The sequence below is a fragment of the Pseudomarimonas arenosa genome (genome assembly GCF_014841215.1).
GTDB lineage: Bacteria > Pseudomonadota > Gammaproteobacteria > Xanthomonadales > Xanthomonadaceae > Pseudomarimonas > Pseudomarimonas arenosa.
The window spans coordinates 57,672-99,039 of sequence record NZ_JACYTR010000014.1 but is presented as its reverse complement, the minus strand read 5'-3'; the positions used below and the strand labels follow the sequence as shown (position 1 = coordinate 99,039).

The 41,368-nt window shown below is 62.2% G+C and carries 27 protein-coding genes (1 of these 27 running past the window's edge); 2 read left to right on the top strand and 25 right to left on the bottom strand.

The genetic code is table 11. The features are described 5' to 3' along the window. Window positions 1–235: 235 nt before the first annotated feature. A complete protein-coding gene (phaR, locus tag IFO71_RS09260; protein WP_192029353.1) occupies window positions 236–742 on the top strand; it encodes a polyhydroxyalkanoate synthesis repressor PhaR in 507 nt (168 codons plus the stop codon). A gap of 64 nt (window positions 743–806) precedes the next feature. Further along, on the top strand, window positions 807–1,547 hold the full coding sequence (phbB, locus tag IFO71_RS09255; protein WP_192029351.1) for an acetoacetyl-CoA reductase: 741 nt from the start codon (window positions 807–809) through the stop codon (window positions 1,545–1,547). A 30-nt stretch (window positions 1,548–1,577) separates the two neighbouring features. On the opposite strand, the gene IFO71_RS09250 is transcribed toward phbB, so the two are convergent. The 25 genes from IFO71_RS09250 to IFO71_RS09130 all read right to left on the bottom strand — a co-directional run. Next, the gene (locus tag IFO71_RS09250; RefSeq protein ID WP_192029350.1) at window positions 1,578–3,224 is read right to left on the bottom strand and encodes an MASE1 domain-containing protein; all 1,647 of its coding nucleotides are present in this window, start codon (window positions 3,222–3,224) and stop codon (window positions 1,578–1,580) included. A gap of 31 nt (window positions 3,225–3,255) precedes the next feature. Then, window positions 3,256–4,326: a class III poly(R)-hydroxyalkanoic acid synthase subunit PhaC gene (gene phaC / locus IFO71_RS09245; protein WP_192029349.1), complete on the bottom strand. Its 1,071-nt coding sequence runs from the start codon at window positions 4,324–4,326 to the stop codon at window positions 3,256–3,258. A gap of 3 nt (window positions 4,327–4,329) precedes the next feature. Beyond that, complete coding sequence (locus IFO71_RS09240) at window positions 4,330–5,370, bottom strand: poly(R)-hydroxyalkanoic acid synthase subunit PhaE (protein WP_192029348.1); 1,041 nt, start codon at window positions 5,368–5,370, stop codon at window positions 4,330–4,332. Between the two features lie 168 nt (window positions 5,371–5,538). Further along, window positions 5,539–7,638 carry a polyribonucleotide nucleotidyltransferase gene (gene pnp, locus IFO71_RS09235; protein WP_192029347.1) on the bottom strand — a complete coding sequence of 700 codons (2,100 nt, stop codon included), beginning with the start codon at window positions 7,636–7,638 and terminating at the stop codon, window positions 5,539–5,541. A 29-nt stretch (window positions 7,639–7,667) separates the two neighbouring features. Continuing rightward, complete coding sequence (gene rpsO, locus IFO71_RS09230; RefSeq protein WP_192029346.1) at window positions 7,668–7,928, bottom strand: 30S ribosomal protein S15; 261 nt, start codon at window positions 7,926–7,928, stop codon at window positions 7,668–7,670. 230 nt (window positions 7,929–8,158) lie between these two features. Beyond that, window positions 8,159–9,064, bottom strand: coding sequence for a tRNA pseudouridine(55) synthase TruB (truB, locus tag IFO71_RS09225; protein ID WP_192029345.1), 906 nt, complete (start codon window positions 9,062–9,064; stop codon window positions 8,159–8,161). Between the two features lie 47 nt (window positions 9,065–9,111). Beyond that, a complete protein-coding gene (gene rbfA, locus IFO71_RS09220; protein ID WP_192029344.1) occupies window positions 9,112–9,474 on the bottom strand; it encodes a 30S ribosome-binding factor RbfA in 363 nt (120 codons plus the stop codon). 92 nt (window positions 9,475–9,566) lie between these two features. Then, window positions 9,567–12,161 (bottom strand): translation initiation factor IF-2, encoded by a 2,595-nt coding sequence (gene infB / locus IFO71_RS09215; protein ID WP_192029343.1) that lies wholly within the window; start codon window positions 12,159–12,161, stop codon window positions 9,567–9,569. 93 nt (window positions 12,162–12,254) lie between these two features. Further along, on the bottom strand, window positions 12,255–13,763 hold the full coding sequence (nusA, locus tag IFO71_RS09210; RefSeq protein ID WP_192029342.1) for a transcription termination factor NusA: 1,509 nt from the start codon (window positions 13,761–13,763) through the stop codon (window positions 12,255–12,257). A 64-nt stretch (window positions 13,764–13,827) separates the two neighbouring features. Beyond that, entirely contained in the window at window positions 13,828–14,376 is a 549-nt protein-coding gene (gene rimP, locus IFO71_RS09205; RefSeq protein ID WP_192029341.1) for a ribosome maturation factor RimP, read from the bottom strand. Window positions 14,377–14,811: 435 nt separating this feature from the next. Beyond that, the gene (locus tag IFO71_RS09200) at window positions 14,812–15,552 is read right to left on the bottom strand and encodes an MBL fold metallo-hydrolase (RefSeq protein WP_192029340.1); all 741 of its coding nucleotides are present in this window, start codon (window positions 15,550–15,552) and stop codon (window positions 14,812–14,814) included. A gap of 428 nt (window positions 15,553–15,980) precedes the next feature. Continuing rightward, window positions 15,981–16,364 carry an acetyl-CoA carboxylase biotin carboxyl carrier protein gene (locus IFO71_RS09195; RefSeq protein ID WP_225444517.1) on the bottom strand — a complete coding sequence of 128 codons (384 nt, stop codon included), beginning with the start codon at window positions 16,362–16,364 and terminating at the stop codon, window positions 15,981–15,983. 185 nt (window positions 16,365–16,549) lie between these two features. Next, window positions 16,550–17,812, bottom strand: a complete 1,263-nt coding sequence (locus IFO71_RS09190) for a cytochrome P450 (RefSeq protein ID WP_192029338.1) — start codon at window positions 17,810–17,812, stop codon at window positions 16,550–16,552. A 53-nt stretch (window positions 17,813–17,865) separates the two neighbouring features. Beyond that, window positions 17,866–18,630 (bottom strand): SRPBCC family protein, encoded by a 765-nt coding sequence (locus tag IFO71_RS09185; RefSeq protein ID WP_192029337.1) that lies wholly within the window; start codon window positions 18,628–18,630, stop codon window positions 17,866–17,868. Window positions 18,631–18,697: 67 nt separating this feature from the next. After that, window positions 18,698–19,969, bottom strand: coding sequence for an FAD-dependent oxidoreductase (locus IFO71_RS09180; protein WP_192029336.1), 1,272 nt, complete (start codon window positions 19,967–19,969; stop codon window positions 18,698–18,700). 41 nt (window positions 19,970–20,010) lie between these two features. Continuing rightward, window positions 20,011–20,934 (bottom strand): outer membrane lipoprotein-sorting protein, encoded by a 924-nt coding sequence (locus tag IFO71_RS09175; protein ID WP_192029335.1) that lies wholly within the window; start codon window positions 20,932–20,934, stop codon window positions 20,011–20,013. After that, on the bottom strand, window positions 20,931–23,471 hold the full coding sequence (locus tag IFO71_RS09170) for an efflux RND transporter permease subunit (RefSeq protein WP_192029334.1): 2,541 nt from the start codon (window positions 23,469–23,471) through the stop codon (window positions 20,931–20,933). Before IFO71_RS09170 ends, IFO71_RS09175 begins: the two co-directional genes overlap by 4 nt. A 150-nt stretch (window positions 23,472–23,621) precedes the next feature. After that, window positions 23,622–27,362, bottom strand: coding sequence for a beta-ketoacyl synthase N-terminal-like domain-containing protein (locus IFO71_RS09165; protein ID WP_192029333.1), 3,741 nt, complete (start codon window positions 27,360–27,362; stop codon window positions 23,622–23,624). Continuing rightward, on the bottom strand, window positions 27,359–29,119 hold the full coding sequence (locus tag IFO71_RS09160) for an aminotransferase class III-fold pyridoxal phosphate-dependent enzyme (RefSeq protein WP_192029332.1): 1,761 nt from the start codon (window positions 29,117–29,119) through the stop codon (window positions 27,359–27,361). Before IFO71_RS09160 ends, IFO71_RS09165 begins: the two co-directional genes overlap by 4 nt. A 22-nt stretch (window positions 29,120–29,141) precedes the next feature. After that, a complete protein-coding gene (locus tag IFO71_RS09155; protein WP_192029331.1) occupies window positions 29,142–30,686 on the bottom strand; it encodes a hypothetical protein in 1,545 nt (514 codons plus the stop codon). Window positions 30,687–30,715: 29 nt separating this feature from the next. Then, window positions 30,716–34,948: a type I polyketide synthase gene (locus IFO71_RS09150; protein WP_192029330.1), complete on the bottom strand. Its 4,233-nt coding sequence runs from the start codon at window positions 34,946–34,948 to the stop codon at window positions 30,716–30,718. 84 nt (window positions 34,949–35,032) lie between these two features. After that, a complete protein-coding gene (locus IFO71_RS09145) occupies window positions 35,033–35,278 on the bottom strand; it encodes a hypothetical protein (protein ID WP_192029329.1) in 246 nt (81 codons plus the stop codon). 48 nt (window positions 35,279–35,326) lie between these two features. Next, entirely contained in the window at window positions 35,327–36,061 is a 735-nt protein-coding gene (locus IFO71_RS09140; protein ID WP_332309354.1) for an SDR family NAD(P)-dependent oxidoreductase, read from the bottom strand. Next, window positions 36,051–37,469, bottom strand: coding sequence for a long-chain fatty acid--CoA ligase (locus tag IFO71_RS09135; RefSeq protein ID WP_192029327.1), 1,419 nt, complete (start codon window positions 37,467–37,469; stop codon window positions 36,051–36,053). The genes IFO71_RS09140 and IFO71_RS09135 overlap by 11 nt, the downstream gene beginning before the upstream one ends. Window positions 37,470–37,517: 48 nt before the next feature. Continuing rightward, on the bottom strand, window positions 37,518–41,368 hold the end of the coding sequence (locus IFO71_RS09130; protein WP_192029326.1) for an SDR family NAD(P)-dependent oxidoreductase. 6,727 nt of this gene lie beyond the right edge of the window; only the last 3,851 of its 10,578 coding nucleotides appear in the window; its start codon lies beyond the right edge, outside the window; the stop codon is at window positions 37,518–37,520.

The following is a 41,368-nucleotide window of genomic DNA, read 5'->3' as shown; positions in this document are numbered from 1 at the left end:
CAGCTACGCGGGACTGCGTCCCGATCTCGCCCAAGTGGGCCCACCACTTGGGCTCGTCGCGCCTTGCACTCGACGCAAAGTCCTCGGTGATCATCCGCGCCCCCTCATGAAATATCCGGGTTAGCGTATTCGTGCTCGCCTTCACGCCTGCTTGTCCAAGCCATTCCGCGGCGAGTTGCATCAGGCGCCACGCTGCGCCATGCTGCGCTGCAACCACGAGGCCAGCCGACGCTCCATGACCGCCACTCGAGTCATCAAGAAGTATCCGAATCGCCGTCTCTACGACACCGAAATCTCCAGCTACATCACCCTTGAAGACGTACGGCAGTTGATTACCGAGGGGCAAGAGTTCGAAGTTCGCGATGCTCGCAGCGGCGAAGATCTGACTCGGTCGGTGCTGTTGCAGATCATTTCCGAGCACGAAGAACGTGGCCAGCCGATGCTCTCGACCCAGCTGCTGAGTCAGATCATTCGCTTCTATGGCGATTCGTTGCAGGGTTTCATGGGCAGCTATCTGGAGCGCAGCATGCAGCTGTTTCTCGATCAGCAAAGCCAGTTCCGCAGCCAACTTAGCAATCTGTTGGGGCAGACGCCGTGGACCATGCTCAACCAGCTCACCGAGCGCAACCTCGAAATGTGGAAGCAGGTGCAGAGCGGCATGTTGAACAACCTGCGCAACACTCCGGGCGCCAACACCGACAAGCCCTCGGGAACGACTACCAAGCCGCCACCGCGGCGCTGAGCTGAATCCGCAGCATCCCCTGCCGCAGTGCCTGCGGCGGCGTACTACCGTGCACGAGGAGACAATGGAGAAACGCGTTGCAGTTGTGACTGGCGGTGTCGGCGGTTTGGGTCGGGCGATCTGCCAGGCCTTGCACAAGCAGGAGCGAACGGTCGTCGCGGTGGACTTGCCGCAGAGTGATCAGGCCCTCGATGATTTTCGCCAATCGCTGGGCCAGGCCAAAGCCGAGTTTCGATCGCTTGATGTCAGCGATCTGGACGACTGCAAGCGGGTGTTTGCCGACATCGAGGCCAGTTTCGGTCCAGTGGAAATCCTGGTTAATGCAGCGGGCATCACCCGCGACGCCAGCCTGCGCAAGATGCGACCAGAGGACTGGCGCGCCGTGATGGCGGTGGATCTGGACGCCTTGTTTCACACCTGTCAGCAAGTAATCGACGGCATGATGTCGCGCGGCTTCGGACGCATCATCAACATCAGCTCGGTCAATGGCCAGACCGGCCAGTTCGGCCAGACCAATTACGCTGCGGCCAAGGCTGGCGTGCACGGTTTCACCATGGCCCTGGCCCGCGAGGGTGCGGCCAAGGGCGTCACGGTCAACAGCATTTCACCGGGCTATATCGACACCGCCATGACTCGGGCGATTCGGCCGGATATCCGCGAGCAGATCATCGCCGGCATACCCGTCGGCCGGATTGGTCGCCCGGAAGACATCGCCCGCACGGTGGCCTTTCTCAGCGCCGACGATGCCGATTTCATTACCGGCAGCAATATCCCGGTCAACGGCGGTCATTTCATCAGCTTCTAGCAGGCTGCGGAAACCACTCTCAGCCGCCTACTAGTCAATCGCGTCGATCGCGTCCTCGCCACTCAACGGCAAACCAATCGAAAAGTTAAGCAGGGCGTCATTGACAGGTTCAAGCCGGCAATAGCCGCCAACAGCGATCATCCGATCCTGCAGCGATTGCCATTCCTGTGCGCCTGTCAGACTGGCGGCCTCGACTCGCTGACGCAAAGAAATCGCCCCGCGCAGATAGGCATTCCGGGGGTGGCTGCGCGTGTCGGCCTGCCCGAGGTCGATCTGCAGATTGAAATTGGTAGCGCCAGGCAGGCGCAACGTGAACGTCGACAGCAGCTGCAGAACGCGGAATATGGCAATGCGATCGCCATGACTGAGACTTTGCTCCGAGCCGGATACCTGAATCCGGTGATCAATTCCGCTGTCCTGCATGGCAGTCAGCGGCAGTGTGGCACGCAGGGCCTGATCCAGATCCAGGCTCATCATCGCCCTCGGCTGCAGACGATCGATGCATTCGTCGGCGGCATCACGCACAGACTGCACATAGGTTCTTAGCACATCGATTCGTGCTAGCAGCTCGGGCCGCCCGACTTCGCGAGCCAGCATGGCGAGCTGACTGTTCAGCGCGGACAGATGCTGACTCAGCTCATCGCGCAGATCAGATCGGATCCGGCGTCGCTCCGATTCCTGCGCTCGCAACAGGCGCCGGCCCAGACTGGTGAGCTGATCGGATTGTTCGAGCAAGGTCTTGTTCGCCCCTGCCAGATCTTGATTGACTGTCAGCATTTCTGATCTCAGGCGGCTTTCATAGGCGATCCAGGCGCCACTCAGCAAGCTCATGGCGCCGGCCACAGCCAGCAGCAACTGTACGTAGGTAGCCTCAAACTCAGCGCCCAGCTGTCGGCCGCTGAGGTACAGCACGGCGCCAACGCAGCTGATCGCCATGGCCGCACCGCGCCAGCCGGCCCGATAGGAAATCCATCCCGCCGGCACCATCAGCAACAAGGAGCAATAGATGTAGATCTGCGGCAGCCATTGCGTGGCCCCCAGCAGGAGCATGCTCAGCGGCAGCACGCTGACGCCCAGATCACGCCAGACCAGGGGCGATCGCCAGGCCGCGCGATCGTCGCCTATTTGCACCAGCAGCGGGGTGATGACCAGGATGCCGACAAAGTCCCCGACCAGATAGCTGAACAACTGCATCGGGAGCTGATCGAAACTCAACACGCCGGCCAAACTGCTGGCAACTGCCAGCAGCAAGGACACCAGGGTGGCGGCAACAGCGCAGACGGCGATCAGACCGCCCAGTGCCTGAGGTGACTCACCCGACTCCCAGTGCCCGTTGCGCAGCCACAGACCGATCACCGCCGCGTACGCGGACCAAGGCCCCAGCACACTGAGCAGATGCGCCCCGGCCTGCGGCAGAGGCTGAATCCAGGTCAGCTCCAGCAGCAGGATGGTCAGAAACTCAGCCAAGGCCAGCCAGTGCCACCGCCGCGGCGCCAGCACCAACAAGGCGGTCAGCCGGACACCGGCCGGCAAGAACCAGAACGCATCGGAGACCAGGAAGCCGGCCGCCCACAGCAGCGGATAGGCCCACAGCAAGCGCTGCAGCAGTGGCCGATCGAACAGGGCTCGATCAAACCAGACTGCGCCCAATGCTGAGTTTTCTGCAGCCCGATTCATTCCATGCGCGGGATTGGTTGAGCGATCGAGATCAGCGACTTCGGCGACTCAGCCAATTGTCGATAGCCGGTGGAACTTCACGTTGGGCACGACCGGAAACGTAGATGCCAATATGCCCGCCCTTGAAACTCAGCTCGGTGTAATCCTTGCTCCCCACCAATCGCGCCAGTGCCTTGGACGCCGCCGGTGGCACCAGATGATCCTGCTCAGCAAAGATATTCAGAACCGGCATGGTCAGCTTGCCAAGGTCGATGGTCTGACCACCGATTTCGGCATCCCCCTGGACGAAGCCGTTGCCCTGGTAAAAGGTCTTGATGAACTGCCGAAACGCTTCACCGGCCTGGTCGGGCGAGTCGAAGATCCATTTCTCCATTCTGAGAAAATTCTCCAGATCGCGTGGATTGTCGAGCAAGTCGACCAGACCGAGGTATTTCTGACCGTTGAGTCGATACGGCTTGAGCGTGAGGTAGCAGTAATTCATCAAATCGCCTGGCACATTGCCCAGCGAATCGACGAAGGCGTCAACATCCAGCTCTCGACACCAGTGGGACAACATGTTATCCGGCGTATGAAAATCGACCGGCGTGACCATAACAACAAGGTTGGCCACTTTATCCCCATGAAGGCTTGCGTAGCAGAGCGAAAACGCGCCGCCCTGACAGACGCCCAGCAGATTCACCTTGTCGATCTCACACTGCTCACGCAGCGCATCGACGCAGCCGTCGAGCACACCGTTGATATAGTCGTCGAGGTCCATCAGGCAGTCAGATCGATCCGGATAACCCCAGTCGATCAAGTACACGTCGTGACCGGCCGCCAGCAGGCTACGCACGATGGAGCGATCTTCCTGTAGATCGACCATGTAGGGACGATTGACCAAGGCATAGCAAATCAGCAGCGGCGTCTTGCGCGTGGGCGCTTTGTCCCCTTCAAATCGGTACAGCACCGCTTTGCCATTCTGGTAGACGGCTGACTTCGGCGTGCAACCCACTTCGGCAGCCCCCAAGGATTGCAGGGTTTGCGCCGCCGCTCCCAGCTTCTGCTGAAAGCGCATGCCTTCCTCGGTCAGGCGATCGGGCGTCAAATTAAGTGGTCCGAACATGGATTAGCTCCGCTTCTTCTTTTTCGGCTTGCCGCCTGCCGAGGATTTGGCGTCCGAATCGGACTTGGTGGACTTGGCCGGTTTGGCCGTGCTGCCTGTTTGTGCTGCACGCTTCACCGGGCCAGCCTTCGACGTCTCTGCCGTCTTCGCAGCCTTGGGCCGTTTCTGCGACTCGGCACCGCCCTCCAACGCCGCCAACCGCTGCTTCAGTTGACGGAGTTCTGCGTTAAGGGACTTGATCTTCTGATGCGTACCGTTCAGTTCGCCGCGCGTCGGCAAACCCATCGCCGCCGCCTGTTCTTCAACTTCGCGCTGCACTGCGGCGCGCAGCACCGCCTGCGAATTCACCATCTCGCCGTACGCCGAGCGAAACTCGGGCGACATGGCGATCTCGGCGTAGGCATCTTCGGCCGCATCCACCCAGAGGTCGTACAGCGCACGCAGGGACTCCACCTGACGACCCGGCTCGCTGCGCTCGGCCAGCTTGTTCTCGAAGTATTCGAAGCCGCGCTGAGCAGCCTGAGCCAGCAAGGCGTTGTAGGCTTGATTGGCTTTGGCGTGACGCAGGTTGAGTTCGGCCAAATGCTGCAAACGCGCCTGCTTTTCGCGGCTGAGCCCAAAAGTCGGCGAGCGCAATTGCGCATTCAGTTGCGCCATCAGCGGCTCGACAAATCCGCTGGCATCTTTTGCCAGACTTTCAAAACTCCGCGAGCCCTCGCCCAGCGCAGCGCGCAAGGCGTCCAGAGCCGGATTGTCACCGCGCAAGCTTTGTTGCCACAGCGAGCTCAACTCCTCGCCAGACATCGGCCCCTGCGATTTCAATCGCTCGCCCGCCTGCTGCAAGAAGCCAAACAGCTGCTGGGCCTGATCGCCCATCGCCTCCAGCGCATGCTTGGCAGTGTCTGGTATGCCAACCCCGCTGGGCATACCGCCCCAGGCCGCCCCCGGCTCGAACTTGAACTCCTTGGCCAGCGAGTTCCAGCCATCCCACATTTGCTTGCCAAGGGCGAATGGATCCATCGCTTCGCCAAATCCGTTGCTCATCGTGTTTCCCTGAAGTTGGTCCGCTCAGGCCTCAACAATACCGCATGGATATGACCTCCGGCGCCCTTCGCGCCGGTACGGAATCAGCTGCGAGCCACTTAGCCCGCCCCAAAACGAAACAGGCGAGCCGAAGCTCGCCTGTCTGAACTCATCGTACGCGGACGTCGATCAGTTCGACTCGCCCTCGGCGACCGCCTTCATCGACAGGCGAATGCGGCCCTGCTTGTCGACTTCCAGCACCTTCACCTTGACAATATCGCCTTCCTTCAGCTTGTCGGACACTTTCTCGACGCGCTCGTTGGAGATCTGCGACACGTGGACCAGGCCGTCCTTGCCCGGCAGGATGGTAACGAAGGCGCCGAAGTCCATCAGCTTGGACACCTTGCCCTCGTAGATGCGACCCGGTTCGACGTCGGAAACGATCATCTCGATGCGCTTCTTGGCCGCATCGGCGGCAACACGATTCACCGAGGCGATGACGATGGTGCCATCGTCCTGGATGTCGATGGTGGTGCCGGTTTCCTTGGTGATCGCCTGGATCACCGAGCCGCCCTTGCCGATCACTTCGCGGATCTTGTCCGGATGGATACGCATGGTCAGCAGACGCGGCGCGTAATCCGAAAGCTCGGCACGCGGCGCGGCCAGACCCTTGGCCATTTCACCAAGAATGTGCAAGCGGCCTTCGCGGGCCTGACTCAAGGCGATCTTCATGATCTCCTCGGTGATGCCCTCGATCTTGATGTCCATCTGCAGGGCGGAAATGCCTTCCGAGCTGCCGGCCACCTTGAAATCCATGTCACCCAGGTGATCTTCGTCACCCAGGATGTCGGACAGCACCACGAACTGCTCGCCTTCCTTGACCAGGCCCATGGCGATACCGGCCACCGGCGCCTTCAGCGGAATGCCGGCGTCCATCATGGCCAGCGAGGAGCCGCAGACCGAGGCCATCGAGGAGGAGCCGTTCGACTCGGTGATCTCCGACACGCAACGCACGGTGTAGGGGAAATCCTCCATGCTCGGCATCACGGCTTGCACACCGCGTTTGGCCAAGCGGCCGTGACCGATTTCGCGACGCTTCGGACCGGCCATACGACCAGCCTCGCCGACCGAGTATGGCGGGAAGTTGTAGTGGAACAGGAAGTTATCCTTGCTTTCGCCTTCGACCGAATCGATGATCTGACCGTCGCGGGCGGTGCCCAGGGTCATCACCACCAGGGCCTGCGTCTCGCCACGGGTGAACAGGGCCGAGCCGTGGGTTCGTGGCAACACGCCGACGCGCACATTGATTGGTCGCACCGTGCTCAGATCGCGGCCGTCGATGCGCTTCTTGGTTTCCAGCACCGAGCGACGCATGGTCTGGTATTCCAGTTCGCCAAACTCCTTGCTGATCTCACCATTGGCCCAGCCATTGGCTTCAGCCTGGGCAGCCAGCGACTCCAGCGTAGCCTTCTTCAGCGCCGAAATGGCGTCGCGACGCTCCAGCTTGTCACGAATCTGGAACGCGGCAGCCAGCTTGTCGCCGACCGCACCCTTCAGAGCATCGATCAGGGCAGCATTCTTGGCTGGCGGTGCCCAATTCCACGGGGTCACACCGGCTTCGGCGGCGAATTCATTGATGGCGTTGATCGCGACCTGCATCTGCTGGTGACCAAACACCACCGCACCCAGCATCACATCTTCCGACAACAGCTTAGCTTCGGACTCCACCATCAACACCGCCTTGGCGGTACCGGCCACCACCAGATCCAGCGCAGATTCGGCGATCTGCGGCACGGTCGGATTCAGCACGTATTCGTTGTTGATGTAGCCAACGCGAGCGGCAGCGATCGGACCGGCGAACGGGATACCCGACAGCTTCAGGGCAGCCGAGGCGCCGATCATGGCCGGGATATCAGCCGGCACTTCCGGATTCAAGGAAATGACGGTGGCAATCACCTGCACTTCGTGACGGAACTCTTCCGGGAACAGCGGCCGGATTGGACGATCGATCAGACGCGAGGTAAGGGTTTCACGCTCGGTCGGACGACCTTCGCGCTTGAAGAAACCGCCGGGGATGCGGCCGCCGGCATAGAACTTTTCTTGGTAGTCGACGGTGAGCGGGAAGAAGTCCAGGCCTTCTCGCATGGTCTTGTTGCCCACCGCCGTCACCAGCACCACGGTGTCCGCCATGTTAACGATGACGGCACCACTGGCCTGGCGGGCGATTTCGCCCGTTTCCAGAGTGACCGGGATATTTCCGAACTGGAACGTCTTGGTTACTTTCGCCACGTCAGGTCTCGCCTCTCTTTAGCTAGGGATCAACGACGCAAGCCGAGTCGTTCGATCAGGGTCTTGTAGCGCTCGACATCCTTGTTCTTCAGGTAGCCGAGCAGCGAACGGCGTTGATTGACCAGTTTCAGAAGACCACGACGGCTGTGGTGATCCTGCTTGTGCAGTTTGAAGTGCTCGGTCAGCTGGTCGATGCGGGCCGACAGCAGGGCAACCTGCACTTCCGGCGAACCGGTATCAGCCGGACCGCGCTTGAATTCGTCAATAATCTTCTGGGTATCAATGGACATAACAGCCTCTTGCAGATGCGAAATCAGCAGTCATGGGTCACCCGACCCGAGCCGCTTGATCCGCCGGTTGAAAAAAGGGAACAGTAAACCCGCGAATTGTAGCCCGAGCAGCATGAACGGCTCAAGGTGAAATCCTCGCCCTGTGTCACCGAATGGCGTGGCGACGGCTTGGCGACGGTCTCCGGCAGGGCCTCTTCACGCGACACTCACCTCAATTCGGCGCGGCACCACTACCGATTGAACAGCCGATCCACCGCCAGCACGCCTTCCTCGCTGACCTTGAAGCGCCCCACAGCCAGGGCCGCGTGCCATCCGATGTAGGCCCCGGCTTCGATGTCGACGCCGCCGATGCGTTGACCCAAGCGCAAGCGCGCCAGTTGGGCCTGATCGAGATCGATTGCTGGCAGATGGCGCAGGCCTTCATCGATCGGCAGCAGGCAGGCCTCGCGCTCGGCCTCGCTCATCGATTCCAGTGCTGCCAGACTGATCATGTCAGGCGCCACAAACGGCCGCACCCAAAGCCTGCGCAGCGCTTCGACATGGGCGCCACAGCCTAGCGCTTCACCAAGATCACGCACCAGACTGCGTATATAGGTGCCGCTGCCGCAATGCACGCGCAGGCGCAAGCGTGGCGCATCCCAGCCCAGCAGCTGCATCCCCATGATATGCACGTCACGCAGAGCCACCTCCACCACTTCGCCGGCACGGGCGCGGGCGTAGTTGGCCACGCCGCCCTGCTTCAGCGCCGAGTACTGCGGCGGTCGCTGCTGGATATGACCGTGGAAGGCAGGCAGCTCGGCTTCGATCTGCTCAATGCTCAGCGTAGGCACTGAGCGTCGTTCGATCACCGCGCCATCGGCATCGTCGGTATCGGTGCGCTGACCCAGCCTGGCCACCGTGTCATAGGCCTTGTCCTCTCCCAGCAGCAGCCCGGCAATCTTGGTGGCCTCGCCAAAGCACAGCGGCAGCAATCCGGTTGCCAGGGGGTCGAGACTGCCGGTGTGCCCGCCCTTCTCCGCGCGCAGCAAATGACGCACGCGCTGCAAGGCCTGATTGGAACTCATGCCAGCTGGCTTGTCGAACAGCAGGATGCCGTCCAAAGGACGAAACTGAGTACGGCTTCTGGGCTTCGACATCGACCTGACCAAGGCGTCGGCGGCAGTCGCGACACACGCGACCGGCCTTAATCGGCGTCTGGCTCGCCGGGCTTGAGAGAGTTGAGCAGCGCATCGATGCGCTCGCCACGATCGACCGAATCGTCGTAATGGAAATGCAGTTCCGGCACATGACGCATGCGCAGCATCTTGCCCAGTTGGAAGCGGAACTCCCGCGCCAGCTCGGCCAGGGCCTTCTGCGCCTCGACGGCGCGATTGCCATCGAGCGCGGTGAAATACACCTTGGCATGGGCCATATCGCGGGTCACCTCGACATCGGAAACGCTGACCGAGGGCAAGCCAAATTCACGCACGGCGCCATGCACCAAGGCGCCCAACTCTCGACGGAGCTGGGCGGAGACGCGATCGGTGCGGTTGAAGCTCTTCTTCATGTGATTGGTGATTCGTGATTAGTGATTGGTTAAAGCAATCCGCGCTCTGGGAAACGCGCGCTCTTACGAATCACGAATCCCGAATCACGGCTCTACAGCGTCCGCTGCACTTCGATGCGCTCGTAGCACTCGATCTGGTCGCCCGGCTTCACATCGTTGTACTGCTTCACCGCGATACCGCATTCGGTACCGTTGCGCACCTCGTCAACCACTTCCTTGAAGCGACGCAGGGACTCCAACTCGCCTTCGAAGATGACCTTGTTGTTGCGCAGCACGCGGATCGGCTTGGTGCGACGAACCACGCCTTCAACCACGATCGAGCCGGCGACAGCGCCGAACTTGGAGCTGCGGAACACTTCCCGCACCTCGGCCAGACCGATGATTTCTTCGCGCACTTCAACGCCGAGCAGGCCCGAGGCCACCTGCTTCACCTGATCGATCACGTCGTAGATGATCGAGAAGTAGCGCAGATCCAGGCCATGGGTTTCGATCACCCGGCGCGCGGCCGCATCGGCGCGCACGTTGAAGCCGATGACGACTGCTTTCGAGGCCGCCGCCAGGGTGGCGTCGGATTCGGTGATGCCACCGACACCCGAGGAAATCACATTGATCTTGATCTGATCATTGGAGAGATCGGTCAGCGAATCACGCAGTGCTTCCACCGAGCCCTGAACGTCGGCCTTGATCAACAGGTTCAGCACCTGCTGCTCGGCGCCCTGGCCCATCGCCGCCATGATCTCTTCCATGCGGTTACCGGCCTGCTTGACCAGGCGCGATTCACGGCGCTTGGCTTCGCGCTGCTGGGCGACGTCCTTAGCCAGACGTTCGTCTTCGACCACAACGAAGTCATCGCCGGCATCCGGCACACCGGACAGGCCCAGCATCAGCACCGGAATCGACGGACCGGCCTCATCGACCTGCGATCCTGACTCATTGAACAGGGCGCGAACGCGACCGAACTGGGTGCCGCAGACCACGTAATCGCCCTTCTTCAGCGTACCCTGCTGAACCAGCACGGTAGCCACCGGGCCGCGGCCCTTGTCGAGGCTGGATTCGACCACCACACCCTGGGCGCGGCCATCGACCACCGCCGATAGCTCCATGATTTCGGCCTGCAGCGAAATGGCATCGAGCAACTCGTCGACGCCCATTCCGGTCTTGGCCGACACCGGCACGAACGGCGTTTCGCCGCCCCATTCTTCCGGGGTGACTTCGTGCTGGGCCATGCCCTGCTTGACGTTGTCCGGATTGGCGTCGGACTTGTCCATCTTGTTCAGCGCCACGATGATCGGCACCCCGCCTGCACGGGCATGCTGGATCGCTTCGATTGTCTGCGGCATAACACCATCGTCCGCCGCCACCACGATCACCACGATATCGGTGAGCTTGGCGCCGCGGGCACGCATCTGGGTGAATGCGGCGTGGCCCGGCGTATCCAGGAAGCTGATCACGCCCTTCTCCGTTTTCACGTGATAGGCGCCGATGTGCTGGGTGATGCCGCCGGCTTCGCCGGAGGCCACCTTGGTACGACGGATGTAATCGAGCAGTGAGGTCTTGCCGTGGTCGACGTGGCCCATGATGGTGACCACCGGCGGGCGCGCCCGCTTCTCGCCTTCCACCTCAGTGTGGGCAATCAGTGCGGTCTCGGCGTCGTTTTCACTGGCCTTGACGGCCTTATGACCCAACTCCTCGACCACCAGCACCGCGGTGTCATGATCGATGGTCTGGTTGATGGTGGCCATTACACCCATCTTGAACAGGGCCTTGACCACTTCGCCGCCTTTCATGGCCAGCTTCTGCGCCAGATCGGCCACGATGATGTTCTCGCCGATTGCCACTTCGCGGGTCATCGGAGCAGTCGGCTTGGAGAAAGCGTGCTGACCGCCGCCGGCGCCGCGGGCTGGCTCCTTGCCCGGTCGACCACGCTTGGCCTTGGCCGAACCACGACGCGCAGCACCGCCCTTCGACAGGTGCAGTTCGCCCTTGCCGAAACGACCGCCGACATCCTCTTCGGCATCGTCGGTGCGCACGTGAACGCGCGCCGGTTTGTGCGGATGACCATGGCCGTGACCCGGGGCCCGACGATTCTCGACCGGCTTGGTGTGGCCTTCGCTGCGTGCGGCCTGCGCCGAGGCATCGGCCTCTGCCGCCAGACGCGCCGCTTCTTCCTCGGCGCGACGCTGCTCAGCTTCCACCGCTTCGCGCGCGGCGCGTTCGGCTTCTTCCTTGGCCTTGCGCGCAGCCTCTTCCTCAGCGCGTTTCTTCTCCTGCTCACGCAGATGCGCTTCTTCGGCTTCCTGTCGCAGCTTGGAATCGGCCAGCAGACGGGCCGCCTCCTCGCGCTCGAGCTTCTGACCATCCTGCTCTTCGACCAATTCGCGCTTCACATAGGTACGCTTCTGGCGCACTTCGACCGCGACTGTGGTCTTGCTCTTGCCCGCCGCCACGGTGATTTCCTGCACCTTGCGACGCTTCAGGGTGATCTGCTTGGGCGCAACATCCTCGGCCGCCGGCTCTGCCTTGCCGTGGGTACGGCGCAGGAAACCGAGCAGCTTCATCTTCTCGGTCGGCGTCACCACCTGATCCGGCCCCTCGAAGCTCATGCCGGCCTCGGCCAATTGCTCCAGCAGCTTATCTACCGGAGTGCCGACCAGCTTGGCGAGTGTTCGTACCGTAACTTCGGACATGTGACTTCCTGTTCGAGGGCGCCCCCTTGGGCGCCTGAAAAACGCGACATTCTAGCGCGAGCCCGCGCTACCCCATACCTTTCAGTCAGCCCCCTATGAGGCGGCCTTCTCCAGGCGGGCGATCTCGTCGGCGCGGGCAGCCAGAATCAGCTGCGCGGCCAGTTCGTCGTCCAGACCATCGATATCGGAAATCTCGTCAGTGGCCAGTTCAGCCAGATCTTCGACCGTCTGCACGCCGCGTGCAGCCAGTGCATAGGCGATCGCCTCGCTCATGCCCTCCAGACCAAGCAGGTCATCGGCCGGCTTGTGCTCTTCGATCTCTTCTTCCGCTGCCAACGCTTCGGTCAGCAGGGCATCACGGGCACGGGCACGCAGTTCCTCGACGATGTCTTCGTCGAAGCCCTCAACCGCCAGCAACTCGCCGGCCGGCACGTAGGCAATCTCTTCCACCGTGGAGAACCCTTCCGAGACCAGGATCGAGGCGATTTCTTCGTCCACTTCGAGCTTTTCCTGGAACAGCTGACGCGCCGCCGCCTGCTCACCTTCCGACTTGGCGGTGATCTGGTCCTGGGTCATCACATTGAGCTGCCAGCCAGTCAGCTTGCTGGCCAAGCGCACGTTCTGGCCGCCCTTGCCGATCGCCTGGGCCAGCCGGTCCTCGGCCACCGCGATGTCCATCGAGTGGCGCTCTTCATCGACGATGATCGACTGCACCTCGGCCGGCGCCATCGCGTTGATGACGAACTGCGCCGGATTGTCGCTCCACAAGATGATGTCGATGCGCTCGCCATTGAGCTCGTTGGACACCGCCTGCACGCGCGAACCGCGCATGCCGATACAGGCGCCGATCGGATCGGTGCGCTGATCATGGGCCAGCACGGCAATCTTGGCACGATCGCCAGAATCACGGGCGGCCGCCTTGATCTCGACCAGACCCTGGCCGACTTCCGGCACCTCAAGCTTGAACAGTTCGATCATGAACTCCGGCGCGGTGCGCGACATGAACAGCTGCGGTCCGCGCGACTCCGAGCGCACGTCGTATAGGTAACCGCGCACGCGGTCGCCCGGACGCATCACATCGCGCGGGATGGCCTTGTCCTTGGGGATAAAGGCTTCGGCGTTTCCGCCGAGATCAACATAGACATTGCCGCGCTCGACACGCTTGACGATGCCGGTGATCAGTTCACCGACGCGATCCTTGTAGGCATCAACCACCTGAGCACGCTCGGCTTCACGCACGCGCTGCACGATCACCTGCTTGGCGGCCTGAGCGGCGATACGACCAAACTCGGCGTTCTCGATCTTCTCTTCGACAAAGTCGCCAACCTCGGCGCCTTCCTTCTCGTCGACCGCGTCCATCAGACGAATCATTCGATCCGGCGATTCCATCACCACGTCATCGGGCACCACTTCCCAACGGCGGAAGGTTTCGTAATGGCCGTCCTTCGGGTTGATCTGTACCCGAATCGACACGTCTTCTTCCGGATAGCGCTTGCGCGCCGCCGAAGCCAGCGCGGCTTCCATCGCCTCGATGATCACTTTGCGCTCGACGCCTTTTTCATTGGCGACGGCTTCGACCACCATCAACAGTTCCTTGCTCATCGTTCTCGCTCCGGCGCCTAGGCGCTGCAATCACTGATCAACGGACACGGCTCACCGCGCCCCATTATTCTGCCGACTCTTCGTCCTGCTCAGAACTCTGCTCCGAGCCCTGCTTGCCGCGCCGCTGCCGTTTGGGCTTGCTGGTATCGTCGAACTGCGGCACCAGCCGCGCCTTCTGCACGTTCCCAACATCGACCTTCACTTCGCCCTGCTCGTCAGCCACCGTCACTTCTGTGCCTTGCACGGACACGATGCGGCCCTGCAATCGGCGACGTCCGGCCTGCGGCACCACCAGGGCCAGCTTGGCGACATCGCCAATGAAGCGCTGATAATGCGCCGCTTCAAACAGCGGCCGATCCAGGCCCGGCGAGGACACTTCCAGGTTGTAATGCCCGGCGATCGGATCTTCCACATCCAGCAAGGCGCTCACCTCGCGGCTCACCGCCTCGCAATCTTCCAGATTCACCGGCCGATCAGCAGCGTCAATATAGATGCGCAGCAAGGACTGCCGAGCGCCCGGCACGTACTCGATGCCCCACAGGAATACCCCCTGTGGCAAGCCCTCGATGGCCGGCGACAACATCGTATTGAGCTGTTCGATCTTGTTGGTCATCTTTTTCCATCGCCAAAGAAAAAGGGGCACACGGCCCCTTTCCATGAAACCAGGTTGGTCCTGCAGGCAAATCGATTCCTTGATTTACCGCCTCGGAAAACGAAAGAGCCTCACGAGGAGGCTCTTGCGTTACCAAAACTGGTAGCGGGGGCAGGCTCCGTTCATTATCTGACAGAACCTGTCCGAGTCCCACTGAGCCGCTCATCTTAGGCAAGCGGCAGTGATTTTGCAACCACCACAGCCCCGCTCAGGTCGTACGGCGCAATCTTACGGGACTTGGCTCGGTGAAGCGAGCGGCTGGCCGCCTCTGCGCTGTTTCATCGAACCGGACTCAGGCGACCGAATCGGTGAGCCCGCCTTGTCGGGCGGCTGACGGGCGAGCATCTGCGTGTCGCTTGGTCTACAGGGTCGATGCCGGCCTACCGATGAACCCTGTCACCTGAACGCCTTCATCCAACCTTGCCCACTTCGCATGCGGAAGCGGACGAAGCTGTCGGGGTCTTTGAATTGCAAGTAAATATTGTCGCGCAGCACATTGGCGAATAGCTGCCCGGGTGGTTTGCCGTAGCTGTGGCCGGGGTAGATACGAGAGTTGCCGGCGAGCTGTTGCTTGAGCAGCTCAAGGCTGTCGAACATCTGCTGGGCGGCATTGTTCGACATACATAGACCACAGCCCTCGGCAAACAGCACATCCCCGCTGAACAGGTTGTCGACTATCCGATAGCACACGCAACCGGGGGTATGGCCTGGGGTCAGCAGCGCTTCGACCTCGAGGGTGCCGATGCGCCAGCGCGCCTCCGCTATACAGCGCAGGCGATCTGACTGAAACCTGGCCCAGGCCACCTCTTGCGGCGACATCCAGATCGAGCAGTCAAAGTGTTCGGCGATCGGTTCCGCCAGATTCAGATGATCGGGATGCGAGTGGGTGATCAGCACCGCGCGCAGCCGGAGCCTATGTTGATCAATCATGGCCACCAGTCGATCCAGCTCCCAGGCTGGATCGACAATGACGGCATCGCGGCTGATCCGATCAAACACGATGTAGTTGAAGTTCGTGAAGCCTCGGCGCCCGACTTCTACAACCAGCACTTCCGGCGCCAGCCTCGGCCATTCGATGCCGCTAGCCGCAGCATCGAAAGCATGAGGGGGATCGTCGGACCGAGTGTTGCCTGACATTCTAGATCCCGATCAAGACTTCTTGCTGTGGCGGCGCTGTGAACCCTCGGCTGCACGGAGGGTTTGCCAGAGCCGAGCCAATACGTAGCCCACTCCGTGAGGCGCGTGGGTGGTCACAGGCGAGCAGACGCAATTCGTGGCTGTCGGATTGTGACTGCGAACATCCATTACTTCGGTACGCCGCCACGCGATCTTGAGTGGCTCGGGTCTGATTTGGGCGCAATAATGAAAAAGGCGACCCACAGGTTCGCCTTGAGTCATTGCTTTTATGGAGGCTTGGGCCGGAATCGAACCGGCGTAGGCGGATTTGCAATCCGCTGCATAACCACTCTACAACCCGGCCATTATTGCTCCAGCGAGATAATGTCTTAACCGGATCAATATTTTCGGAACTACTCGTCAGGGCAGTCAGACACATGGCAACCGGGCTATCCGATCACGAACAATGGCTGATCGAACTCAACTGGCTGTCCGTTCTCAACCAGGATTCTGAGCATCGTCCCGGACGCGTGTGCCTTGATGGGGCTAACAGTGCTCAGTGCCGATACGATTCCCAGAGTATCCCCGCGCTGGACAGTCCCTCCGATACTCACGAACGGAGGCTGATCCGGACCGGGCGAGGCATAGCAGATACCAACCCTAGGCGAACGAACGATGTGTTCATCTGGACCACTCGCTTCGGCCTGGCTGAGGCTGCAGATAGTCGGTGACTGATGCTGAGCGAGGGACGCCGCACTCCGGGGCGATCGGGTAACACGAAGATCCACTCCATTGTCCCGGACCTCAACTTCGGCCAGGCTTGACGTTTCCATCAGCCGGAGCAGATATCTGACTCTGCGAAGATTCATGTGATGCCTCTTGGCAATATTTTCAGCGCGAGGAGTCCACAGCTGTGAACGCGCAACGCAGGAGCACGCCCCTGCTGCCCACCCGTCGACGGCGGGCGTTACCCGACGTCGACGAGCGCTTCGCCCCTTGCGAGCATTCGGGCGCAACCCTACACGCTGATCGGGACATCCGACGCGCCGCGCAGATTGATCCGGCCGTTCCAGCGCACCCGACCTGATAGCGCCAATTTGGGGAACCGAGTCACCAGCCGGCTGATCGCCACCCGGCCCTCTACCCGGGCAAGTGCAGAGCCGAGGCAGTGGTGGGCGCCGGCGCTGAACGACACGTGATGGCGGGCGTTCTCACGATCGAGCCGCAGGGCGTCGGCGTCCGCGCCGAACGCCCGCTCGTCGCGGTTGGCCGCGCCGAGGCAGGCGATGATCATCGCGCCGGCCGGAATCTCCCGACCACCGATCTGGTACGGGGTGAGGGTGATCCGGCGGGTCTGGTGGATCGGGCTGTCGTAGCGGAGAAACTCCTCAACGGCGTTGCCGATGAGGTCCGGGTTCGACTGCAGCAGCGCAAGTTGCTCGGGGTGGCGCAGCAGTGCGGTGACACCGTTGCCGATCAGGTTGACGGTCGTATGGTGACCGGCCATGTACAGCAGCAGGACCTGAGCCACCAGTTCATCGTTGGAGAGAAAGTCGCCGTTATGGTCTGCCTGGATGAGCGCGGTCAGCAGATCGTCGGCCGGGTTGTTCCGCTTCCAGGCGATGACCTCTCGCATCATCTCGGACAACTCGACCTCGGCCTTGACAATCGCGGTCATCAGGTCGGGATCGGTGACCGGTTCCAGCGCGACCACCAGCGTCTCGGTCAACTCGAGCAGCTGCTTGGGATCGGTGTCCGGCATGCCGAGCATCGCCGTGATCACCGCGAACGGCAACGGGAACGCGAGTGCGTCGATCAGGTTGGCCGAGCCGGCATCGGCGATGCGGTCCAGTGACTCGTCAACCAGTTCGGTCACCATGGGCTCCAGCGCGGCGATCGAGCGCGGCGTGAACACCTTGCCCACCAACGAACGCAGTCGGGTGTGATCCGGCGGGTCACTGTCCATCATGGTCACCAGTTTGACCGGTGCGTCGGCGATCAGTTTTTCGTACTGATCGCGCATCGGGCCGGCCGCAAGGTTGCGGTCCGCCACCGACAGCCGGGCGTCGCGCAACAGGGTGGCGATATCGGCGTGCCGGGTCAGGAACCAGAACCCCATCGGGTGCTCCTGCACCGGGTGGGTGTCGCGCAGCGTCCGGTAGTGCTCGTACGGGTTCTCGTCGAAGCCCGGCAGGAACGGGTTGAAGAGTTCCGGGGTCGTGCCGGTTTCTTGGGTCCCGGTTTCTTCGATCGTCTCGGCTTCTTGGGTCGTCTCGGTCATGGTCTGGTTCCGTTCTCGGTCATGGTTGGGTTCAGTACCCGCGGGAATCCTGCTCAGCGGATGTCGCTGATGAAGTCCAGCTTGGCGTTGACGTACTTGTCTTCCTTCAAGGTGCTGCGCAACGTGGTCGCAAAAAACTTGTGGCTCTCATCGACCAGGGTCATGTTCATCAGGAAGTAGGGAAAGAAGCCGATGCCGGGCAGATCAACGTCCTGGATCAGCGATACTTCGACCTTGCCGTTGGGCTTCGGCGTGTAGGTCCAGCGGTTGTGAATCCGCTCGATCCGCACCACGCCGGGCGTATGCGGCAAGGTGTTGGGGAGGCCCACCACGTCGAGCACGACCTCCTTGGTCTGCTCGTTCTGATCGAACATCGTGGTGATCAGCAGCTCACGATCGGCGAACGGCCCAGGCAGCTCGACGCGCCACATGTCCTTGTCGTAGCCGCGCACCGGGTCGAAATCCTGGATACGGGTCATTTCCTTGCATCCGGGAACCCATTCGATGCAATTCTCCAGCGTGTCGCCGACGACAAGATGCTGCGAGGTCAGTTGGGTCAGGGTGTAGTCGCCCTCCATCACTGTCCGTGCTTTGAGTAGCGGATCACCCGGCGCCTTCAACAAGTAAACCTGAATGCCATCCTCGTCCTTGGCGAGCTTCCATTCGGCCGACCCGGAGGCCTGCCAGGTGAAATGCGCGACGAGCACCGCCATTACGAACAAACTGAACGCGAAGTAGAGCCTCTTCCAGAGCGGATCCTTGATCTTCTTAGCGACGGCAGCTTGGTTGGTGCTCGTGGTATTCGATACGTTGCTCATGGTGTCTTCCTATCGTTGCGATGAGTTGGATGGTGGGAGGCGAGCGCCGCTCGCGGGGAGGCGGCGGTCATGCCGCCACGGCCCCCGATTCAGCCGGCGCGCTCCGGGTTTGGGTCAGGGTGTCGGCGAGATACTTCGCCAGGCAAAGCAGGGTGAGGGTCGGCGCAACTCGTCCGTTCTCCGGGATCAACGAGGCGTCGCAGACGTGGAGACTGCGCACGCTGGTTTCGAGTCTCGCGTCGACGTCGCTGCCAACGCGCAGCGTTCCGAGGGCGCCACCGGAGAACATCGGCGCCTTGAACACGTCGCGGGCACCGGCGCGTTCGAGAATCGCCCGCGCCGCCTTCTCGCCGCGCGCGAGTTTGTCGAACACCGCGGCATTGAGTGTCTTGTGGTAGCGACCATCGGCAGACAGCCCACCCCCGACTTCGTCATGGGCCATCACCGTGATCCCGAGGTGCTCGGGATAAGCGAACATCCGCGCAAACTGCATGAACTGCAGCATGAGCAAACGAAACGGCAGTTTGTGGACGTTCGCGTCCTTCAGAACGATGCCCTCTTCCAGCGTCATTTCCATCACGCCACAGAAACTGTCGACGCCGCGAAGGCCCGGCACGCGCCCGAACAGGGTGAAGCTGGGATCGATGAAATAGCCTCCGGCAGCGACCTGATGCAGACCGCTGGCACGCAGCAGCAGCGGTGTCGCCAGCGAACCCGCGCAGACCACGACTCGATCCGCCAGGTATTTGACGGCGCGGCTACCGAATGCGCCCTGCTTAACCCGACATTCCACGCCGACCGCGCGACCGTTTTCGATCAGTATCCGTTCGACCGGGGTCTGACACTTGAGCACTGCGCCCTGACGCACGGCATCGTCGACGAAGGTCAGCGCCTTCCACTTGGCCTCGTATGAATAGACGCCGCTGCACTTCGACTGGTCGATCAGCATCAGCTTCTTCTTCCAGTCGAAGCCGGCCGCAATGGCGGCGCCCCGCATCCTCTTCGACTGTGGGCTCATCAACGCATCGGGCATCTCGGCCAGCGGAACCTGCCGACGGATCTCATCGTAGGCGGGCTTGAGATCGATCCCGAGCGCGCGATAGGCATCGATCGGCGGTTCGTCCATCACCGCCAGATACAGCGCGCTCGAGCCGCCTGCGGCGTACACCCTGGCCTCCTTGAGCTTGTCGGCCACAGGTACCTCATTGATCATCGACCCGAGCGTCCAGACCGTCTCCTTGAGCGGGAGGTATTGCCCCCGCTCAAGGATCAGCACCTTTTGCCCCCGACCACTGAGTTCGCGCGCAATCACGGCGCCGGCAGTGCCGGAGCCGACCACGATGCAATCGTAGATTTCGCCGTCTCCGGACCGAGTCGCGCTCATGGCTTGGCCGCCACCTGCAGTGCCCGATCTTTCCCTTGGACCAAGTACTGACGGTAGGTCTGCATATGACGCTCGCGGAAGGCAAAGTCGGTCAGCGACCGCTGGCTCAGGAACTCTTCATCGATGTCCACATTGAGCACGATGTCAGGATGCTCCCAGACGGTGATCCGGCGCTTGGTGAGGTTGTTCATCGAAGCCCTTATCACCATCCACACATCGCCGATCTGTTCCACATCCTGCGCCGAAAACTGCTTGTAATGCCTACCGCTGCGGTCGTAGAGATCCTCCTTCAGCACGATGAAGCGCTCCTTGTCGACGTAGGCGACGATGCGGCCGTAGAAGGATCGCTTGCGGCGACTATCGGTCGGGGTCAACTCGATCTTCCACACCGAACGGTCACGGTAGGTGTCCTCGCCGAGCAAGGTGTAGGTGTAGTCCTTCACCTTCCTGACGTCCGCGTCTTCGGCCGACACTTCCGAACCGAACACGGCGCCACTCTCGCCGCTGTCGGCGACCGACACGATGCGCTTTACCTTGCTCAATACAGGCAGATACACCCAGAAGTCCGAAGCCTTGTCGTCTTCGGCGTATCCCCAGGACAACATCGCCGTGTTCTTGTCGCTGACCGGCTGGATGATCACATCGAGCGCCTTGAAGTCGAGGTCACGCCGCCCCGGAGGGCGACGGGTCTTGCTGAACGAGTCGAAGATCACCACGCGCGGCTTCTCGACGCAGGACAGCTTCCCGCCGCTGACGTTGTAGCGGCAGGTCGAGAACTTCATCTGGCGAACTGACGACGAATAGCTGTGATTCGTCACATCGTCCACCTTGGTCATGATCTCCAGGGCGTCCTGGGCGCGGGATACAGTCGCAGCGACCAGGAACAGGGCTGCGAGAACAAAGCTGCAAGCGGTCTTCATCCGGCGGCTCCTTCTTCGACGGCGCCCTGAACTTCAGCCACAGGGCCGGCAGCAGGTGCAGACTTGAACTCCGGCTTGAACTTCAGCAGCAGGGCCGGCAGCAGGAACAGGTCGTTAAGCAGACCCATGAAGATCGCCAGCGCACCGAACTTGCCCATGTTGGACGTGCCCGCTGCGGAAGCGACCGCCATGATGCCGAAGCCCAGGCCGAGGATCAGCGCGGTGAACACCACGCCCGGGCCGGCCTCGGCCATGGTCCGTCGCAGCGCGGCGTTAACGTTGTTGTCCTTGGCCAGTTGCTGCTGGTAATGCGAAATGAAGTGCACGGTGTCATCGACCGAGATGCCGATGATGATCGGCGCCAGCATCATGGTGAAGAAGTCGAGCGGAACCCCGGCGATCCCCAGCACCCCGAGCGTGAGCAACGCAGGGATCAAGTTGGGAATCAAGGCGATCATGCCGACCTTGAGCGAACCGAACACCAGCAGCAGGATCGCGCTCACCACGATCAGCGCGATGCCGAAGGTGATGACCTGGTTTTCGGTGATGTACTGGGATGCCTGCATCGCCAGCGCGAAGATGCCGGTGATGGACACCTCGGCCCGGGGGTACTTGGTGTTCAGGGTTGCCATCATCTCGTCGATGTCGGCACGCATCTGCTGGAAGACCTGGTCGTACTCGTACGAGCCATAGCTGTGCAGCGAGATCTTGATGTTGGCCTTGCGGTAGCTGTCGTCAACCAGGCGCTGGCGCTCGCTCGGGTTGGCGTTGTTGAACAGGAACAGCGTCTGCGACAGCCTTTCGCGGGTGTCGGGGATGCGCTCGAACTCCGCTATGTTGCCGTTGAGTTTGCGGTTGGCGTCCTTCGCCACATAGGCGATGGAGTTGGTCATCACCACGTACTTCTCGTACTTGCTTTCGAACTTCTGCTGCAGCTCGTCCATCGCCTTCAACACGTCCGGATCCTGCAGGGCGAAGTCCTCCTTGAAATCGAGGTACAACACCATGGCGTAGGCGCCCATCATGTGGTCGTCGGCCACCTTCACGCTCTGGGTGAAGGTCGAGTCCGCCGGGTACTGATCCAGGATCTGCGAATCGATCTTCACCTGAGTGGCGCCGTAGATCGAGAGCACCAGCACCAGCATGAAGGGGACAATGAACGCGACCGGACGCTTCTCCACGAATGGGACGGCCTTGTCCAAGGCCGAACGGAGCCGCGGCAGCACATCGAGGAAGCGCTTTTTCTCCGGCGTGTCGGCGATCACCTTCTTCTTTGACACCGTCGGCCAGACATCGACCAGTACCGGCAGCAGGTAGAAGGTCAGCAGCAAGGCGAACAGGATGCCGAGGGTCGACATGATGGCGAAGCTCTGAATCGGCACGACCGGCGTGATGTTCAGCGCCATCGTGCCGGTCATGTTGGTCAAGCCGGTCAACAGCAGTGCCACGCCGGTGAACTTGTAAGCGCGGCGCAACGCAGCCTGATGTTCAATGCCGGACCGGCGCAGGCGGGTGTAGCCAGTCAGGGCGTGCACCGAATCGGCGACACCGACGGTCAGGATCAGCAGGATGGTGAGGATCAGGAAACCGGTGACGGTGAGTCCGAGCCAGCCGGTGACGCCAAGCGTGAGTATCGTGCTCAGGATCACGATCAGCATCGACCACAGCACGGCCGACACGGAACGGAACAGGAACCACAGCAGCACCATGATGATCCCGAACGCGGCCATGTAGAGAATGCCCATCTCTTCGGACATCTTCACATCGTGTTCGGCGGCCGCGGTGTTGCCGACCGCGTAGAAGTCGAACTGGTTGGCGTACTCAGGCTTGCCGAGGATCGTCTTGATCTCCTCGAACAGTTTCAGATAGTCGGCCTGGTCGGTGGGCATGAACTCTACCGGCGCTTCTTCGCCTGACGCGACGGTCTGCTCAAGCGACACAACGGTGTCCTCGGTGATCTCCTCCGCGTCGACCGGAATGGTGCCGAAGTCGGTTTCGATATGGATGCCGCCGTACTTGTGATCGCGCGAGAAGAACTGCAGCGGCAACTGCTTCTCAGCCTCCGCAATCGCCTTGATCTCGGCGATCGCTTCTGGCGAAGTGGGCACCGTGTCGCCGACCAGTGCCTTGGAAATCAGCAGGTCGCCGTCGACCGTCAGCACCGAGGCATTGACCAGGGTGTCGACCTTAACGATGTGCTCCAGCGCTGACTCCTCGCCCTCCTTGAGCCTGCTGCGGAAGTTGATCAGATCGTTCTGGATACCGCGCACCGCCTCAAGCGATGCCGGCGAAAAGACGTCACCATCCTTAGGCTTGTAGACGATGTAGACGCCGTCCTCGCTGCCAAACTGCTGGTGGTAACGATGGAAGGCGACCAGGGTCGGGTCTTCCTTGTGGAACCAGCCTTCGATGGTCATGTCCATGCGCAGCTTGCCCATGCCGAGGATGGCTACGGCAAGCAAGGCAAGGAACACGATGCCGACCAGCAGGCGTCGCTTGCGCAACGCATCCGGGACGTTTTCGAAGTGCTCAGACAATCGGCTTACGATTCGCTCTCTAACGGACATGAATGCGCTTCCTGTTGGTGAAGGTGATTGAACTGCGGAGGTTCGACGCCCCTGCAAAGACAGGTGAGTTGAAGGTTCGATGCGGCGATGCGTGGCGGGTCCTGCCCGTGCCATCGGTGGTCATTGGAAGATCCTCGCGATCACGGCGCTGCCATCGGCGCCGACCACCGACAGATGGTCGGCATCGACATCGATGCAATCGGCGGGATTGGCTAGCACCTTGTTCCAGCCCAATGCCGGCGGCTGGTCGCCGTTACTGCGCGTCGCACGGACGACCACCGTGTCGCAGGCTTTCGGCAGCTTTTTCGGCCGATAGCTGCGGCAGGCCTTCTCGTTGGCGAGCGAAAGCCGATAGGCGAGCGAGAAATTCTCTTTCGGCATCCAGAAACCATTGCGCTGGACGAGTTCGTAGAGATAGTCGGCCCACCGGTCCTCAGGTACTTCGCGGAACTCGTCGGCATCCATCTGGAATTTTCCCCCGAGCGAATTGATCAGACTGACGAAGGCCTCGGCAATCTCATCCGAGAGACTGCGGATGGACGGCCCCGGACAGCGGCAATCCACCAGCACCAGACGCTCAACCTCGATGTTGTTCTTCAGCAGTTGATGCGCCATCTCAAAAGCGACCACGGCGCCATTGGAATAGCCGAGCAGACTCAGCTTGCTGCAGTCCTTCAATGCCGCAAGGGTGTCGATGTTGGCTTTCGCCATCGCGCGTATGGAGCCGAGCGGTTCACGCTTGCCATCCACGCCAACCGCCTGCAATCCGAACATCGGCCGGATGCCGTTCATCGCACGACTTAAGGTGCGCAGCGACAGCACGCTGCCGTCGGCGCCCGGAACGGCGAAGACCGGTGTTCCCGACCCATTGGTCTGCATCGGCACCAGGTCGTCGGCGACCGCGTCGCGGCTCACGAACCAGGTTTCGAGATCGGTTTTCGCCGTCGCCGCCCGCAACAGTCTTGCTCGCGACACCGCGCTGGAGGCGCTGGACGCGTTGGACGCCTCGGCCGTACCGAGGACATGGATGCTATCGATCTTGGCTCGATAGCTGTCCGCCAGATGGCGACCGAGACGCTTGATGTCGGGATGATTGAACACCACGCTCGGTGAGATGTTTTCGCCCAGCAAGCCGATGGTTTTCTGGATCAATGCGGCCATGGCGACCGAATCGAAGCCAAGTTCAAGGAACTCCAGGTCGACATCGACATCCGCCCGCGGCACACGCAGCAGTTCGGCAGCTTCTTGGGCGAGAAAGAGTACGATCTTGTCCTCGGCCTCAAGCGCTTCCGCCCGTTCGCCCTCGGCCAGCGTGTCGACGAAACGCCACTTGCGCACGACCTCGGGCCCGCTACCCGCATCGCGCTCGCTATTCGCTTTCTGCGGCCGGGCCACGGTGGGGATTTGCACCTGCGGCGAGGTATCGGTGTGGTCGAAATCCAGCCAGTAACGGTGCTTGGCGAACGGGTATGGCGGAATGTCGACCAACTGCGGCAGCGCCTGCGCATTGCGGCGACGGGTCAGTACCACCTCGCGCCAATGCCGCTCCCAGGGCATGTCGATGCCGCCGACCCACAGCAGCGCGATATCCTTCAGCCTGCCTTCGCGCAGGTTTTCGAGCAGCTTGTCATCGCCGATCTGCGACTTGATAACATCGAAGACGCGGGCGTTGTCGCGCTCCTTCGGGCCACCGATGAAGATGGGGCCGTTGCCGTCCACCGACGTGTGCTCAGTCAGATGCTTGGCGGCACGCGCTAACGCGTCGTTCAGTTCCTTGTGGCTGCCGGCAACGATAGCGAGTCGATGCTCCATTGGTACGGTCGCCAGCTGCAGGGTGTAGGCCATGTCTTCCAGCGGCAGACGGCTGCCGCAAAGGGCCAACGATTCCTCCAGGGATTCGCGCATGAGGGCCAAGGATTCCTGCAGGGTTTCGCGCGTACGCGCCGAGAAGACAAATAGCTGACGCTCGCCCTGCTCCGCGCGCGGGGCGCCGCGGTCGCTACGGTATTCCTCGAATAGCAGGTGAACGTTCACGCCGCTGTCGGAGAACGAGTTGACGCCGGCGCGGATCGGCTCGTCGCCTCGGCGCAGCGTGTCGAACGGCAGCGGGTGGTCGGCGATATACAGTGGATGCGCCTTGGACTCGATGTCGATGAAGGCGTTGAGCGTCTTCTTCGTGATCGTGGCGGGGAACTGCTTGTGGTGTAGCGAGAGTGCGACCTTGATCGCGCTGGCCACGCCGCTGGCTGGCTCGACGTGGCCGATGTTGCCCTTGATGCTGCCGAGCGCACAGTGCTTCTCGCCGGTGGTCGCATCGAATGCGTTCTTGATGCCTTCGAACTCGAAGGAGTCACCCCACTTGGTGGCATAGCCATCGACTTCGATGTAGCGCACCGAGTTCGGCGCGATGCCGTGCTTCTCGTAACACTCGACGATCACCTGGGTGATGGATTCGTGCTTGATCTCTGAGATGAAGCTGGCGCGTCCGCGATTGTTCTGATGGGTCGCGACGACCTTGGCGAAGATTCGCCGATTGTCGCGCTCGGCATCATCCAGCCGCGTCAGCACCAGCAGGCCGACGCCTTCGCCGCGGGTGAAACCATTGGCGGTGTCGTCGAACACGCCGCAACTGCCGTCCGGCGATAGCAGGCCGTAGCGCGCGATCGCCGCGTAGTCGCCTTCGAACAGATTGAGCGACACGCCGCCGCAGATCGCCACGTCGCATTCGCCCTGCGCCAAGGATTGACAGGCGCGGTGGATCGCCAGCCCGGACGAGGCGCAACTGGCGTTGACCACTTCGCTCGGGCCCTTGAAGTCGTACAGAAATGAGATGCGGTTGGCGAGGTAGTAGATCGGGCTGGACGAGCTCAGCGCCGGAGCGTTTGGAATGCGATGCAGGTTGCGGCGCAGATGATGCTCGTATTCGGCGTACTCATAACCGAGGAAGAGCCCGGTGCGCGTGCCACGCAGCTTGTCCGCGCGCAGGCCGGCGTGCTGCAGCGCGTGGTAAAGCGCCTGCGTCACCAGGCGTTCCTGCGGATCGCACAGGCGGGCTTCGTCGTCGCTGAGGCCGAAGAAAGCGGGGTCGAAGCGATCGACATCTTCGATCAACGCGCCCCAGCGCGGCGCAGCGTAGGCATCGGCGCCCCAACGGCTTCGCTTCAGCGGCGCGATCAGCGAGCGCTGTTCGATCAAGTTGTGCCACAGCGCTTCCGGTGTGTTGGCATCGGCGAATGTGCAGGCCATGCCGACCACCGCGATCCCGGTGTTGCCGGCCGGGCGCCCGACCGCCTGCACTTCGGAGGCCTCGGCGCTGCGTGCGTCTGCGGACAGACCGTAGTACTGCGACAGTGCGTCGGCGTGATGCTCCAGCAGATGGTCGATCAGCGCTTGCTTGGAGGTGAAACCCTCATCGTGCAGATCCAGTCCGTATTCGTCGCGGACGAAGGCCAGCATGCGGCCGAGCCCCCCTGCCCGGTCGGTGCGCGATGGCTGCCGCACCTCCGCACGCCGACGCGGGACAGTGGCCGCTGCCGTCGATGTCTTGGCCGCGGCGGCGGTAGGTGGTTTTGTAACGCTTGGCTGCGGCTTGGGCAGCGGCGTCGCCGGGGCCTCATTCATCGAGTCGCCGATGAGGCCAGCCAGCTCTCTGATCGAGTTGACCGCGGTCAGCTGCGCCGGCGTGATCGATACCTTGAGCTGTTTGCTCAGGTTGGTCATCAGCTCGATCGCGATGATCGAGTCCATGCCGAACGAATCGAAGGCAGCATCGACGTCGAGCCGATCGACCGGGATTTTCAACGTCGACGCGACCGTATTCGCGATCGTGTCCAACAAGGGCAGTTCCGCGACAGCGCTCATTTCAAGCTCCCCAATTCGTCTGTCAAGCTGAGTTCTTCTGCCAACGCGAGATCGGCGTTGAGCAGCGCCTTCAGGCGCTCGATGTCCTTGCCGGGCGACGCCCTGCCCGACGGCGAAGGCGCGAACGCTGTGGTGTCGGGCAGCGCTGCGCTGTCTTGCGTCGGCGGCTCCTGATCGGGTTCGCGAAAGAACCCGCTGCGCTTCAGGTTCGACATGCTCGCCTTCACGCCAGCGATCACCGCTGCTATGTCCTCGTCGCTGTGGGCTGTGGTGAGGAAGCAGTTGCCCTGGATGTTGGTCTCCACACCTTCCATGCGCAGCAGGATGAAGAACAGCGCCTCGGTCACACCCCAATAGCTGTCGACGAAGCGGAAGCGGAACAAGGAACCGAAGGTGTCGATCACCACTGGCAGGCACTCTTCACGGAAGAACGTGTTAAGGACATCGGCAAGAGCGGTAGTTTTGCGGTTGAGCACGTCCTGGAAGCATGTGACCGTACCGTCGGGCGCGGTTTCGGCGCTGCGTTTCTTGATCTCGCCCAGCACCGCGAGTGCAGCGGCAATCTTCAACGGGTTCTGCGAGTGCGTGCCCGCCATGCCGGTACGCTTGGCGCTGGGCATGCTGTCATCGTCGAACTGCCAGCTACCGCCGTCGACCAGGTCCAGGTATTTCGCGGCGCCGGCGATGACGCCGGTGGGCAGGCCGCCGCCGGGAATCTTGCCGTAGGTCGCCATGTCCGCCTGGATGCCGAACAAGCCCTGCGCGCCCTGCGGACCGACTCGGAAGCCGGTGATCATCTCGTCGAAGATCAGCGGAATGTCCTTCTCGATCGTCAGTTGGCGAAGCGCCTTGAGGAACTCGACCGGCTTCTTGTACGGATGCCGCGATTGCACCGGCTCGACCAGCACGGTGGCGATCTCAGCGGCGCATTGTTCGATCACGTCGAGCGACGCCATGTCGCCGTAGTCGAGCACGATGATCTGCTCGGCAAACTCCTGCAGGATGCCCGGTGCCAACGGGAAGCTGTTGCCCGCGAGGTCGCGGGTGGCCGCCACCGCATCCGACAGCCCGTGATAGCTGCCGTCGAAAAGTACGATCTTCTTGCGGCCGGTCGCCGCGCGTGCGATGCGCACCGCGAACATCACCGCCTCGGTGCCCGATTGCGTGAACAGCGTACGTTCGTGGCCGGTGATCTCGCAGAACAGCTGGCAGGCCCGGAAAATCATGTCGGAATAGCCGACCAGCGGGATGCCCTGATCCAGGCTGTGCTTGATCGCCTTGATAAGGAAGGGCGCGCGATGCCCGAACAGGTTCACGCCCATGTCGCCGGAGATGTCGATGTAGCGGTTGCCGTCGACGTCGTGGACGTAGGCGCCTTCGGCCCGGGTGTAGGTGATCTGGAAGTGGAGCTTTTTCAGATCCTTGATCAGGTGAAAGGCGCGACGCTGGTCGACGAAGTGCAGCTGGTGTTCGAGAACATTGGCCTTGGACTTCGGCACGAAGCGGTCGTACTTCTCAACCAGAGCGGCGATCCAGGCGCGGTGCTCGTCGCCGAGCTCGCGCTGGTCGAGCGCCTGCAGGGCCCGCGCCGCGCCTTTGCCGTCCGGTGCTGGCGCAATGCCTTCGGCACGGCGGACGATCGCCAGCACCCGCTGCTGCGACTCCTTGTCCAGCGACTGGAACAGGCGCATGGCGTCCTGCTTGTCGATCTGCTTCGACAAGATCTTCTTCGATAGGTCTTCAACGGGCATCTGCATGGCGTTATCCATCTCGCGGTCGCTAGAACTGATATTGGTATCGGACGACGAACTGCTTCTGGTCGCGATACGGCCAGGTCCCACTGCGTTGGTCTCGTTCGTCTGGAAAGAACAACTCGAAATAGATCGTGGAGTTGTCGTCGATCAGGTAAGAGCTGAGGAACTTGTGCTGGAAACTGGTGTAGGGCTCGCTATAGATGCTGAGCAAACTAAGTGTTAAATCGTCGTTGAAGAAGCGGTTGCTCACCGAGCCCACCAATGAGTACTCGTCGCGCTCGCGTCCGATAATGTCGCTGCGCCAGTCGAGCACACGACTCCAGACGACTTCGGCGCTGTAGACAAGCGCCCGGCCACCCGGCGAATAATCGAAACCGAAGCTCGAATCGAACTGGTCGCTCTCGACGATCGTCAGCTCGCTGCTGCCGGCCGCAAGGGCGAAATACGCACGTGGCTGTTTCAGCGCGACTTCCGCGCGCAGCAGCAGGTTGTCGATCGCCACATTCGCGGTCAGTCCGAACATGCGGAAGCGTTGTTGGCGCACCAGGTAATCGTTGTCGATCAGCCGCGCCGCCATCAGGCTGATGTCGCTCTTGCCGAACGTGCGCTTCCAGCGCGCACCGAATTCGTAGGTGCCGGGGTTGTCCCAGTCGTCGTCCGGCGCGCGCCTGTCGAAGGCGCCGGGGATGTCGTACTCGGACCCGCGATCCGGATACTTGTTGTAACCGGGCCGCGGCACGAAGAATGCGGTCCAGTGGCCGGAATCGCCGAAGTGGTCGGTGACCAACATAGGTTGACCGACGCGCGACTCCTCCAGCGAGATGAAGAAGAACTCGGCGCTGTTGCGCGGACTGACTTCGTCGGTGATCGCGCCGCCCTCGGACACGCCCCACGGCAGAATCTGATAGCCGAGGCGGAAACTGGTATCACCGAAGCTGCTCTGCAAATAGGCCTCGCGTGTGACCAGTTCGCGAAACAGATCCTCGTCCTTTGCCCTGGCGCGGTGATCATTGCTCCAGTGCAGATTGAGCTTGGTGTCCAGGCGTAGGTACAGATTGCTGGTTAAGGGCTTCGCGTATTCCAGCCGCACAGATGAGCGGTTGTTCACCACCCGCTTTGGCGAGGCGAACTTGTAGGAGTTTTCGTGCTTCAGGCTGACCCGCAGTGCATCCAGCCAGGTCGCGAGCCAGCTGTCGTCGCCGGCCCAGGTCGGGTCGCCCTCCTCCGTCCCCGCGCCCGGCCCGCCGGGCTCCAGCCCCACAAGATCGGGACCAATAAAATCCGCACCATCGGGCGAAGGCTCGTGATCCCAATCGGTGTTCGAATCGATGTCGATTTCGAGCTCATCAAAGTCGACGTTCGTATCGCTGCCCGGCTCAGGTGGCAAACCACTTAATGCCTGGTCGCCGCGCGCGTCTGGTGCTCCCGGCTGTATCTCGGCCGGCGGATCGATCACCACGCCCTCGAGGAAATCGCTGTCCGGATCGGCCGCAGGTTCGCTCTTCGGCATCTGCGCAGAGGCACCGAAGGTTACCCCGAGGGCCAGCAGGGAAACCGCCACCGACTTCATCGATCGCGCGGGTGGTGTATGCGTTCGATTCACGATGCGATCACCGCTTCAGCGCCGTAACCACTGGTTGCTTCGAGATCCTGGTAATAGCGGACCTCCTCCGACACCCACAGGTTGTCGAGCGCGCGTTGCGAGATCACCTTGATCAGTGCCAGCTGATCCATGTCAGAGGCGATGAAGGCTTCCAGCTCGCGCATGGCCTCCTCCGGCTCGATCGAGCCGATCCCCAGGCTTTCCATGCGCTTGCGATAGAACGTGTCGGTGACGACGCCGACGCTGCCCCAATAGGCCCAGTTGACGATCTTCACCGGATACGGATGACGTGCGCGCATGGCCTGCGCGAAGCTGTCCTTGAAGGTGCAGCCGGCGCAGTAGTTCGACTGGCCGGCATCGCGGTGGAACGACGCCACCGAGGAGAAGAACAGCACGAAATCGAGATCCTGTCCGGCGAAGGCGCGCTCGATGTTTACGCTAACATCGACCTTGGCTGCCAGGCTCTGGCGAAAAACCGCCTCGCCCATCGCGCGCACGGTCTGATCCTGCAGGACCAGCGCAGAATGCACCACGCCATCGATCCGCGGAAAGCGCTCGCGGATGGCGGCGACCGCTGCCCCCAGCACTGCCGCGTCGGTGGCATCCGCGGAAAAATAATGCGGTCGCCGGCCCAGGCTCTCAATAGCATCGAGTTTCGCTTCGATGTCGGCATCTTGCGGCCGGCGGCCGATCCAGATCACCTCGGCGTCGTAGTGGGTGACCATGTGCCGCGTCCACACCTCGCCTATCCCGCCGGCGCCGCCGATCACGACATAAATGCCGCTCTGACGGTAGGCCGAACGCGAGGACGGCATGCGGCCGACATCGGCGAATTCCTGGCGGAACCATTCGTCGCTGCGGAACGCCAAACCCCTGCCCTGCTCGTCCCAGGGCAAGGCGAGGATTTCGCCCGGGTCAAGATAGACAGTTGATTCGATGTCGAGCAGCCGGAAGCGCCACAGCGGCAGCTCCTTGGCGACGCTACCAATCATTCCGTGCACGCTGGCATGGTGCGGCGACACCCGTTCGTCGGCGAAGACCTGCAGCGCGCGGCGGGTGACCACGGTGAACTTAAGTTCGCGCTCGAACCAGTCGAGCCGACTCAGGGACTTGAGGATGCGGAACAACGCGAGCACGCCCGCTTCCTGGCTGGTGACGATCGCATCGTCGTCGTCGGGGTCCGCCTCTGGAGCAAACCACAGCAGGTGGTCGAATTCGCGATCGGCCAGCAGGCGCTCGATCCGTTCGACCGAATCGCCTGCACCGATCGGCTGGTGCCGCAGATCGATCGGGGCCGCGCGCAGCCAAGCGAACAGCGCCTCGTCTCCGCCGAGTAGCAGACAGCGCTCGCCCGGCATCGAAGTCACGGTGTCCCGTCCGAAACGGACCGGATTCCAGATCGGAACCAGGGCGTGCAGAACGGGCTTGGAAACGTGGGGCGCGGCTGGCTTCGGCGGCATCGGCGCAGCCCCGGCGACGCGCGTCGATGCAAGGGCGGGCGAAGCAGCAGGTGCGGCCGCGACCGCGCGCGAGACCAGGCCGAGGATACTGACCCGCGGCAGGCCCTGATCGTCGATCAGATCGATATCCAGCGACGGCATGCCGGCAATGGGCGCGCCCGGTGCGCGCCGCACCCAGACCCACATTTCCTCGCTGGTGCCGCCGTGGACGATCATGTCGTCGAAGGCGAACGGCATCAGCGCAGCGCCGCCTTCGCCATCCAAGCCCGCCAGCAGGCAGATCGTGCACTGCATCGCCGAATCCATTATTGCCGGGTGCAGGCCGAAGCGCGGGTCCGAGGCGCCCGGCAAGCGCAGCCTCGCGATCACCTGGTCGCCGTCGCTGCGCAGCTCGGTAATGCCCTGCATGGTCGACCCATAGCGCAAACCCAGCGCCTCGAAGCGCGCGTACAGCGCATCGCGATCGCAGTTCGCGCCCTCAATGGCCTCGTCGACCGCGGCGACATCCACCGGCTCGGCCTCGATGATCTCCGCACTGCAGCGAACCGTGCCGCGGGCGTGTGGCGTTTCGCCCCCGCCTTCGGAGCGGATCTCATAGTCGAGCCAGTGTCCGCCGTCCTCGTCTTCGCCCTTGTCGTGCAGCACCACCGTCAGCACAAACGCATCATCGACCACCACCGGCTGAATCCAGGCGTGATCCTGGAATTCAAGTGTTCGGGTGCGATCGCCGGGTAGTGCCAGTGCCGCCGCGGCGCGCACCATTTCGACATAGGCCACGCCGGGCAGCACGCGTCGCCCCAGCACCTTGTGGTCGCGCAGAAAGAATTCCCCGCCGTCGAACTCGGTGGTGAAGATCAGGCCCGATACATCGGACACGTTGGCGTGCAGCAAGGGATGCAGGATCGCCGGTGCGGTCGCGGCGACCGGTTGCGGTCGCGCGCCCGCGGTTCGCTCGGGAATCGCGAAACGTCTTCTTTCGAACGGATAGGTGGGTAAGGTGATGCGCCGCGCGCCCGACCCCACGAACAGGGTATCCAGCGATACCGTCGCACCGCGGCAGTACAGATCCGCCAGCGCGATCAGCTTGCTGCGCGCTTGATCAGCCGGCAAGCCGCCGAGCACCTGCTGCACCAGGAACTGGGCGAATTCGTCGAGGCCCGGCGTCGCATGACCGGAGTGCTCGACCTCGCTGCCGACAAAACACTCCGGTGCGCGCCGATGCCGGTGCAAGCGCTCGAGCTTGGCGATCAGATCAGCGACATCGCTCACCACCAGCACGCAGCGATGCGCAAACGGACTGCGGCCGGTGGCGAGGGTGAAGGCGATATCGTCGAGATGTTCGCCCTGGCCGGCGTCGAGCCAGCTGATGAGGTCGGTGACCTTGCGCCACAGCGCCGCCTCGGTCTTCGCCGACAACGCCACGATGCGCGGCATCGGCGCCGCGCGCGTTGGCAGTGGCCGCTGCGGCGGTTCTTCCAGCACCATGAAGGCATTGGTGCCGCCGATACCGAGGCAGTTGATCGCCGCACGTCGCGGCGTGTCGCCCTGCGGCCATTCGAGCGCATCGGTGTTGACGTGGAACGGGCTGCTCTCGAAATCGATCTTGGGATTCGGCGTGCTGAAATTGATGCACGGCGCAATGTGCTGGTGTTTCAGCGACATCGCGACTTTGATCAGACTCGCCATGCCGGCGGCGATATCGATATGGCCGATATTGTTCTTGACCGATCCGATCGCGCAGAACTGGCGACGCTCGGTTTCGCAGCGAAACAAACGGCTTAGCGCGAGGATCTCAATCGGGTCGCCCATCGCCGTACCGGTGCCATGCGCCTCGATATAGCCGATGCTGTCGGCCGACACCCCGGCGTTGTCCAGCGCCGCACGCATGCAGTCGACCTGACCTTCGACCTTGGTGGCCATGAAACTCATCTTCTGGCCACCGTCGTTGTTGATCGCCGATCCCTTGATCACGGCATGGATGCAATCGCCGTCGGCCAGCGCTTGCTGCAGGGACTTGAGCAAGACCATTCCGACACCGCTTCCGAACACGACGCCTCGTGCGTCCGCATCAAAGGCACGGACTTGCCCATCGGCGGAAAAGATGTTGCCGCTCTCGTATAGATAGCCCGCCACATGCGGCGTGCGCACGCTGACCGCACCGGCCAGGGCCATATCGCACTCGCCCGAGCGGATGCTCTGACAAGCCATATGCACCGCAACCAGCGAAGTTGAACATGCCGTTTGAACCGCGACACTCGGGCCGCGAAGATTCAGTTTGTAGGACAAGCGGGTTGGAACGAAGTCCTTGTCGTTGCCGAGATGCCAGCTGCCCCCGGTTTTGCCGACGACATCGGCGTAGTGTGCGGCGCACGACAGCAGATGGCTGGAGACGATGCCGCCCGATCCAGCGAATACACCGACCCGGCCGGGCTGGGTGTCGGGTGGATAGCCAGCATCCTCCATCGCTGACCACGCGCATTCCAGCAGCAACCGATGCTGTGGATCCATAATCTCTGCATCGCGCGGCGGAACCATGAAGAACTCCGAATCGAAGCAATCGTGGTCCGCTAGCAAGGGGGCTGCTTTCACGTAATTCGGGTCGGCCAGTGTCTTGGCCGAAACGCCGTTGGCCAGAAGTTCCTCGTCGGAGAGCGCAGCGATGCCGGAGCGCCCTGCGCACAGATTGGCCCAGAATTCATGCGTCGAGGTCGAGCCGGGAAATCTCCCGGCCATTCCGATGATGGCAATGTCGCTGTGCTGCTTTTCCATTCCGAATCCTGCTGCAATGAAAACCATCGAGTTCGCCGCGCCGTACCCGGCACGGGATTCGATTGCCTAGCCGAAACTACCTGTTTAGCGCTGGTAGGCAGCGCACAGATCACCGACCGTGCGCAGGCCGGTTATTGGCACATCGCCGCTGGCGAATGGGTCATAGGAAAGCTCGATTTCCAGGATCGCGAGAATGCGGGCGATATGCAGCGAGCGAAATCCGAGGTAATCGATGAGTGCGCTGGCATCACTGATCGTGTCGAGCTGCAAGCCCTCCTCCTCAGCAACGCGACGGAGGGTGTCATAGATAATCTGTTTGATTTGGCTCATGTGTTCCTCAAAATCGGAGTGGAGAGAAGGAAGTGATAGTGCTTGGCCTTAACAGGAGAAACCGCCATCGACGGCCAGCGTTTGGCCAGTGATGGCGCGCGTCGACAGCAGAAAACGGGCGCTGTCGACAATGTCCTGGGTAGTGCACATGGCACGCATCGGTGTGCGGCGAATGATCCGAGCACGCTGCGCTTCGGTGAGGTGGCCAACCATCTCGCTCTCGAAGAAGCCTGGCGCGATCGCATTGACGGTGATTCCCTGCGGCCCGACTTCGCTCGCCAGGCTGCGGGTGAACCCCAGTAGCGCCGCTTTGGTCGCGCTGTAGACCGCCAGGCCCTTATGGCCGCGCAAGGCATTGACCGAGGAGATATTGATGATGCTTCCGTGCCGCGCGGCGAGCATGCCCTTGAGGCAGGTGCGGGTGAGCACGATCACCGACTCTAAGTTCAAGGTGAGCGCCAGATGGATGTCGCGCTCCGAGGTCATGGTCAGCAGGCCTTCGACGCCGACGCCGGCATTGTTGATTAACGCATCGATGCGCTTGTAACGACGCAGCACATTCATGCCGAAGGTTCTGACACCTTCGAGATCGGTGCCCTCGATCGCCTCCCAATGGAAGCGCACGCCGTCCGGGTCGGCGCCGCGCAGTCGATCAATGAACTCATTTCTGGAACGGCTGAAGGTGGCGACGATGTCGCCGGCGTCGAGCCGCTCCTGCACCAAGGCCTGCCCCAGTCCGCGGCTGCCGCCGCTGATCACCACCACTCGCTGGTCATTCCGCACTTGCCGGCTCCCGTATGGCATTGATGAGTTCGCCTTGCGCTGCACGCGCCGGGCGACGAATCTTCTTGAAGCGGGCGCCGAACATCGGGTCTTCGCTGACCTTGACCCCGACCGGCACCTTGAACGGCGGCAGATGCGCCCGGCAATGCGCGCGAACGCGCCGTTCCACCTCGGCCGCCGGCTCGGGCTCGATCAGTTGTACCGTCGCGAATACGAGGTAGCCGGTGAGCGCGCTGGCCTTGGCGCTGACAAGGACTTCGCTGATGTTCTCCACTTGCAGGATCAGGTTCTCGATCTCGCTCGGGTACACCTTTTCGCCGCCGACGTTGATGATTTCCGACTCGCGTCCGAGGATGCGCAGGTAGCCATCGCGCTCCTCGACCTTGTCGCGCGTGTTGAGCCAGCCGTCCTGGTCAAACGGCGATGGCGCATTGAGATAGCCGATCATCGCGGCGTCGGTTCGGATCCAGAGGATGCCGTCGACGATCCGGGTCTCGTAGCTCTGGCCACCGACCTGCATCCAGGTCGAGCCCGCGTCTTCCGATCGGCTTGGCAATATGCCGACTTCGGTCAATCCATAGGTCTGCTTACAGCGCACGCCGGGCAAGGCCTTGTTCAATGCCTTGAGCGTGGCCAGCGACATTGGTTCGGTGCCGTAGGTGACCAACTCCAGCGACGACAGATCGTAGGCCTGGCGCTTATCCGAGATGAGTAGCATGTTAAGAAAGGTCGGCGTCGTCGGCAGCAGTTGAACGCGTTGCGACTCGATCGCATGACAGACCGTGGCCACCGAGCGATCGGAGACAAACACGGCGGTGCCGCCATTGCACAGCACGTGCAGTAGCGTGTTGACGCCGCCGATGTGGTCGAACATGAGGAAAATAAGGGTGCGATAGGCCGCCCCAGGCTTCTGCAAGACATTTCTGATCAGCCGCGAGAAGCGATGCACGGCGGCCTTGTTCTTGCCGGTCGACCCGGATGTAAAGAGGATCAGTCCGGCTTCTCCGTCTTCCCCGGCTCCGCCACGCAGGCGATCGAGCAGCGGGTGACTGCGTCCATAGCCACAGTCCACGTACCGATTGCTGCCATCGTTCGCGAATTCAAAAACGCCATCGACGCAGGCGGTCTCCAGCGCCTCGTCCACTTCGAAATCGCTGGCCGACAGGAAGGGCACCACAATGTTCGCGTTTTCGATTAGCGCGAACAGCAGGCCGATCATGTCGCCCGAGACCTGCCCGCGCATGGCGATGCAGGCGCCCGGGGCGATGCCCTCCACCTGCAGTTGCCTGCGCCAGTGACCAATCCTTGCGTGCAACTGAGCATAGTCGAGCGCCGCGCCGTCACAGACGATCGCTGTGCGCCCGGCCTGATCGGCCCAAGCCTCGATGAGTGTCGCCAGGTTCTGCATTTAGCGCTCCATGGTTTCAGTGGTTACAAGTCGAGAATGCGATGCCCATCAGGTCTCTCCCTCCTCAAAGATCGCGTCGAGCGCATGCTCGAATTCGAGGCTGGCGATACGCTGTGTCGTGTGCTCGAACGACGGGGAACCTGGGGCGTAGAGCGAGTCGAGCATCGAGGCGAACTCCTCGTCGTGCGCGCCCTGCGTTTCTGGGTAGCCGACCAGTAGGCCCTTGATCTTGATCAGCACGCGACCCTCGCTATCGATCACGTCGATGTCGATGACCTCGGTTGCTTTCGCGGCACGGTCGCCGTTGCGACCACTGCCGCGTGCCGAGCGGACCCAGATCACGCCTTCACGAGCGCCGATCGAAGCGAACGCGACGCGCTCCAGCGCGAGCAGGGTGGTGGCCGTCGGTACAGCGCCGCCGCCGGCCAGATGATCGAGACAGGCCAGGTGCGAGAGCGTGAGCAACGCGAAGCCGTCCAGCGCATTCGCCGCATCGACTGTGCCTTCCGGCTGCCTCGGCAAGCGGAATTCGAGCAATTGCTGCCGCTCGCCGCGCCGACAGGCGACAACGCCATCCGGCAGGCGGTCACGCAGCATGCCTGCAGCATCCAGTGCGGCATAGAAGTCGGCGGCCCGGTGAACTTCGCCACGGAACAAGCTGCGTAGTTGCGACAGATCGATGCGACCCAAATCTACGCCCGCCTGGTAAGCGCCGGCGCCTTCGCACAGCATCGACTCGCCATCCACGCCGCTGGCCCTCACTTCGAACTCGAAGTCGTTATCGCCAGTCGCATAGAGATCCGCCGAGACGGTACCGTCCTGCACTGCAGGCTCAAGGCCCGGCCACACCAGGGAGCGCAACTCGATGCGGGCCGTGTGCCCACGCTCGCCGAGGGATTCGCGCAGCGCCAGCCGCACCATCTCGACTGGCAGCATCCCCGGCAGTCCGGCTTCAGGGCGCAGCGCTGTCCCACGCAACGATTTCTCCAACACCGCACTGTCCGATGCGAACGACTGCCGCCCGAACACCGAGACGTTGCGATGCAGCAGCGGATGCATAACAGACTGGTTGGCTGCCTTCTGCTTCGCGGGATCGATGCTGAACCAATAGCGCTCGCGGGCGAAGGCGTAGGTCGGCAACGCGCAGCGGCGCATGGAGTAGCCCTTGTACAGGGTCCTCCAATCGGGCTCCTGTCCCTTCAGCCAGACATCGATCAGGGCCGTCAGATCGCGCTCGCGCAACCATTGATCGAGGGTGGCGGCGTCGATGTTGACGATGTCCGCCTTGCGACGCACGCTGCTCTGGCGCACGCCGGACCTGTCGGCGTCGCCATCGACGTAGGCCTGCAGCCGCTCGATCAGCTCCTGCATGCTTGCCACGACCAGGGCCATGCGTTCGGGCATCGGGTCGCGGCCGACCTGCAGGGTGTAGGCCACATCGGCGATGTCTTGCTCCGGCTGGCTCTGCAGATGCGCCAGCAGGCGGGAGGCATTGGCGCGCAGGCGGTCGGCGTTCTTGGCCGAAAGCACGATGGCATAGGGTCCGTTTGGACGGGCGCGCGGCACAGTGTCGTCTTCCAGGTATTCCTCGAGCACGACGTGCACATTGGCGCCACCAAAACCAAATGAGCTGATGCCGGCGCGGCGAGGATACGCACGGCCTTGCTCGTCCACTGCTGGCGCCCACGCCTGAGTCTTCGCCACCGGATAGAACGGCGTGTTATCGAGATTGATGTAGGGATTCAGCTTCTCGAAGTGCAGCAGGGCGGGAATCTGCTTGTGTTTGATCGACAGCAGAACCTTCAGGATGCCGGCGATGCCGGCGGCGGTTTCCAGATGGCCGATGTTGGTTTTGGCCGAGGTGAGGCCGATGTGCGGTGTTGCCGGCGGCGGAAGTTGATGTTTGTGGTACAGCTCCGAGAACGCCTTCTTCATCGCTTGGATCTCGATCGGATCGCCCAGGCTGGTACCGGTGCCGTGGCATTCGAGATAACCGACGCTGCGCGGATCGATCTCGGCCTTTTCGTAGGCTTCAACCAGCAGTTCGGCCTGCGCATTCGGGTTTGGCGCGGTGAGCATCGTCACCTTGCCGCCGTGGTTTTCGGCGGTGGATTTGACGACTGCATAGATGTGGTCGCCGTCGGCGATGGCGTTTTCCAGCGGCTTGATCAGGATCGCGCCAGACCCTTCGCCGCGCACGTAGCCGTTCGCCCGCGAGTCGAAGGTCTTGCACTTGCCATCGTCAGCCAGCATGCCGGCCGCGCCGAACGAGATGTGGCCGGCGGGAGTGAGCATGACCTGCACGCCACCGACAATCGCCATGTCGCAACTACCGGTGTGGATCGATTCGATCGCGCGGTGCAGCGCTACCAGCGAACTCGAACAGGCGGTGTCGAGCGGCGCGCTAGGCCCGTGAAGATTGAGCAGGAAGGACACCCGGTTGACCAGAATGGCGTGCGACGTGCCCGAGGCGGAATAGCCATCGAGTTCGGCCTGGTAGGTGGCCATCAGATCGATGTAGTCGCGGGTCGCCGCGCCGACGAACAGACCGGTCTTGGTGCCGGCCAGATCGGAGACGCGGTGGCCGGAGTCCTCGATTGCGCCCCAGACACTCTCCAGGAAGATCCGCTGCTGCGGATCCATCATTTCCGCTTCGCGTGGCGAGATGCCCCAGAACAGCGGGTCGAACTTGTCGACCTCGCGCATGAAGCCGCCCCACTTCGACAGCGTCTTGTTCTTCTCGGCCATCGGATTGCCGTAATAGGCTTCCCAGTCCCAGCGATCCGGCGGCACCAGCGTAACCATGTTGTTCTCGGCCCGGCTCAGCTTGTCCCAGTATTCGTCCAGCGTGTCGGCCTGCGGCATCACGCCGCTCATTCCGACGATGGCGATCGGCCGCTCGATAAAGCGGCGCCCCGGCGAGAAGCGGCCCGTGCCTGCAGGCGCCGACGCATTCGGCTCTGCAAGGGCTGGTGCCAGGAGTGTGTTCTTCGACGCGAACAGCGGCTGATTCCTGACTGTCTCGGCCGCCGGGGCCGCACCGCTCGATCCGGCATTAGCGGCCGATGACGCTGTGCTCACCTGCCCATGCACGCGCAGCATGTTCTCGCGGTGATCGCGGGCCAGATGTTTGGCGATCTCGCGGATGTTCGGATACTCGAAGAACAAGACCGGCGTGATATCCAGGCCGTACTTGTCGTTGACCATGTTGCTGAACGACGTCAGCCCAATCGAATCGAAACCCAGGTCCAGCAGGATGGTGTCGAGATCGACATCGTCGGCATCGATCTTGAGGAAATCCATGACGATCTGCGACAGCGCGTCCTGGACCTGCAGCGCCAGATCCGCGTCCTCGCCGGCCACCGCTGCCGGCTCGGCCGCAGACCCCGCAACAGCGGGCGCGTCGGGCTCGCCGATGCCCCAGGCGCGCTCGACCTTGTCCTTAACACCCTGCAGCACCGCCAGATGCGGCAGGTCGCTGTGCAGACCCAGCATCAAGGCCTGGATGCCGACCTCGCTTTGCAGCGGCCGGATACCCAGGTTGCGCTCGAAGAACAGCGCGGTCTGCTCGTCGAGGCGCATGCCGCCCTCGGCCCAGATCGACCAGTTGAGACTGAGCGCCTTGCCGTGCCGCTGCCCGGCACGGGCAAGCGCATTGCGCTGCGCGGCGAACGCATCCATGAAATGGTTGGCGAACGAGTAGTCACTCTGACCGGCATTGCCCGCCAGCGCCGCCAGCGAGGAGAACATAACGAAGAAGTCCAGCGGTTCGTTGCGCGTCGCATCGTCCAGCAGCACCGAGCCGCGAATCTTCGGCGCGAACACCGCCGCCATTTCCTCGCGCGTCTTGTTGCGCAGATAGGCATCGCGGAGCACGCCGGCACTGTGGATGATGCCGT

Coding starts and splice junctions, on each gene's coding strand:
- phaR (WP_192029353.1), top strand. CDS start 236: ATGACCGCCACTCGAGTCATCAAGAAGTATCCGAATCGCCGTCTCTAC.
- phbB (WP_192029351.1), top strand. CDS start 807: ATGGAGAAACGCGTTGCAGTTGTGACTGGCGGTGTCGGCGGTTTGGGT.
- IFO71_RS09250 (WP_192029350.1), bottom strand. CDS start 3,224: ATGAATCGGGCTGCAGAAAACTCAGCATTGGGCGCAGTCTGGTTTGAT.
- phaC (WP_192029349.1), bottom strand. CDS start 4,326: ATGTTCGGACCACTTAATTTGACGCCCGATCGCCTGACCGAGGAAGGC.
- IFO71_RS09240 (WP_192029348.1), bottom strand. CDS start 5,370: ATGAGCAACGGATTTGGCGAAGCGATGGATCCATTCGCCCTTGGCAAG.
- rpsO (WP_192029346.1), bottom strand. CDS start 7,928: ATGTCCATTGATACCCAGAAGATTATTGACGAATTCAAGCGCGGTCCG.
- truB (WP_192029345.1), bottom strand. CDS start 9,064: ATGTCGAAGCCCAGAAGCCGTACTCAGTTTCGTCCTTTGGACGGCATC.
- rbfA (WP_192029344.1), bottom strand. CDS start 9,474: ATGAAGAAGAGCTTCAACCGCACCGATCGCGTCTCCGCCCAGCTCCGT.
- infB (WP_192029343.1), bottom strand. CDS start 12,161: ATGTCCGAAGTTACGGTACGAACACTCGCCAAGCTGGTCGGCACTCCG.
- nusA (WP_192029342.1), bottom strand. CDS start 13,763: ATGAGCAAGGAACTGTTGATGGTGGTCGAAGCCGTCGCCAATGAAAAA.
- rimP (WP_192029341.1), bottom strand. CDS start 14,376: ATGACCAACAAGATCGAACAGCTCAATACGATGTTGTCGCCGGCCATC.
- IFO71_RS09200 (WP_192029340.1), bottom strand. CDS start 15,552: ATGTCAGGCAACACTCGGTCCGACGATCCCCCTCATGCTTTCGATGCT.
- IFO71_RS09195 (WP_225444517.1), bottom strand. CDS start 16,364: ATGGAAACGTCAAGCCTGGCCGAAGTTGAGGTCCGGGACAATGGAGTG.
- IFO71_RS09190 (WP_192029338.1), bottom strand. CDS start 17,812: ATGACCGAGACGACCCAAGAAGCCGAGACGATCGAAGAAACCGGGACC.
- IFO71_RS09185 (WP_192029337.1), bottom strand. CDS start 18,630: ATGAGCAACGTATCGAATACCACGAGCACCAACCAAGCTGCCGTCGCT.
- IFO71_RS09175 (WP_192029335.1), bottom strand. CDS start 20,934: ATGAAGACCGCTTGCAGCTTTGTTCTCGCAGCCCTGTTCCTGGTCGCT.
- IFO71_RS09165 (WP_192029333.1), bottom strand. CDS start 27,362: ATGAGCGCTGTCGCGGAACTGCCCTTGTTGGACACGATCGCGAATACG.
- IFO71_RS09160 (WP_192029332.1), bottom strand. CDS start 29,119: ATGCAGATGCCCGTTGAAGACCTATCGAAGAAGATCTTGTCGAAGCAG.
- IFO71_RS09155 (WP_192029331.1), bottom strand. CDS start 30,686: ATGAAGTCGGTGGCGGTTTCCCTGCTGGCCCTCGGGGTAACCTTCGGT.
- IFO71_RS09150 (WP_192029330.1), bottom strand. CDS start 34,948: ATGGAAAAGCAGCACAGCGACATTGCCATCATCGGAATGGCCGGGAGA.
- IFO71_RS09145 (WP_192029329.1), bottom strand. CDS start 35,278: ATGAGCCAAATCAAACAGATTATCTATGACACCCTCCGTCGCGTTGCT.
- IFO71_RS09135 (WP_192029327.1), bottom strand. CDS start 37,469: ATGCAGAACCTGGCGACACTCATCGAGGCTTGGGCCGATCAGGCCGGG.